General features: G+C 57.2%; 50 protein-coding genes and 10 pseudogenes (2 of these 60 cut by a window edge). 32 read left to right on the forward strand and 28 right to left on the reverse strand.

The genetic code is table 11. The features are described from left to right. Positions 1–430: the 3' end of a LysR family transcriptional regulator gene (locus tag G6N80_RS04470; RefSeq protein ID WP_165131614.1), read on the forward strand. 470 nt of this gene lie to the left of the window's left edge; only the last 430 of its 900 coding nucleotides appear in the window; the start codon falls outside the window, past its left edge; the stop codon is at positions 428–430. Here G6N80_RS04470 and G6N80_RS04475 read toward each other — a convergent pair. The 3 genes from G6N80_RS04475 to G6N80_RS04485 form a co-directional block, all read right to left on the reverse strand. After that, positions 417–1,148, reverse strand: coding sequence for a gamma-glutamylcyclotransferase (locus G6N80_RS04475; RefSeq protein WP_165131616.1), 732 nt, complete (start codon positions 1,146–1,148; stop codon positions 417–419). The genes G6N80_RS04470 and G6N80_RS04475 overlap by 14 nt on opposite strands. Positions 1,149–1,220: 72 nt before the next feature. Then, positions 1,221–1,673: a RidA family protein gene (locus tag G6N80_RS04480; protein ID WP_165131618.1), complete on the reverse strand. Its 453-nt coding sequence runs from the start codon at positions 1,671–1,673 to the stop codon at positions 1,221–1,223. A gap of 103 nt (positions 1,674–1,776) precedes the next feature. Beyond that, positions 1,777–2,613: an alpha/beta fold hydrolase gene (locus G6N80_RS04485; protein ID WP_246251361.1), complete on the reverse strand. Its 837-nt coding sequence runs from the start codon at positions 2,611–2,613 to the stop codon at positions 1,777–1,779. Here G6N80_RS04485 and G6N80_RS23305 point away from each other — a divergent pair. Both G6N80_RS23305 and G6N80_RS04490 read left to right on the forward strand, forming a co-directional pair. After that, a complete protein-coding gene (locus tag G6N80_RS23305; RefSeq protein ID WP_246251362.1) occupies positions 2,612–2,761 on the forward strand; it encodes a hypothetical protein in 150 nt (49 codons plus the stop codon). The genes G6N80_RS04485 and G6N80_RS23305 overlap by 2 nt on opposite strands. 378 nt (positions 2,762–3,139) lie before the next feature. After that, a complete protein-coding gene (locus G6N80_RS04490; RefSeq protein ID WP_062554862.1) occupies positions 3,140–3,595 on the forward strand; it encodes an RrF2 family transcriptional regulator in 456 nt (151 codons plus the stop codon). A gap of 461 nt (positions 3,596–4,056) precedes the next feature. Here the strand turns inward: G6N80_RS04490 and G6N80_RS04495 are convergent, their stop codons facing one another. After that, positions 4,057–5,994: a methyl-accepting chemotaxis protein gene (locus tag G6N80_RS04495; RefSeq protein ID WP_165131622.1), complete on the reverse strand. Its 1,938-nt coding sequence runs from the start codon at positions 5,992–5,994 to the stop codon at positions 4,057–4,059. A gap of 556 nt (positions 5,995–6,550) precedes the next feature. Here G6N80_RS04495 and G6N80_RS04500 point away from each other — a divergent pair. From G6N80_RS04500 to G6N80_RS04530, 7 genes are all read left to right on the forward strand, one after another. Beyond that, a complete protein-coding gene (locus G6N80_RS04500; protein WP_165131624.1) occupies positions 6,551–8,062 on the forward strand; it encodes a dihydrolipoyl dehydrogenase family protein in 1,512 nt (503 codons plus the stop codon). Continuing rightward, entirely contained in the window at positions 8,059–8,673 is a 615-nt protein-coding gene (locus tag G6N80_RS04505; protein ID WP_165131626.1) for a CDP-alcohol phosphatidyltransferase family protein, read from the forward strand. Before G6N80_RS04500 ends, G6N80_RS04505 begins: the two co-directional genes overlap by 4 nt. A gap of 122 nt (positions 8,674–8,795) precedes the next feature. Further along, entirely contained in the window at positions 8,796–9,557 is a 762-nt protein-coding gene (locus G6N80_RS04510) for a TVP38/TMEM64 family protein (RefSeq protein ID WP_062553823.1), read from the forward strand. A gap of 92 nt (positions 9,558–9,649) precedes the next feature. Continuing rightward, the gene (locus G6N80_RS04515; protein WP_062553813.1) at positions 9,650–10,879 is read left to right on the forward strand and encodes an ABC transporter substrate-binding protein; all 1,230 of its coding nucleotides are present in this window, start codon (positions 9,650–9,652) and stop codon (positions 10,877–10,879) included. Positions 10,880–10,921: 42 nt separating this feature from the next. After that, positions 10,922–12,607, forward strand: coding sequence for an ABC transporter permease (locus G6N80_RS04520; protein WP_165131629.1), 1,686 nt, complete (start codon positions 10,922–10,924; stop codon positions 12,605–12,607). 2 nt (positions 12,608–12,609) lie between these two features. Continuing rightward, positions 12,610–13,281, forward strand: a complete 672-nt coding sequence (locus tag G6N80_RS04525) for an ATP-binding cassette domain-containing protein (protein ID WP_165132353.1) — start codon at positions 12,610–12,612, stop codon at positions 13,279–13,281. Continuing rightward, positions 13,274–14,377, forward strand: a complete 1,104-nt coding sequence (locus tag G6N80_RS04530) for an FAD-dependent oxidoreductase (protein WP_165131632.1) — start codon at positions 13,274–13,276, stop codon at positions 14,375–14,377. Before G6N80_RS04525 ends, G6N80_RS04530 begins: the two co-directional genes overlap by 8 nt. Positions 14,378–14,672: 295 nt before the next feature. Here the strand turns inward: G6N80_RS04530 and nhaA are convergent, their stop codons facing one another. The 4 genes and pseudogenes from nhaA to G6N80_RS04550 all read right to left on the reverse strand — a co-directional run bounded on the left by nhaA (position 14,673) and on the right by G6N80_RS04550 (position 17,929). Next, the gene (gene nhaA / locus G6N80_RS04535; RefSeq protein ID WP_183898032.1) at positions 14,673–15,887 is read right to left on the reverse strand and encodes a Na+/H+ antiporter NhaA; all 1,215 of its coding nucleotides are present in this window, start codon (positions 15,885–15,887) and stop codon (positions 14,673–14,675) included. Between the two features lie 172 nt (positions 15,888–16,059). Beyond that, positions 16,060–16,377: pseudogene (locus G6N80_RS04540) on the reverse strand (potassium channel family protein); the annotation flags it as partial. Between the two features lie 55 nt (positions 16,378–16,432). Then, a pseudogene (locus tag G6N80_RS04545) lies at positions 16,433–17,407 on the reverse strand (IS3 family transposase). 21 nt (positions 17,408–17,428) lie between these two features. Continuing rightward, positions 17,429–17,929 (reverse strand): hypothetical protein, encoded by a 501-nt coding sequence (locus G6N80_RS04550; RefSeq protein WP_165131634.1) that lies wholly within the window; start codon positions 17,927–17,929, stop codon positions 17,429–17,431. A 292-nt stretch (positions 17,930–18,221) separates the two neighbouring features. Between G6N80_RS04550 and G6N80_RS04555 the strand changes: the two genes are divergently transcribed. Then, on the forward strand, positions 18,222–20,204 hold the full coding sequence (locus G6N80_RS04555) for a BCCT family transporter (protein WP_165131636.1): 1,983 nt from the start codon (positions 18,222–18,224) through the stop codon (positions 20,202–20,204). Between the two features lie 71 nt (positions 20,205–20,275). After that, complete coding sequence (locus G6N80_RS04560) at positions 20,276–21,538, forward strand: DUF2254 domain-containing protein (protein WP_062553808.1); 1,263 nt, start codon at positions 20,276–20,278, stop codon at positions 21,536–21,538. A 24-nt stretch (positions 21,539–21,562) separates the two neighbouring features. On the opposite strand, the gene G6N80_RS04565 is transcribed toward G6N80_RS04560, so the two are convergent. The 3 genes from G6N80_RS04565 to G6N80_RS04575 form a co-directional block, all read right to left on the reverse strand. Further along, positions 21,563–23,059, reverse strand: coding sequence for a methyl-accepting chemotaxis protein (locus G6N80_RS04565; protein ID WP_165131638.1), 1,497 nt, complete (start codon positions 23,057–23,059; stop codon positions 21,563–21,565). A gap of 5 nt (positions 23,060–23,064) precedes the next feature. Continuing rightward, a protein-coding gene (locus G6N80_RS04570; protein WP_165131640.1) for an IS3 family transposase occupies positions 23,065–24,278 on the reverse strand; the annotation gives its coding sequence in 2 pieces (ribosomal slippage) (positions 23,065–23,942 and positions 23,942–24,278; 1,215 coding nt in all). A 36-nt stretch (positions 24,279–24,314) separates the two neighbouring features. Continuing rightward, positions 24,315–24,569, reverse strand: coding sequence for a PAS domain-containing protein (locus G6N80_RS04575; protein WP_165131642.1), 255 nt, complete (start codon positions 24,567–24,569; stop codon positions 24,315–24,317). 336 nt (positions 24,570–24,905) lie between these two features. Here G6N80_RS04575 and G6N80_RS23310 point away from each other — a divergent pair, with 336 nt between their 5' ends. Both G6N80_RS23310 and G6N80_RS04585 read left to right on the forward strand, forming a co-directional pair. Further along, positions 24,906–25,106 carry a hypothetical protein gene (locus G6N80_RS23310; RefSeq protein ID WP_062553806.1) on the forward strand — a complete coding sequence of 67 codons (201 nt, stop codon included), beginning with the start codon at positions 24,906–24,908 and terminating at the stop codon, positions 25,104–25,106. 350 nt (positions 25,107–25,456) lie between these two features. Then, positions 25,457–25,651, forward strand: coding sequence for a hypothetical protein (locus tag G6N80_RS04585; RefSeq protein ID WP_062553804.1), 195 nt, complete (start codon positions 25,457–25,459; stop codon positions 25,649–25,651). A 45-nt stretch (positions 25,652–25,696) separates the two neighbouring features. Here G6N80_RS04585 and G6N80_RS04590 read toward each other — a convergent pair. From G6N80_RS04590 to G6N80_RS04600, 3 genes and pseudogenes are all read right to left on the reverse strand, one after another. Then, a pseudogene (locus G6N80_RS04590) lies at positions 25,697–26,004 on the reverse strand (DUF736 domain-containing protein). Between the two features lie 584 nt (positions 26,005–26,588). Then, positions 26,589–27,533, reverse strand: coding sequence for an alpha/beta hydrolase family protein (locus G6N80_RS04595; RefSeq protein WP_165131644.1), 945 nt, complete (start codon positions 27,531–27,533; stop codon positions 26,589–26,591). A gap of 38 nt (positions 27,534–27,571) precedes the next feature. Beyond that, positions 27,572–28,330 carry an SDR family oxidoreductase gene (locus G6N80_RS04600; RefSeq protein WP_165131646.1) on the reverse strand — a complete coding sequence of 253 codons (759 nt, stop codon included), beginning with the start codon at positions 28,328–28,330 and terminating at the stop codon, positions 27,572–27,574. A gap of 97 nt (positions 28,331–28,427) precedes the next feature. Here G6N80_RS04600 and G6N80_RS04605 point away from each other — a divergent pair, with 97 nt between their 5' ends. Beyond that, positions 28,428–29,330, forward strand: coding sequence for an AraC family transcriptional regulator (locus G6N80_RS04605; RefSeq protein WP_165132359.1), 903 nt, complete (start codon positions 28,428–28,430; stop codon positions 29,328–29,330). Positions 29,331–29,342: 12 nt separating this feature from the next. Here the strand turns inward: G6N80_RS04605 and G6N80_RS04610 are convergent. The 4 genes and pseudogenes from G6N80_RS04610 to G6N80_RS04625 form a co-directional block, all read right to left on the reverse strand. After that, a pseudogene (locus G6N80_RS04610) lies at positions 29,343–29,762 on the reverse strand (LysR substrate-binding domain-containing protein); the annotation flags it as partial. A gap of 177 nt (positions 29,763–29,939) precedes the next feature. Continuing rightward, positions 29,940–30,155 (reverse strand): hypothetical protein, encoded by a 216-nt coding sequence (locus G6N80_RS04615; protein ID WP_210300919.1) that lies wholly within the window; start codon positions 30,153–30,155, stop codon positions 29,940–29,942. Next, positions 30,152–30,952 (reverse strand): exodeoxyribonuclease III, encoded by an 801-nt coding sequence (gene xth, locus G6N80_RS04620; protein ID WP_165131649.1) that lies wholly within the window; start codon positions 30,950–30,952, stop codon positions 30,152–30,154. Before xth ends, G6N80_RS04615 begins: the two co-directional genes overlap by 4 nt. Further along, entirely contained in the window at positions 30,949–31,128 is a 180-nt protein-coding gene (locus G6N80_RS04625) for a hypothetical protein (protein ID WP_062553798.1), read from the reverse strand. The genes xth and G6N80_RS04625 overlap by 4 nt, the downstream gene beginning before the upstream one ends. Positions 31,129–31,328: 200 nt before the next feature. On the opposite strand from G6N80_RS04625, the gene ku (G6N80_RS04630) reads away from it, so the two are divergent. The 4 genes from ku (G6N80_RS04630) (at position 31,329) to G6N80_RS04645 (ending at position 34,183) form a co-directional block, all read left to right on the forward strand. After that, positions 31,329–32,234 carry a non-homologous end joining protein Ku gene (gene ku, locus G6N80_RS04630; protein ID WP_165131652.1) on the forward strand — a complete coding sequence of 302 codons (906 nt, stop codon included), beginning with the start codon at positions 31,329–31,331 and terminating at the stop codon, positions 32,232–32,234. 13 nt (positions 32,235–32,247) lie between these two features. After that, on the forward strand, positions 32,248–33,063 hold the full coding sequence (gene ku, locus G6N80_RS04635; RefSeq protein WP_165131655.1) for a non-homologous end joining protein Ku: 816 nt from the start codon (positions 32,248–32,250) through the stop codon (positions 33,061–33,063). A gap of 193 nt (positions 33,064–33,256) precedes the next feature. Next, positions 33,257–33,658: a DUF2177 family protein gene (locus tag G6N80_RS04640; protein ID WP_165131658.1), complete on the forward strand. Its 402-nt coding sequence runs from the start codon at positions 33,257–33,259 to the stop codon at positions 33,656–33,658. A 6-nt stretch (positions 33,659–33,664) separates the two neighbouring features. Further along, a complete protein-coding gene (locus G6N80_RS04645; RefSeq protein ID WP_165131661.1) occupies positions 33,665–34,183 on the forward strand; it encodes a hydrolase in 519 nt (172 codons plus the stop codon). A 53-nt stretch (positions 34,184–34,236) separates the two neighbouring features. Here the strand turns inward: G6N80_RS04645 and G6N80_RS04650 are convergent. Next, positions 34,237–34,461: pseudogene (locus G6N80_RS04650) on the reverse strand (DUF2934 domain-containing protein); the annotation flags it as partial. A 176-nt stretch (positions 34,462–34,637) separates the two neighbouring features. Between G6N80_RS04650 and G6N80_RS04655 the strand changes: the two are divergent. Next, positions 34,638–35,594 carry an SDR family oxidoreductase gene (locus G6N80_RS04655; protein WP_165131664.1) on the forward strand — a complete coding sequence of 319 codons (957 nt, stop codon included), beginning with the start codon at positions 34,638–34,640 and terminating at the stop codon, positions 35,592–35,594. Positions 35,595–35,605: 11 nt separating this feature from the next. Continuing rightward, positions 35,606–35,980: a GFA family protein gene (locus tag G6N80_RS04660; protein ID WP_062553818.1), complete on the forward strand. Its 375-nt coding sequence runs from the start codon at positions 35,606–35,608 to the stop codon at positions 35,978–35,980. A gap of 7 nt (positions 35,981–35,987) precedes the next feature. On the opposite strand, the gene ligD is transcribed toward G6N80_RS04660, so the two are convergent. Both ligD and G6N80_RS04670 read right to left on the reverse strand, forming a co-directional pair. Further along, the gene (gene ligD / locus G6N80_RS04665) at positions 35,988–38,651 is read right to left on the reverse strand and encodes a DNA ligase D (RefSeq protein ID WP_165131667.1); all 2,664 of its coding nucleotides are present in this window, start codon (positions 38,649–38,651) and stop codon (positions 35,988–35,990) included. Between the two features lie 58 nt (positions 38,652–38,709). Beyond that, complete coding sequence (locus G6N80_RS04670) at positions 38,710–39,018, reverse strand: hypothetical protein (RefSeq protein ID WP_165131670.1); 309 nt, start codon at positions 39,016–39,018, stop codon at positions 38,710–38,712. A 152-nt stretch (positions 39,019–39,170) separates the two neighbouring features. On the opposite strand from G6N80_RS04670, the pseudogene G6N80_RS04675 reads away from it, so the two are divergent. The 3 genes and pseudogenes from G6N80_RS04675 (at position 39,171) to G6N80_RS04685 (ending at position 40,925) form a co-directional block, all read left to right on the forward strand. Next, positions 39,171–39,816, forward strand: a pseudogene (locus G6N80_RS04675) (Y-family DNA polymerase). Positions 39,817–39,843: 27 nt separating this feature from the next. After that, positions 39,844–40,602 carry an exonuclease domain-containing protein gene (locus tag G6N80_RS04680; protein WP_165132365.1) on the forward strand — a complete coding sequence of 253 codons (759 nt, stop codon included), beginning with the start codon at positions 39,844–39,846 and terminating at the stop codon, positions 40,600–40,602. Beyond that, entirely contained in the window at positions 40,599–40,925 is a 327-nt protein-coding gene (locus G6N80_RS04685) for a hypothetical protein (protein ID WP_082547110.1), read from the forward strand. The genes G6N80_RS04680 and G6N80_RS04685 overlap by 4 nt, the downstream gene beginning before the upstream one ends. A 45-nt stretch (positions 40,926–40,970) precedes the next feature. Here G6N80_RS04685 and G6N80_RS23320 read toward each other — a convergent pair. The 4 genes and pseudogenes from G6N80_RS23320 to G6N80_RS04705 all read right to left on the reverse strand — a co-directional run. Beyond that, a pseudogene (locus tag G6N80_RS23320) lies at positions 40,971–41,252 on the reverse strand (hypothetical protein); the annotation flags it as partial. Next, complete coding sequence (locus G6N80_RS04695; RefSeq protein ID WP_246251363.1) at positions 41,249–44,215, reverse strand: DEAD/DEAH box helicase; 2,967 nt, start codon at positions 44,213–44,215, stop codon at positions 41,249–41,251. The pseudogene G6N80_RS23320 and the gene G6N80_RS04695, both read right to left, overlap by 4 nt. A 788-nt stretch (positions 44,216–45,003) precedes the next feature. Further along, entirely contained in the window at positions 45,004–47,049 is a 2,046-nt protein-coding gene (locus G6N80_RS04700; RefSeq protein ID WP_165132368.1) for a hybrid sensor histidine kinase/response regulator, read from the reverse strand. Then, positions 47,033–48,541 carry an ATPase domain-containing protein gene (locus tag G6N80_RS04705; protein ID WP_062553785.1) on the reverse strand — a complete coding sequence of 503 codons (1,509 nt, stop codon included), beginning with the start codon at positions 48,539–48,541 and terminating at the stop codon, positions 47,033–47,035. The genes G6N80_RS04700 and G6N80_RS04705 overlap by 17 nt, the downstream gene beginning before the upstream one ends. Positions 48,542–49,275: 734 nt before the next feature. Here G6N80_RS04705 and G6N80_RS04710 point away from each other — a divergent pair. Next, positions 49,276–49,533: pseudogene (locus tag G6N80_RS04710) on the forward strand (transposase); the annotation flags it as partial. Positions 49,534–49,790: 257 nt separating this feature from the next. On the opposite strand, the gene G6N80_RS04715 reads toward G6N80_RS04710, so the two are convergent. Then, positions 49,791–50,834 carry an IS110 family RNA-guided transposase gene (locus G6N80_RS04715; protein ID WP_210300926.1) on the reverse strand — a complete coding sequence of 348 codons (1,044 nt, stop codon included), beginning with the start codon at positions 50,832–50,834 and terminating at the stop codon, positions 49,791–49,793. A gap of 66 nt (positions 50,835–50,900) precedes the next feature. On the opposite strand from G6N80_RS04715, the pseudogene G6N80_RS04720 reads away from it, so the two are divergent. The 6 genes and pseudogenes from G6N80_RS04720 to G6N80_RS04740 form a co-directional block, all read left to right on the forward strand. Beyond that, positions 50,901–51,742, forward strand: a pseudogene (locus tag G6N80_RS04720) (IS3 family transposase); the annotation flags it as partial. A gap of 185 nt (positions 51,743–51,927) precedes the next feature. Continuing rightward, a pseudogene (locus G6N80_RS04725) lies at positions 51,928–52,161 on the forward strand (MarR family transcriptional regulator); the annotation flags it as partial. A 67-nt stretch (positions 52,162–52,228) separates the two neighbouring features. Continuing rightward, positions 52,229–52,456 (forward strand): Rossmann-fold NAD(P)-binding domain-containing protein, encoded by a 228-nt coding sequence (locus tag G6N80_RS23325; protein WP_246251408.1) that lies wholly within the window; start codon positions 52,229–52,231, stop codon positions 52,454–52,456. An 11-nt stretch (positions 52,457–52,467) separates the two neighbouring features. After that, positions 52,468–52,692 (forward strand): hypothetical protein, encoded by a 225-nt coding sequence (locus G6N80_RS23330; RefSeq protein WP_246251409.1) that lies wholly within the window; start codon positions 52,468–52,470, stop codon positions 52,690–52,692. A 75-nt stretch (positions 52,693–52,767) separates the two neighbouring features. Next, positions 52,768–53,580, forward strand: a complete 813-nt coding sequence (gene fabG, locus G6N80_RS04735) for a 3-oxoacyl-ACP reductase FabG (protein WP_165131676.1) — start codon at positions 52,768–52,770, stop codon at positions 53,578–53,580. Further along, positions 53,573–55,384, forward strand: coding sequence for a glycoside hydrolase family 15 protein (locus G6N80_RS04740; RefSeq protein ID WP_165131679.1), 1,812 nt, complete (start codon positions 53,573–53,575; stop codon positions 55,382–55,384). The genes fabG and G6N80_RS04740 overlap by 8 nt, the downstream gene beginning before the upstream one ends. A gap of 124 nt (positions 55,385–55,508) precedes the next feature. On the opposite strand, the gene G6N80_RS04745 is transcribed toward G6N80_RS04740, so the two are convergent. Next, positions 55,509–56,288, reverse strand: a complete 780-nt coding sequence (locus G6N80_RS04745; protein WP_165131682.1) for an SDR family oxidoreductase — start codon at positions 56,286–56,288, stop codon at positions 55,509–55,511. Continuing rightward, complete coding sequence (locus G6N80_RS04750) at positions 56,285–56,614, reverse strand: nuclear transport factor 2 family protein (protein WP_062554842.1); 330 nt, start codon at positions 56,612–56,614, stop codon at positions 56,285–56,287. Before G6N80_RS04750 ends, G6N80_RS04745 begins: the two co-directional genes overlap by 4 nt. A 138-nt stretch (positions 56,615–56,752) precedes the next feature. Here G6N80_RS04750 and G6N80_RS04755 point away from each other — a divergent pair, with 138 nt between their 5' ends. Next, positions 56,753–56,991, forward strand: the 5' end (the start) of a protein-coding gene (locus tag G6N80_RS04755; protein WP_165131685.1) for a LysR family transcriptional regulator. It continues 658 nt past the right edge of the window; only the first 239 of its 897 coding nucleotides appear in the window; the start codon lies at positions 56,753–56,755; its stop codon lies beyond the right edge, outside the window.

Here is a 56,991-nt window from a genome sequence, read left to right on the forward strand (position 1 = left end):
GAAAATCCGTGCCGTGCCGCGCATTCTGGTTGCAGCACCCGGCAGCCGCTTCGTTGACATGTCGCACCCGAATGAACTGACACCAGACGACTGCCTGGCCTATAGCGGGGAAAGCCGGAGGGAAAACTGGGTTCTGTCGGACGGCGGCTCCAGCATTGCCATTTCTGCCGGACGGGCATTCAGTGCCAATAGCGGCGAGGTGCTGGCAGACATGGCCGCAGATGGTGCAGGTGTCGCCTTGCTTCCGGGGTTCAATATCGCAGAGCATATCCGCAGCGGACGACTCGTGCATGTCTTCAAGGGTTGGGCGCCCCCGGATCTGTGGCTAACCCTGTACTACCCGCCTTATCAGGCTCTGCCGCCGCGTATCGCCTCCTTCTCCAAATTCTTCGAGGAGCAGGTGGCGGCGCATATGGTCATGCTGGACTGATAGGCGACGGGAGAGCTTCAAGCTTTGCCGCAACAAGTTTCTGCAACTGCCAAAGATTCGCGTCGAAGATTTGCCGTTCCGCAAGATCAACAACGGTGCGATGCAGATACTGCGCGCAGGATCCCGCAGGTCCACAGGCCTGGGCGATCAACCCGGCTGCTTCCTCGAGAGGCACATGCTCCGTCAGGGCCGACTGCCTGGGGCAGGCCCAGAAAGCCAATGCGCGACGGTTTCCTGTTCCAGTCCTGACCGTGATCCAACGGACCATGTCGCAGACTTCGGCATACCGGATTTCCCGCGCCAATAGCTTGCGCAGATCTTGGCTCTGCGTTGCATGAGGGAGTTTGAGGATAAGACCGGAACAGCTTCCCCCTTGCTGGAGAGCAAGCATCAGGCCCGGAGCGTCCGAGGTGGCACGAAGCCGTTCGATCCTCAGCGAGAATGCGCGGTGCCAGCCGAAGGCGACGGCATCGTCTGTTGCCGCAATCTCAAATCCGGGATTCCACATCAGTGAACCGTAGGCGAAGACCCAGATCTCCTCACCGCGCGCTTCTGTCTCGATACGCTGCACCAGGCCGTCGAGCTGATCAGACGAGATAGGCGTCCAATTTGGCTCCGGGCCTTCCTCTTCGACAGTCCTGAGCGTCCTGGCAACGAGGTCTGAGGTCAGATGCAAATTCGTTGGCGATCTCATTGTCGCGAAGGATGTTCTGGGCATTGTGAAAACCTGTTCTGGTAGGAGCGCCGCCGAAGCGCATGTGCTTCGGCGGCTCTTGGTGCAGCGGCTGTGTTATGACGCTGCCTTGACATCGATCACTGCTCGAAAGCTGATCTCAACGATCTGTTGGGGGAAGGCCAGTGCGCTCACGCCGATCAGGTTGCTGGCAACCGGCGGCCTGTCTGTGCCGTACATCTCCTTGCGGACCTTTGATCCGGCAGCGAAGGCGCTCGGTACGTCAAGGACGAAAAGCGTCTCTTCCACAACGTCATCAAGAGTAGCGCCGAATTCTGCGAGGAGCTTCTTGGCGTTGACGTATGTCTGGCGGATCTGCTGTTCCATCGGCGTGAAGTCAATTGGCCGGCCTTTATCATCGAGAACGGCTGGCGCAACGAGATTGCCGTCGCCATCGTGGCTCAACTGTCCGGAGATATAGATGGTGTCCCTGACCTGAACGGCCTGTGCGTAGCCAAAAGCTTGCTCCCAGGCGACGCCGAGGTTTGCGATTTTCTTCGTGTTCGACATGATGGTTTCCTATCGTGAGGCAGTGCGAGCGCGATCCGCGCATGCGAGCTAACAGGCTGGAAGACGGCGGGCGCGTGGGAGGCCGCGCCCACCGTCAAAGCTGTTAACCCTGCACAAACGCCAACAGATCCGCATTCAGCACGTCGGCATTGACCGTGAGCATCCCGTGCGAGAAGCCCGGATAGGTCTTCAGCGTGCCGTTCTTCAGCAGCTTGACCGACTTGTGAGCCGAATCTGCAATCGGAACGATCTGGTCGTCTTCGCCGTGCAGAACGAGTGTCGGCACGGTGATTGCCTTCAGGTCCTCGGTCTGGTCGGTCTCGGAGAAAGCCTTGATGCCATCATAATGGGCCTTGGCGCCGCCCATCATGCCCTGACGCCACCAGTTCTGGATGACCCCTTCGTGCACGGTCACGCCATCACGGTTGAAGCCATAGAACGGACCGGCCGGCACATCCCGGAAGAACTGCGCGCGGTTTGCGGCCAGAGCGGAACGGAAGCCGTCAAACACTTCCATCGGCAGACCTTCCGGATTGGATGCAGTCTTGAGCATGATCGGTGGAACGGCGGAGACCAGCACTGCCTTGGCAACCCGGCCGGAAGGCTGGCCATGCTTTGCCACGTAACGGGCGACCTCGCCGCCGCCGGTGGAGTGGCCGATGTGGACGGCGTTCTTGAGGTTCAGATGCTCGACGACGGCGAAGGCATCGGCGGCATAGTGGTCCATGTCGTGACCGTCTGCCACCTGGGCCGAGCGCCCATGACCACGGCGGTCGTGAGCAACAACGCGGTAGCCCTTCGACAGGAAGAACAGCATCTGGGCATCCCAGTCATCGGAGGACAAGGGCCAGCCGTGGTGGAAGACGATCGGCTGGGCGTCCTTCGGACCCCAGTCCTTGTAGAAGATGTCAACGCCGTCTTTTGTGGTAACAGTGCTCATGGACTTGGTTCCTTCGGTTGCGTGGGTTGGGGAGGCAGCGCTGGCTGCGAAGCTCAGTGAGGGGAAGAATGATGCGGTGGCTGCTGCCGCGCCTGCGGCCAGCAATGCGTTTCGTCGTGTGATCGGTGTAAAATTTGCGGTCATCTAGCACCCTGCCTTTTCGTTTCGAAAGCTTCAGGCGATGCTGTGTTCGTCTGACAGGGGTGATATTGCCGTCAGATCCCGACCTCCACAATTGCATGAATAGTGTCGAATTTGTTGCGTTTAATGAAATAATGAAAAACCTCTACTGAGCGAGGGCAAAGACATCTGAAGATGGTTCCGCCATCAGGCTGATTGGCAAATGCTCAACATCAGCGGCATAGTGCTTTGAAGCGAAAGCACTCCTAGTTATGGAGAACAGTCCCTCACACAAAACTGAGGGAATGCATCAAAGACCCTATTGCTTTTCGAGTGAAGCTTCTTGCGATTCCGCTGGTTTCCATCCTATATCCCCTTCAACGTCGCGCAGCAAAAGCAGACAGGTATGTTGACCAAAAAGGGCAAATACGGGCTCAAGGCCCTCATTCATCTTGCGCGTCTGCAAAGTGGTGAAACCGCTTTTGTGGCAGACATTGCTGCACAGAACAACATATCGAAGAAGTTCCTCGACACGATCCTTCTGGAGCTTCGCAATGGTGGATTGCTGCGTTCGAAAAAGGGACCCGGTGGCGGTTATGCCTTATCAAAGCCGGCGCGCGAAATTTTTATAGGGCATGCCATTAGGATTCTCGATGGGCCACTGGCTCCCATTCGATGTGCCAGCAAGACGGCTTTCGAAGCGTGCGACGACTGCGATCATCCCGAAGACTGTCAGATCAGAGCGGCCATGACCGACGTCCGCGTCGCCATCGCAACAATTCTCGACAATATGACCTTGGAAGTGCTAGCCGCAAAAAACTCGCCCGCATCGGAAGCCGTAAACACCCTTACGCATGCATGAGTTGCCGTAGCGGGTAGCGATCTGAAACCATTGGGTCACCGAAAATGCTTCCGGTCGTCTCCCGTCTTGCAAGGAGCGCCAGTACACGTTGCCCTTTAGGATCAACGCAGGAACGGCGAGCCAGGAGGCGGTCGAGGGGAGGTCGGATCAAGGGATTGGTGATACCTCCCCCCGCATGCGATAATGTATGAAACTTCCGCAATCTGCCTTAAGATGGCTTGTCGGACAGGATTGGGCTTACATCCGAATCCGATATCAGCAGAAAGAAATCACCAGCCAAGGTGCGCGATAAAAGATCACCTACCGGCCTGGTGTCACCGGCTGCACGAATGGCGTCCAAGACCTGTTGACGGTGGCGGTTCCGTGTCGTTGGTGCGCGGAGCGTGAGCGCAGAGACGTGAGAACCGGAAGCGACCTGGTGGAAACCAGGTCGCTTCCGGACTTAATCCTGCCTTCGAACCTCAGAACTCCTGCCAATCGTCTGCCTTGTGTGCCAGATTGCCTTGGGTTTGAGGGAGTGCGCGGGCGATGTGTGGCCGTGCTGTCGCGGACGCCGGCGCAGGCTGGGCCATTGTCTGAGCGACCTGTCGCAAGGCAGAGGAATGCGAAACGGCAGAAGCCTCCAGCTGGAACATGGAAACCAGTTCCCGCAGTTTGCCTGCTTCCTGCGAAAGTGAAGCGGCTGCAGCCGTTGATTGCTCTACCATTGCTGCGTTCTGCTGCGTCGTTTGATCCATCTGGTTGACCGCAACGTTGACCTCGGTCAGTCCTGTGGATTGTTCACGCGAAGAGGTCGCAATCGACTCCATGAAGCTGTTGATCCGGGTGATGTGATCACCGATCGTCTTGAGCGCTTCGCCAGTCTGACGGACAAGCTTTACGCCGCCTTCAACTTCGCCGGTCGAATTCTGGATGAGGCCCTTGATCTCCTTGGCGGCCTGAGCTGAGCGTTGGGCAAGTTCACGAACTTCCTGCGCGACAACCGCGAAACCTTTTCCGGCCTCCCCGGCGCGTGCTGCCTCGACACCTGCGTTGAGTGCCAGCAGGTTCGTCTGAAATGCAATCTCGTCAATGACCCCGATGATGTTGGAGATCTGCTGTGAGCTGCTTTCGATACGCTGCATCGCTTCTTCGGCATGAGCCACGACATTTGCTGACTGCGTGGCACTGTGCGTTGCAGCCTGGGCCACCGACCTTGCTTCCTCAGTCATTTTGGAGGAACTGGAAACGTTTGCCGTGATCTGATCGAGAGCAGCAGCTGTTTCCTCAAGGGCTGCTGCCTGCTGCTCAGTGCGTTTGGACAGATCATTCGCACCGGAGGCAATCTCGCGTGTCCCGGAATCCATGTTGCCAACCGCAGTGATAACCGCGCTGACCGTCTGGCTGAGTTGTTCGACAGTCGCATTGAAATCCTGGCGAAGAGGCTCGTATTCCGGCGCAAATTGCGTCTGGATCCGACAGGCAAGGTCGCCACCGGCAAGCCGCTTCAGACCCGCACCGAGTGCCGAGCTTGCAATACGCAGCTGCTCAGCCTCACGGGCAGTTCGCTGTTGTTCGGCCTCGCGCTGCTTCTCGGCCTCCGAGCGATTGGCCAGAGCCTCCTGTTCGAGACGCTTGTTGGACAGCGAATTCTGCCGGAAGACTTCAACAGCAGAGGCCATGGCTCCAACCTCGTCCGAGCGGCCCTCGAAGGGAATTCTGCTCTGGTCATCACCACCTGCCAGACGGCGCATGGCCTCGGTTATGGCATTGATGGGCCGCGCGATGCCTGCAACCGCAAAATACATGCCCGCAACACAGATAGACAGGGTCGCAATCGCAAGTGTCAGAACCACCGCGAAGGCGAATGTCGCATCGTCTTCGGCAATTGCGACCACCGCTTTCGAATTCGCGATGATAGCGTCTACCAACTCAGTGATCTTAGCATTGACTTTGTCCGCCCGCGGTTTCAGCTCAGCCTTGAAGTAAGCCGCGGCCTTCGGAATGTCACCAGCCGCAACGTGGTCGGTGTAACGCTTGGCAACCGCATCATAATCGGCGAGCAAGGGCTTGAGATCGTTGATCAGCCGGCGTCCCTGTTCCGTCCGGACCTTTGCTTCGTAGCGTGCCATTGCATCACGAAGTGCTGATTCGAAGCCTCTCAAAGTCTGCTGTTCTGCATCAAACCCCGCCTTGTCGCTCACCATCACATGGCGAGCCAGCGCAAGACGAACGTTGGCAAACTCACCTTTGATGTCGCGGGCGGTGAGCAGACGCTCCATCCAGTAATCACCGATATCAGCCGTCTCAGACCGCATGGAGGAAATGTTTGAAACACTCGTGAAAGAAAGAGCTGCGACAGCCAAGGCAATGAAGCCAAGCATTCCGATCAGAGCCATGCGAAGTGAAGGTCGTTTCATGGGAGCTTCCGCTTAATTAATATATTAGGCAAATACTCACATGATGTTATTTCCGAATGGTAAACGTCCTCTAACGTATGGCATCCAGAAATAGTATATTTCATCATCCGTAAATTGTATCGAGCTCTCACGAAGCAATCTTACGCCGATCAAGACGCATTTTTATGGCAAGCTGAAGTCCAGCTGGGCCAAGGGAACACAATACAGGCCTTCAAGAGCACGGGCTACAGGTGGTGAACCTGGATGGCGCTGCGGCACATCTGTGGCTCCGTATTCCTTCGATAGCATCTTGGCCCCACGACCGGACGGCGAGAGGCATTCAGCCTGTCCGATCGGCAATGCGAACATTACCACCGCGTCCGCCACCCCAAGGTAAACGAGGAGTGGACCAAGATCTTGGTTGCCTCCTATCAGGACGATGGCGCACGAGCCGTTTTCAAACAGGTTAGAAAGGGGAACCTTGCCCCGACAAAGTGATCCATTTTGATGTAGCCTTGTCACAACATGCATCTCTCAAGATCACTCAATGACAAAACGAACATCGCCGGACAGAACAATGAATTTAAAAGACAGAGACCAGCGTTTTTCCCGGTCCGCGTGGAAAAGACCGAAGCGGTTCGATCGCAATCTGATCGTCATCGGAGCGGGTTCGGCGGGGCTTGTCTCGGCCTATATCGCGGCAGCTGCCAAGGCGCGGGTAACGCTGGTAGAGGCCAAAAAGATGGGAGGCGATTGCCTCAACTTCGGCTGCGTCCCATCAAAGGCTTTGATCAAGAGTGCCAAGGTGGCCCATCAGATACGCCACGCAGATAACTATGGACTGAAGGCAGTCGAACCCGGCGTTCCCTTTTCCGCCGTCATCGAGCGTATCCACGAGGTCATCGCCAGGATAGAGCCCCATGACAGCGTCGAGCGATACACCGGTCTTGGCGTGGAAGTACTCGAGGGCTACGCGAAGCTGATTGATCCGTGGACGGTAGAAATTGCGCTCAATGACGGCGGCACCCAGCGCCTGACCACTCGGGCTGTCGTGATCGCAACCGGGGCTCAGTCAGTTATTCCATCCATTGCAGGTCTTGTCGAAATCGACTTCATGACTTCGGACGATATGTGGGAGCGACTTCGTGGTCGGCCAACCGTGCCACAAAGGCTGGTCGTGCTCGGTGGCGGTCCAATCGGCTGCGAGTTGGCGCAGAGTTTTGCCCGGCTCGGCTCAGACGTTACCCAGATTGAGACAGCACCGCGTCTAATGACGCGGGAGGATGAAGATGCGGCCCAATTCGTCGAGGCCTCGATCAGGGCGGATGGCGTGAATGTTCTGACCAGCCATAAGGCGGTCGCGTGCGGGGCTCATTGGGGCGAGAAATGGATTGAAGTCGAACATGAAGGCGACCGACGCCGTATCTGTTTTGACGAGATTATCGTAGCCGTCGGGCGCGCACCGCGATTGGAAGGTTTTGGACTTGAAGAACTCGGCATCAAGGTTGACCGTGTCGTAGAAACAAACGAGTATCTGCAGACACTCTACCCAAACATTTTCGCGGCCGGCGATGTTGCAGGTCCTTACCAGCTTACCCATGTTGCCGGACACCAGGCCTGGTTCGCGACGATCAATGCGCTGTTCGGCGACTTCAAGCGCTTCAAGGTCGATTACTCCGTCATTCCCTGGGCCACCTTCACTGATCCGGAGGTGGCGCGTGTCGGCTTGTCAGAAGCAGAGGCGAAAGAGAAGAACGTACGCTATGAGATCACACGCTTCAACCTTGACGACCTGGATCGTGCGATCGCAGATGGATCTGCTCGCGGCTTTGTCAAAGTGCTGACCGTGCCGGGCAAGGACAGGATACTCGGCGTTACGATCGTTGGTGAGCATGCGGGCGATCTGCTCGCCGAGTTTGTGTTCGCCATGAAGCAGGGCCATGGGCTCGGCAAGGTCCTTGGCACAATTCACATCTATCCGACGCTGGCCGAAGCCAACAAGATGGTCGCCGGTCAGTGGCGGAGGAATCATATGAGCGGCTTTCTTCTCTTTCTGCTCGAGCGCTTCCAGACCTGGAGGCGCGGATGATTGATGCAAGAATATTGCCGCTCCAGAAGGCAATTCTTCAGCCTGTGGCTACGCTTCTGGCGCAGCGTGGCGTAAAGGCTGATACGATCAGTCTGGTCGGATTTCTGGCAGGGTTCAGCGCCTTTGTCATGCTCGGTTTAAGCCTCTGGCTTCCCGCTTTGCTGCTGATCTTGATCAACCGGCTTCTGGATGGGCTGGATGGTGCCGTTGCCCGAATTCAGGGCCCAACGCACCGTGGTGCCTATCTCGATATTGCACTGGATATGGTCTTTTACGCTCTGATCCCACTGGGTTTTGCTATAGCAATACCCGAGGCCAATGCATTGCCGGCCGCCGTACTCATCGTGACCTTTGTCGGTACGGGCTCCTCGTTTCTCGCTTTCTCAGCGGTCTCGGCGAGACTGGGTCGCAACGCGCCAGAGTTTCCTACCAAAGGCATTTATTATGCGGCAGGTATCGCAGAAGGTTTCGAGACCATTGCGGTTTTTGTCGCCATGTGTCTCCTGCCGACAAATTTCCCGCTGCTTGCCTATTGCTTTGCTGCCCTCTGCGCGCTCACCACCCTTATCCGCTGGCGTCAGGGCTGGGTTGCTTTTTCGACGGAAGAATAGTGAACCGATTGCTATCTTTCCCGACGACCGTTTCCAGACCGTGCGCTATGCTGCGACCCTCGAACTTGCGCTCCGGTGTGAAGTCTTCCCCAAGGTCCGATATGCTGGATAAAGATACGATCATGGATGAACGGCGATCTTCAGGGAAAGTGAACAGCAACGGCAGCGGTCACCGCCTCTGGCAATATGCGCCGGTGGCTTTCGTCATCTCAGGCTTTACGCTGGGGTATGTCTTTGGTGTGCAGGACTACCTGAGCCTCACGTTCCTCGCTCAACAGCGGGAGGCTTTGCGCATCTACGTCGATGCGAACCTTCTGTGGTCTGCGCTGCTTTTCCTCGTGATCTATATCTTGGCAGTTGCTTTCTCGTTCCCTGCAGCCTCTGTGCTGACCATCTTCGGCGGTTTCCTGTTCGGCTGGTTGATTGGCGGCGCGCTGGTTGCCATCGGCGCCACCATAGGCGCGTCCATCCTGTTCCTTGCCACGCGCTCCGCCTTTGGGGGCTTTCTGCGCGCCCGTGTCGATGGTTTTGCAAACAAATTGGCCGATGGGTTCAGGGCGAATGCATTCAGTTATCTTTTCGTTATCCGGCTTGCGCCTGTCTTTCCCTTCTTCGTCGTCAACATCGCCGCTGCATTGTTCGATATCAGCCTTGGCCGATTTTTCACCGCGACGCTTTTCGGAATTTTACCCGGCACCTTTGCCTATGCCTATCTCGGCCAGGGTGTCGATAGCGTACTCGCGGCTGCGCAAGCCAGCGGCCGGCAAGCGCAGGTCTCGGATCTGGTGACACCGGAGATCACAATCGCGTTTCTGGCGCTTGCGTTCGTCGCCCTAATCCCCATCGTCGTCAGGCAGATCCGCAAGCGAGGAGATTCGCGATGACATTGTGTTTTGCCATGGTGATCGGGACGTCGCTCCAACGGGATCCGCAGAGCCTACACGTCAAGAACTGATCAAAAGGAAGAAGAGCGACAATGCGTTCAATGGCAGCGATATTCGCGGTTGGCCTTCTGGCTGCCTCAAGCAGTCTTCCGGCGGCAGCAGCCGAACCACACATTTCTGATTGGAATCGTATCGAGCAAGCCGCATCTGGACAGACGGTGTACTTCAACGCCTGGGGTGGGTCTGAAAATATCAATGCCTACCTTCAATGGGTGAGCTCTGAGATGCAGTCGCGGTACCGCGTTACCGTCGTGCAGGTGAAACTGGATGATACCGCAAGCGCAGTTGCCAAGGTTATCGCCGAGAAGGCATCCGGCAAGAACGAGGGGGGCTCGGTCGATCTCATCTGGATCAATGGTGAGAACTTCGTCTCGATGAAGCAGAAAAATCTGCTCCTTACGCCGGGCTGGGCAACAGCTCTGCCGAACTGGCGCTATGTTGACAGCGAAAACCAGCCGACGATTTTGACGGATTTTACCGAGCCGACGGAGGGATTGGAAAGCCCCTGGGGCGGTGCCAAGATGGTTTTCTTCTACGACAGCGCCCGAACCGATGCATCCTCGCTGCCGGATAATTCGGCACAACTGCTCGATTGGGCGAAGAAGAATCCGGGCCGCTTTTCATATCCCGCGCCTCCGGATTTCATTGGCTCGTCTTTCCTCAAGCAGGTCCTTGCCGAAGTGATCGATGATCCCGCCAAGCTGTCACAGCCAGTGAACGAGGCGAGCTTCGAACGCGACGTCGCACCGCTCTTTGCCTACCTTGATGCACTGCATCCGGTTGCTTGGCGCTCCGGCAAGACCTTTCCTCAGAACTACCCGGATATGAAGCAGAAGCTTGCCGATAGTGAACTCGATATCATTTTTGCATTCAATCCTGCTGAAGCCTCGGCCGGCATCAAGGCTGGCGAACTGCCGGAGACGGTACGATCCTTCACCTTCTCCCGTGGCACACTTGGCAATACGCACTTCGTGGCCATTCCCTACAATGCCAATGCGAAGGAAGGGGCATTGTTGACTGCAAATTTCTTGATTTCGCCGGAGGCGCAGTTGCGCAAACAGAATCCGACCTACTGGGGTGATCCAACTGTTCTTGCCATATCAAAGCTACCGGAAGCCGATCGTGCGGCATTTGCAGCCCTTGACCTCGGTGCCGCAACGCTTGCGCCGGACAAGCTCGGCCCCGTGATTGCAGAACCACACACAACCTGGATGAATCGCATCGAGGTGGAGTGGCGTCGACGCTATGCCAGCGGCAATTGAGCCGTGACAGCGCAATCGGCCGATCACTCTTTCGGACAAATATTGATCGCATATCTGCCAAAGAGTGCGGTCGTCCTCACGCTTTGCCTTCTGTTCCTGCCGATCACTTTTGGGCTTCTTGGCACGCTGCTGCCAGCCTTCGGCTATCTCCCGGCGCTCGGTCACCATGGCCTTAGCCTTCAGCCGTTTCGAGATCTTGCCTCGACACCGGGCTTGGTCACGGCGACCGTGTTGAGTATGGCAACCGGCCTTGTTGCCACCCTCATCTCTCTCGCTGTAACTCTGGTTTTCATAGCAGGGCACGCAGGAACCCCGATGCTGTCGCGCATGCAGCATCTGCTGGCGCCTCTGCTGGCGGTTCCTCATGCCGCTGTCGCCTTCGGCGTTGCCTTTCTGTTTGCCCCCTCGGGTTTTCTCATTCGCCTTGCTGCTCCATTCCTGGGGATCGATAGGCCGCCGGACGTCCTTATTCCTCATGATCCACTGGGATTTACGATGATCGCAGGGCTCGTGATCAAGGAAACGCCGTTTCTTTTGCTGGTTACGCTCGCGGCTTTGCCACAGGTGGAGCTTGGCGCTGCACGCAGGCTGGCGGCATCCTTTGGTTACGGCAGGATCGCGGGCTTCGTCTACCTCCTCTGGCCGACGCTGTACCGGCAGATCCGTTTCGCCGTCTATGCTGTCATTGCCTATACGTCTTCGGTCGTTGATGTTGCGTTGATCCTCGGTCCTAACCTGCCCGGCACATTGGCGGTTCAGCTGGTGCAGTGGATGAATGATCCCGATCTCGATGCACGCTTTCTCGCATCGGCCGGTGCCGTGCTGCAACTGGGCGTGACGCTGGCTGCACTACTTCTCTGGTTTTTTCTCGAGCGGCTCTCTGCGATCATGATGAGGAACGCTCGAGAGAGAGGGTGGCGGTTCGAAAGGGATCGACTTTTATGCCGCGCCTCCGTCCTCGCGGTTGGCCTGGTCGGCGGCGTTGTTTTCGCTGGACTTGCCATTCTCGCAATCTGGTCGCTCGCCGGTCTCTGGCGATTTCCAGATATCCTGCCACAGAGCTTCACATTGCGAAGTTGGATGAGTGCCTCGCCAAGCCTGGGAAATGCGGTCGTGACGACGTTAATCACTGGCTTCGCGTCAACGCTCCTTGCCATCGCGCTCACAATCGGCTGCCTGGAGAGGGAGCTTCAGACCGGACGCAATGTCGGCGAGAAATCGCTGCTGATGCTTTATCTGCCGCTGATTGTGCCGCAGATTACCTTCGTTTTCGGCTTGCAGCTTCTGTTCATTGGCACTGGAAGCGGAGATAGGCTCGCAGCGCTCGTTCTCGTCCATCTGGTCTTTGTTCTGCCCTACGTTTTCCTCTCACTGGCCGATCCCTGGCGAGCCCTCGACCGGCGCTACGAAATCATCGCAACGGCTCTTGGTCGGTCACGGATCTCGGTGCTCCTGTCGATCCGCCTGCCCATGCTGATGCGTCCGATCCTGACAGCCATGGCCGTCGGCTTCTCTGTCTCTGTCGCGCAGTATCTGCCGACGGTGCTGATTGGCGAGGGCCGGCTAGCGACAATCACCACCGAGGCGGTCGCACTGGCCTCTGGTAACAACCGTCGTGTCATCGCAGTGTATGCCCTGCTGCAAACAATGCTGCCTTTTCTGGCTTTTGCGCTCGCGTCATTGATACCGGCGGCGCTCCACAGTGATCGTCAGGAGATGAAGGTCTGATGATGGCGGAGCGAGCAACTTCAAAAGGTCTCTTTCTTTCAGATGTTGTGATCCGTCTGGGCACGGTAACGCTGATCGATCTGACTGCCGACGTCGCGCCCGGTTCGGTTCTCACCATCATGGGACCGTCGGGATCGGGAAAATCTACCTTGCTCTCCTTCATTAGCGGCTTCCTCAATCCGGTCTTCGACGCCAGAGGTGCCATGTTCGTTGACGGTGTCGATTTTCTTGCATTTAGGCCGGAAGAACGTCGCGCCGGGATTTTGTTTCAGGACCCGCTGCTGTTTCCCCACATGTCGGTTGGCCGCAACGTGTCTTTCGCTATCCCGGCGAGTGTCTCCGACCGGCGTCAGCGTCAGCAGATCGCGGCAGATATGCTGGCGGAGATGGATCTCGGTGGATTTGATGACCGGGACCCTGCCACGCTCTCCGGCGGACAGAAGGCGCGGGTGGCGCTCGCCCGTGTTCTTGTCTCCCGCCCCAGGCTGTTACTGCTCGATGAACCCTTCGCCAAGCTCGATATGGACCTGCGCGCCCAAATGCGGACCCTGGTGTTCGATCGTGCAAAGATCGCCGGTCTTCCGGTCGTTCTCGTCACCCATGACGAGGCTGATGCCCAGGCCGCTGGCGGCCGAATTTATCGCATAGGGCTGAAGGGAACCGCCCATGGGTGAGCAGAGCGAAACGATGGCTCCCATTTTGCTTCTCGGCGGTGGCCATGCCCATGTCGAGGTGGTGCGTCTGCTGGGGAAGGCAGGGCTTGGTGCGCAGATCAAGCTGGTGTCGCCGTCGCGTCAGACGCCGTATTCCGGCATGCTTCCTGGCTACATCTCCGGGGAATACGGATTTGACGATTTCCATATTGATCTGGCTACCCTGTGCGCACGCTCTGGCGTCGAGTTTGTTGAAACCGCTGCAACTGGGATCGACGTTGATCGCAGATTTGTCTTACTGGCGAATGGCGAACGCCTTCGCTACGGTCTGCTCTCAATCAATATCGGCTCCGTCCCATCAGTGCCTGGAGGTCTATCGGTTGGAATCTCCGTTAAGCCGATCGCGAGCTTTACTGATCGCCTTGCGCAGCTTGATGCTTTGGTCGCAGAAGGACGGATCTCGAAACTTTCAGTCGTTGGGCAAGGGGTTGCCGGCATCGAGGTGGCCTTCGCGCTCAAACGCCGGTTTGAAGGGCACAGCGTCAGTATCAGCCTCGTTGGTCGAGCAGCGGAGGTTGTTCCAGAGCGGAGTTGTCGCGCCCGGAAGATGCTGGAGCGGGAATTGCGAAACGCAAAAATTGTTCACACTCCAGCTTTCGATGTCCTGGCTGTTGAGGATAGTGAACTCATTGCCCGCGACGAACGGCGACTTGCCGTCGATGAGGTCATCTGGACGACGTCCAGCGGTGCACCTGCTCTCTTGCGGGATACTGGCCTTCTTCTCGACCAAGACGGTTTTATTCGCGTGGATCTTACCTTGCAATCTCTATCGCATCCGGATGTCTTCGCGGCCGGGGATGTCGCTTCACTGCCTGATCCGCGCCCCAAGGCTGGTGTCTTCGCTGTTAAGGAGGGACCGATCCTGGCAGGGAATATCCAGCGCTTCCTCTCTAAAAGGCGCATGAAGTCCTATCGGCCGCAATCTTCTTGGCTGGTGCTGATCTCGCTCGGAGACGGGCGGGCCATTGCAGACAAATGGGGCTTTGCGATTCTTGGATCTTGGGTGGCCAAATGGAAGCATCGCATCGATAGTCGTTTCATGCGGAAATATCGCTAATGGTTCTCAAGGTTCCGGCATCTGCCTTTGAGGGTGCTGCGAATGGATGCTTATTTCGGTCTCGAACCACCAACGCATGTCGCGTAAAAGTGTCCAGCGGTTTTGCGATAACGACACGCGTCAAAGCAAAGAGTTAAAGCGGCAGGAGCGGATCTGGAAGATCGCGATGCGCTTTAGAGAAGCGGTTGCTGGTAAGCGAACGGCGCCTCGTTGGAAATTCGCATGGGTTTGCATCGAATGACGAGCATCGCCACCATTTCAATTTGAGGATTGAGATGGTGGCGACACATAATTGTCAGGCAGCGACCTGATCGGACTGGGGCCTGTCTGACTGACGCCGGCTTGAAACAGTAAGGATGACTGCGCCGGCGACACCTGAAACAAGTGAGCCCATCAAAATCCCGATCTTGACGTGATCCTGAACCACTGGATCGTTGAAGGCGAGCAGCCCGATGAACAGCGACATCGTGAAGCCGATCCCGCAAAGAAGAGCCGTGCCGGCGACCTGACCCCAGCTCGCCTGGGCTGGAAGCTGCGCCAATCCAAGCTTGACCAGCAGTGTGACAATACCGAGCACACCCACCAGTTTGCCAATGACAAGACCGCCGGCAACACCCATCGTCAAAGGCTCGCCGAACACAGAGAAGCTCAGCCCGGAGAGCGAGACGCCAGCATTGGCGAAGCCAAAGATCGGCACGATGATGAATGCAACGGGCTTGTGGAGCGCATGCTCCAGGCGATGAAGCGGTGATTCATCTGGCATTGCTTCTGGCGTGCCGGGGGTAAGCTTCAACGGAATGGTCAATGCCAGCATGACCCCAGCCAGTGTAGCATGAACGCCGGAAGCAAAGACGAGAACCCAGAGCACTCCGCCCAATGCCAGGTACGGCCACAGCACCTTGACCTTCATCTTGTTGAATATGAAGAGATTGCCCCAGACAAGAGCTGCCCCCATGAGCGCAAAGAGATTCAAATCTGCCGTATAGAAAAGGGCAATGACAATCACGGCGCCGAGGTCGTCGATGATCGCAAGCGCTGCCAGAAAGATCTTGAGTGAGGCTGGAACCCGTGATCCGAACAACGAAAGGACGCCGAGGGCAAATGCGATGTCGGTTGCGGTGGGTATCGCCCACCCTTGAAGGGCCGCCGGATTGTCGCGATTCAAGAGAATATAGAAAAGTGCTGGAAACGCCATGCCGCCTGCAGCGGCGGCACCCGGCAGCACCCTGCGGCTCCACGTCGAAAGCTGTCCGTCAAGAATCTCACGCTTGATCTCCAGGCCAACCATCAGAAAAAACACTGCCATCAAGGCATCATTGATCCAGTGCTGGAGACTGAGCGGACCGATGTACACGTGTAAAATATGGAAATAGTCTTCGGCCAAGGGAGAATTGGCCGTTACGATTGCCAGGAGAGCGACTGCCATAAGCACGAGGCCACCTGAAGCCTCATTTTCAAGAAACCGCCGAAGTGTGGAATTGATGCGACCTGAATTTGATGTCGAAGACACAGGTTCACGCTCCCTTTGCTGGAAGTTGATCTTAGTCTCCGTCGATTTCGGGGGAACCCGCAGCGCACGCAGCACGCGCTATAGAACAAGAGTATAGTGGACCTATGAGGAAGTTTCCACAAAAACCGAAATATTTACCCAAACAAACGTCTCGATCACGCGATTGTTTGGTTCAGTCATTATCATTCGGTATGTTCAACAAATGGCCGCAAGCCTTGCAGTGTACAGCATCAACCTCGTGCCGTTGCAAACCGCACTTCTCACAGGGATACGACACCTTGTAAGGACGGACGATTGACTGCGCGAGCCTGACAAACAGGGAGATGCCGACAATCATCGTGACGACTGACGTTAGTTTCCCGAGGGGGCCTGGCAGTGTAATGTCACCAAATCCTGTCGTCGTCATCGTTGCGACGGTAAAGTACAGCGCGTCAACGAAACCGATAAGGCCGCTCTGGTGATAGAAGAATGTCGTATAGACGAAAGAGGTGGCTCGGTTTGTCTGAACAGTTTCGGGCGTTTCGCTAAGTGGATTTCCGCCTCGATTATGCCGCCACCATTATTGGTGCGAGCGCGTTGAAGTAGGCCTGATCCGGTGTTTGCCGGTCAAGGGATGAATGTGGGCGTCGGCTATTGTAAAAGGTCAGATATCGGCCAATGCCGACGCGAGCCTCGGCCACTGTTTTGTAGGCGTGGAGATAGACCTCCTCGTATTTGATCGACCGCCAGAGCCGCTCGACGAAAACGTTGTCGCGCCACGCACCCTTGCCATCCATCGAGATTGCGATTTCCGCCTTCTTCAGCACCGCCGTGAAGTCGACAGAGGTAAACTGCGATCCCTGGTCCGTATTGAAGATGCCGGGTTTGCCATAACGGACCAGAGCTTCCTCGACTGCTTCGATACAGAAGGCCGCTTCCATCGTGATCGACAGCCGCCATGAGAGCACGCGGCGACTGAACCAATCGACGACGGCGCAGAGATAGACAAAGCCCCGCGCCATGGGGATGTAGGTCAGGTCCATTGCCCACACCTGGTTGGGTCGGGTGACCGCCAACTTGCGCAGAGTAGTCGAGATGCAGTTCGTCGATCCGCCGCATCAAGGCCAGATCGCCGTCAGGCATTGGACGTGGAGAATAATAGACGCTTCCACGGCTGAAGCCGAGCAGCTTCGCCTGGCGCACGACGGATAGCTTATGCTCGCGGTCGATCATTTCTTTCCGCCCAGCAATCCCGCCTTGCCGAGCGCACCGGATAAAAAATCGTTCTCCAGTGTCAGTTCGCCGATCTTGGCATAAAGCGTTTTGACATCGACGGTTGGACCGGCCGGTTCGGCCTTGGTTTCATCGCCGAAAACGCCTGTCGCCCCCTCAAGGAGCTGGTCTTTCCACTGTTTGATCTGGTTGGCGTGCACGTCAAACTGCTGGGACAACTCCACCAGCGTCTGCTCGCCTCGGATGGCGGCGAGCGCCACTTTTGCCTTGAAAGCCGGGCTATGGTTCCGGCGCGGTCGTCTCGTCATGGTTTCTCCTGTTGCCGGCATCTAAGCCGAAGTCAGGCAGAAATTCCACTTATCCCGGCTGTTCAGATTTCCCGAGCCAGCTCTGAACGCTGTCACCATGAACAGGAAGACGAGAAAATTCAGTGATGCTCGCGCCACGTCCCTGTAGGGATGACAGCCAAGCCGTCTGAGGATCACGGAAAAGAGCGGGCTCTCGCTCACCGCCCACAGGCGCATCGCGCGTAGGAATGCAAAGTTGAAGAGCGCATTCGGGAACAGCAGCGTGGCGAGAATGACGACATCAATCCACGTCATGGGCCTCCTTAGGAACACGCCGAGAGATCCGGTTGCAAAGGCGCGCGCAGCCAGTTCCGCGAGGATCCAGAGCGCGATCATATAGTCGATGATCAGATACGACGGTCCGCTGCGCAGAAATGGTCCGAATATAAAGAATGAGATGATGCTCACGTCGATGATGGCAAGAATTGCTTGCCAACGAAGCGCCCAGGCGTCTCGTCCACGCTCTATGCGCCGCAACTTCATCTGCAAAATCGCGAGGCGGGATGGAAATGATCTCTTACTGCGCGTTGTATCTGTCATTCTCACTGGATAGTGGGCGACCACGGACGTGGTCAACATCAATGGCTGGCAACGTAGCCAGCACAACACAATCCGTTCTTCAGGTTGAAGAGGATGGAGCCAAATCCGGTCTTGCGCATTTCCCTCTGCGAAAGATGTCTAATCTGTGGCGATCTTTTGTCGAATGCCGAGACAGAGCCAAAGTGGATATTTCAAATCAGTTGCGCGGTGTTTGTCCGAGGAGAGGTTTAGGTAGATGAAATCATTCATTGTCAATCCACCAGTTTTCTATGGATCGGTTATCATCATCACCTTGTTTGTGGCTGTCGGCATTGTGCTGCCTGGTCAGGCAGAAGCTCTGTTCAGCACCGTTCAGGGCTTTATCCTCGGGACGTTCGGCTGGTTCTATCTCCTTTCAGTCGGCATTTTTCTGGCTGCCATGCTGCTCTTATGTTTTGGCAGGTACGGACAACTCAAACTAGGACCGGACGACTCTGTTCCAGACTTTCGGTTTCTCTCGTGGATAGCAATGCTGTTTGCTGCGGGTATGGGCATCGGGCTGATGTTTTACGCCGTCGGCGAGCCCATGACTCATTACATGGCGCCACCGACCGCCGAGCCGAAAAGCATTGCGGCCATGCGCGAAGCCATGACAGTGACTTTTTTCCACTGGGGCATTCACGCCTGGGCCATTTATGCCGTTGTTGGTCTGTCTCTGGCCTATTTTGGCTATCGCTATAATCTTCCGTTGACCGTTCGCTCTGGCCTCTACCCTCTGCTCAAAAACAAGATCAACGGTCCAATTGGACATGCAGTGGACATTTTCGCCATTGTTGGCACCATGTTCGGCATCGCGACCTCACTGGGACTAGGCGTGGCGCAGATAAATGCAGGGCTTAACCACCTGCTCGGCGTACCAATCAGCACGACTGTCCAGCTGTTTCTGATCGTTCTGGTCACCGGTATGGCTACCGTCTCGGTAGTCACGGGTTTGGATAAGGGTGTGCGCATTCTCTCCGAAACGAACCTTATCGTCGCAGTTCTACTCATGCTGTTTGTTCTGGTCGCCGGGCCGACCACGCAACTCTTGAGGGACTTTGTTCAGAACATTGGTCTCTACCTCGACACTATCGTGCTGCGGACATTCAATATCTACGCCTACGAGCCGACCCCGTGGATCGATTCCTGGACGTTGTTCTACTGGGCTTGGTGGATTTCCTGGTCGCCATTTGTGGGCATGTTCATTGCCAGGATCTCGCGCGGCAGAACCGTGCGCGAGTTTATTGCCGCGGTTCTCTTCATTCCTGCAGGTTTCACGTTCTTCTGGATGACAGTGTTCGGCAACACGGCGATGTTCATTGATACGGGCGCCGCTGCTGGTGCGCTGGGTGCTGCGATCTCCGATGACGTGTCGGTCGGACTTTTTCGCTTTTTCGAGTATCTGCCTCTTCCCGGCATCACCTCAACTTTGGCGGTCCTGCTGGTCTCGATCTTCTTCATCACCTCTGCAGATTCCGGGGCACTTGTGGTGGACTCGATAGCCGCTGGCGGGGAGACGGAGACGACAACCGGACAGCGCATCTTCTGGTGCTCGATGGAGGGAATTGTAGCGGCCTGTCTACTTGTTGCAGGCGGACTGGGTGCACTTCAATCCGCTACCGTTGCCAGTGCTTTGCCATTTACCTTTGTCATGTTGGCGCTTGTCGTTTCTCTCTATCTTGGCATGCGGCAAGATCTGGCGCAGAGGGAGGTGCACAACGTTCGCGGTGCCGTTCCGGCAGAGCCAGCCTCCGGGCAAACCTGGCAGCGTCGGCTTGCACTGATACTGGCAACGACAACAGAAAAAGAAGTCGTTCGCTTCATCGATGAGAAAGTCGCACCTGCTTTAGACAAAGTCGCAGCGGAGCTCCAATCGAGAGGTCGGCCAACGGTCGTCGAGCGGGGCGCTCCGGGCCTGGTGACATTACGTTCTCCGGCCTCGGACGTGCGTGACTTTATTTATGGGGTCACAACGCAACATCATCGTGTCGCGAGCTTCACAACGATACGGGCCGGGCAAGCGGAATACCGCTATGAAGCACGGACTTTCTTTTCCAGCGGCAATAGCGGCTATGACCTGATGGGCATGACCCAGGATCAGATCATAAGTGACGTCCTCATCCAGTTCGAGCGTTACCTGCATCTGGTCCATTCACCGGAGTTCCAGCTTGTCCACGCGGCCCCGGAACATACGGCATGAATAACTGGAAATGACCTCGGGTGAAGACGGGATGTCATTTCGGGAACGGCCTTTTTGGAGTACCTACATCGATGAAGTCAAAGTGGCAGTGGTGGTTCGGCCAGGTCGTACGCCGCATTTGGTTCAGGGCAACACTGTTTTCACTGGCAGGGGTTTTCACCGCTTTGCTGGCAGTTGCCGTTTCGCCCTACATACCCCAGGATCTGCCAACCAAGATCGGTGCTGACGCTGTCGACAAGATACTGGGCATCATCGCCTCGAGCATGTTGACGGTGACGACGTTTTCGTTGACCACGATGGTATCTGCTTATTCTGCAGTCACAACGAATGTCACTCCGCGGGCAACCAGACTGGTGATGGAAGATAGTACGACTCAGAATGTGCTTGCCACCTTCGTCGGCTCATTCCTGTTCAGCCTCGTGGGGATAATCGCACTGACGACGGGATATTACGGAGACCGCGGACGCGTCATTCTTTTCGTGGTGACGATCGGCGTCATCATCCTGATCGTTGTAACCCTGTTGCGCTGGATCGATCACCTTTCCCGGCTGGGGCGCGTAACAGAAACCACGCAACGTGTTGAGCAGGCTGCGATCGAGTCATTGAAAGCCTGGTTGGAGACGCCACATCTTGGAGGTAACCGACTGCAAGAAAACGACAAGCGGGTTGGAAAACCAAATACAGCAATCTTCCAACGACAGGTTGGATATGTTCAGCATGTGGATGCAGGCATGCTGTCCGAGATCGCTGATGAATTCGATGTCGAAATAGCTGTTGTTGCGATAGCCGGAAAGCTGGTGTCACATACCACACCGCTTGCCTGGGCAACTGGGCAGATCAGGGTAGAAGTATGCGAGCGCATAGCGAATGCGTTCACGATTGGCGACGTCAGATCCTTCGATCAGGATCCTCGCTTTGGAGCCGTCGTTTTATCAGAGATCGCTTCGCGAGCCTTATCTCCAGCAGTGAACGACCCGGGGACTGCGATTGACGTCATCTCTCGTGGAGTCCGGATGCTTGCGACTTGGGACGAACACTGCCGAGAACGCGATGTGCGCTATCCCCGCCTTTTCGTAGCGCCAGTTACCCTTGATGAGCTGTGTGATGATCTTTTTGTGCCGATTGCCAGAGATGGAGCCGCAAATGTCGAGGTTTCCATACGCCTCCAAAAGGCATTTCACATCCTTCACGGCTTCAAAAACGGGAATTTTGAAAAGGTAGCGTGCAGACATTCGGCAGCCGCTGTTAAGCGATCTGAAGCATCGGCGATGGTGGAAGACGATCTTGAGCACGTTCGGCGTCTGGCAGGACTGATGGCTCGCCCTTCGCAGTGAACTCCTGCGCGTCGGCAGGCTGCACTAGGCAGCGTGCCGTGAGCCTCTGCCTTCTACCACGCCAGACACTTTGAAGTGCGAGATTAATTCAAATAGTTTGGATGCCTCGTGCGCCAGGCTTTGTGACGCTGCATTTGCTTCTTCGATTGAAGCTGCGTTCCGCTGAGAGCCACTATCCAGCGCATTGATTGCGCCTGATACCTCATTGATACCGATACTTTGCTCCTGGCTCGCCGTGGCAATGGCAGCGACATTCGCATCGACTTGCTGCACCTGCTCGACGATCTGCTTCAAGGCTGTGCCAGTTTTATTGACCAGAGCTACACCTTGGCTGACACCTGCGGACGATTTGGCAATGAGGGCCTTGATCTCTTTCGCGGCGCTCGCAGATCGCTGGGCCAGCTCACGCACCTCCTGTGCTACGACCGCGAAGCCCTTTCCGGCTTCACCGGCACGCGCTGCCTCGACACCCGCGTTCAGAGCAAGGAGGTTGGTCTGGAAGGCAATCTCGTCGATCACGCCGATGATGTTGGCAATTTCCTTTGAGGATGACTCGATCTCACCCATCGCTTGGGTTGCCTGCCCCACTATTTCGCCAGATGCCTCCGCAGCGCCCCTGGTCGTGGCAACGAGTTGCTTTGCATCATCCGCGCGCCTACTGGCGTCCTTGACGGTAGTGCGTATCTCCTCAAGGGCTGCGGCAGTTTCCTCGACTGCTGCTGCCTGATGCTCTGCGTTTTTAGCAATATCGTCTGAGACAGAGTGAATCACGTTTGCATTGGACGAGAGGAGCTCGGCTGAAGCTTTGATCGTTGAAACGATCTGATCAAGCGCTGAGGCCGCTGCGTTGAAATCTGCGCGAGTTTGTTCCAGCGCCGGATCGATCTTTGCGTCCATTCGCGTCGCAAGATCACCTTTCGCGAGCCGACCTATATTTTCGCTGAGCTGGCTGACCGCCTCCATTCGTGACGTGATATCAGTGGCAACCTTGATGACACCGTAGACACCGCCACGGGAGCTGAAAACGGGCGTATAAGCCGCTTGGATCCAGACCCTTTTGCCACCTTTGCCAATGCGCACAAAGTTATCCGAGATGAACTCTCCTGCCTGCAACCGCTTCCAGAACTGAGCATAGTCTGGAGTTTCACGATATTGTGGGTCGCAGAACATACGGTGGTGTTGTCCGATCACCTCCGACTCATGATAACCCATCGCGGTCAAGAAGCGCTCGTTCGCATGATGGATTGTCCCATCGGGGGCGAACTCGATTATCGCCTGAGACTGATCGATCGCACGCAGGCGATTGTTGTCATGGAGAGCCGCTATTTTAGTGGCCGTGATGTCAGAGGCCAGTTTGAGAATTCGAACGACCTTACCACCGTGGAACACCGGGCAATACGACGCTTCAATCCAGACATCTTCACCATTCTTATTCTGCCGCCTGAACTGACCACTCTTTACCTGCCCATTTGCGAGGTCTCTCCAGAAAGTCTGTGGAGTGCACCCCGTTTCACCGGACATGTCGGCTAGTTTGATTTAGCCCTGATGAACTGCCGAGGGGAAGCCATCTTGAGCGCGGAATGGGGATGGATTTCGTTGTAGTCGTCGATCCATCCGTCGATGAGCCGGAGCGCTGTTTCGGCGTCCGTTAGTGCTGCGATGCGGATATAGTCCCGCTTCAGGGTTTTGACGAAGGCTTCCGACATGCCATTTGACTGCGGACTGGCCACCGGCGTGAAGCAGGGTGTCAGATTGAGCGCCTGGGCAAACAGCCTCGTGTCCCTCGCGGTGTAAGCAGAACCATTGTCCGAGAGATGCTCGATTGCCTGCGGGGCTCGGGTTGCCGCGAACCGCTTCTCGACCGCCTCCAGCATCATGTCGCGCACGTCAGAGCCGGAGATGCCCGCGTTGGCGACCGCCGTCCAGGCGATGATCTCGCGGTCGAAGGCGTCGATAATGAAGGCGAGACGAATGACCTCACCATTCCAGCAGGTGAACTCCAGACCGTCCGAGCACCAGCGCAGGTTCGAGCGCATGACCATGACTTTGCCGTCGTGGAGGCGGCCCTTGCGAACGGCCGTGTGCTTCTCCAGCAGCATGGCGTGGTCGCCCATGATGCGATGAACCCGCTTGGCGTTGACGACAGGCTTATCGGCGGCTCGCCTCTCGCGATTGAGGAGCGCGGCGATCCGCCGATAGCCATAAGTTGGCCTTTGATCCACCAGCCTACGGATTATGGGCAGAATCTCTGCATCCTCGGCCTTGTGATAGGACCCGCGCGGCCTTGATCGGCCTTTCAGCCGCTCGACAAGGTTGGAACGGGATACGCCCAGCGTGTCGGCGACGGCCTTCATCGGGAACCGTCCTTCGGCAACAAGATCGGCCGCGATATCCGTTTTTTTGAGTCCGCTTTGGACAAGGCTTCCCGGAGGATTTCGACCTCCATGGTCTTGCGGCCGAGCATGCGCTCCAGCTCGCGGACACGATCCTCCAGCTTCTTCACTTCCGAATTGCCGACAACCGGCTCGTCAGAATCCACGGCTGCAGCACCTCCCTCACTCAAGAGCCTGCGCCAGCGGTAAAGCAGATTGGGCGCAACGCCATGGCGGCGAGCGGCCGAAGACACCGTCTCGCCTGGTTCGAAACTCTGCTCGATGATTGTCAGCTTCTGCTCGGTTGTCCAGCGCCTGCGGCGGACATCACCGGTCAGCAATTCAACGTGTCGATACTCGTTAGACATAAGCCTGTCCTCAAGCCTGTGCTTGAGCCTTTCTGCTTATGCCGACTGTCCGGTCGAAATGGGGGGCAGTTCAGTCTGATAGTCTGGAGATTGCCGAATTGCATCCTCACAGAATATGCGATGATGTTTCCCAACTATCTCACTCAGTTGATATTTAAGTGCGTTGCAGAAATTCTCGTTTGCGGAGATGACGGTACCATCTGGATTGAACCAGATCATGGCGAGAGACTGCGATATAGCGCGGACATCATCGGCAACACGCCCTGCACTGAAAACATCTGCAAATAACATCGCACCCTCCTATAAATCTAGCTAGATCTAAGATCTGCTTATTTAATGCAATCTGAATTAGGGACCTCAAAACACATAGACGAAAATTAGTACCGCGCTGTTTTATCTCAATATTCTAAATGATTGGGTTTTAAAGCTTATTCCAAAGTAGAATTGATTAAACGATTAATCATCTATGCTCATCAACATTGAGGTCTCAGGCTTGCATTGAGGAAGTCGGAGACGCGCCCCATTGACTCCTAATATGATGAGAACATAATAGGAACATATGCCGTATGAGAGCGGCCTGCCCCTTACGTTAATCGTCGCAACGTGCCTCGGCGCGAAGGAGAAGTCATGTCTGCCTGTGAGCGAATTGAGATAGATGAACCGTCAGAAGTTGAGCTGGCTCTCGCCCATCATGACGGAGATCCGGTAGCAACCATTGAGACCTTGCTTGCTGACCTGCGTCATCTGCGCCGTCAACTCATCCTCGCTGAACGCGCCATGAGCAGAGGCATCACAAGGGGCTGGAGACCTAGCTTTGAGCGCGACTAATACTTGCCAGGAGTTATGGAGGCCTCACCTTCTTCCAAAGAAACAAAGTTCCTCGTCTCTCCTATGCCCATGAAATCGGTCGGTTTATCAGGCTGTATTGCATCGTCTGCAAGATTGGCCGTTGGCGGTGTCGGTTCGGTTACTAGGCTGGCTGCCATTTTGCTGGCACTGATCTTGGTGCCCATAATCTGGCTGCCTGCTGGCAGGAGGCCGTTAGCAGCCTGAGAGCAATCCCCATCACAATCGCGTTTCAGCAATTGAGCCTAGCCGTGATGACGATCCTTGGAACAAAGCGTTTCTTGCTTGCGATTGAATGAACCGGCGCACCTATTGCTGTCTCCAATTTTGCCATGACCGCAGCAATCGGTTTGCTGGTGGTCAGCTTGTCCAGGCTTGAATACCTTGTCGAGCGTGACGCAAACCCGGATCAGTCTATCACGCTCGCTGAAGTCAATGTCAGTCGCAAGTTCATCATGAAGATCGCGGCTTCTAACAAAATGACCTTCGCGCCTGCCAAGGCGCTCAAGGATGCACTGAACAAGTGATCTCTGACATGGAGAGCCACGCCCTGTCGCGCGGGGCATCCCGGATCAGTCCGGGTTTGACCGGGACCAGATGAGGGAAAGGCCTTCCTTGCCTTCGACCTCGATCAGCGTTGCGTAGATCGGAGCGGGAAGCTCGGGTCGTCGAGCTTGACCGAGAGATAGTCGCGGCCTTCATTCGAGGTTTTTTTCCAGGCTGCGCCGAACTCCGTTGCCCCTGCGAGGATGCGGTAGTCGGGGCCTTTGTCGGCGGTGCGCTCGACGGTGCGGATGGTTGCCTTGACATGCAAGTTGAGGGTCTTGATGGTGCCGGTGAAGCCGTTGCCGGAAGCGGTGAAAGAGCCGATGGTTGCCATTGTCATAATCCTTTTCGGCTGTTCGGGCCGCATCCATCGCGTCCTCGATGGCAGTCGATAGGACCGGAGACGATCGGCCCGCATACAAAGAACCGAAGCGGAGTGGAGGACGGCCTGGGAGAGGCTTTCTTGGCTATCGCGAGGAATGGGCGCTTCAGCGAACAGGGGAAGAAGACGATCCGGCCGTTGCGGATGCCGATCGAGCAGAGCACCGCGAGGCGGTCTTTGGTCAGCCATGTCCCATCGAGACCGCAGTGGACGTGCCAACTTACCGGATCAAGGGATACGGCACTGGCATCATCTGCGCGCCCGAGAAATTGCATGCCGGAGCCGCCCGGCCTCTCCTGACCGAGTGCTAAAGTCAAATACCAAAGCTTGCTGATCGCAGTTCTCCGTCGGGACTGATACTGTTCCACCGGGGCCCGTGAGAGGCTGCTGGAAAAGGGAGAGATTTAGGCGCGCTTCGGAATCTCAAGTTTGGCGCCGTGCACCACACGTTGCAGCAGACTGGATTGAGCGCCGAAGAACGGGCGCCCAATGGTTTATTTTCCTCGTAGCTTCAACCGCGCAGATCTACCCAGCGGTCAGGGCTGCTTCTCGGTAACCGTTGCAAGCGGAGCGGCTTCGTTTTCAAGTGACAGCCGCGCTCTCGGCCAAGCGCCTTCGTCCGCGCCGAGCACACTCTGAAGCCAGGCGAGCGTGAGACGTCGTGTTGCCTCCAGCACATCTGGTGCTTCAGTCTCTGTTTCCTTTGCGTCGAGCGCTGCGATCCCGCCAAGGCCATGCCCGACCCCATGCATCATCAGCATTGCTTTAGCGCCCGGCGCATCATGGAAGGCATCCGCATGCCATTCGGGGCCGCGCGTCGTAAAGTGCGGGTTGTCCATATCACCGCAAACGACGAGGCTCTGTGTCGAGAGCGTCGAGAAGTCGACGTCGAAGAACGGAAACCGCGCAGCACTCTCAGGCGTCATGTCCCTGCCGCCGCGTCCCGGTGTTGTCAGGAGAACGCCGGCCGAGATTCTTGGATCGGAAAAGTCCTCACCATTCACCTGCGCGCCGAGCAGGAGCCCAACCGTATGGCCGCCAAAGGAATGGCCCACTGCGCCGATGCGTGCATGATCCATCCGACCAGCGACTACCGGCGCCTGCCGTTCAATCTCGGCCAACTGGTCAAGGATCGCCTTCATCTCCTCGACACGTTCGCGCCAGAAGAACGGTGCGCCCGATGAATTCGCAGGCAGGCCGCCAACGCGAGAACTCGCATGGGTGGGCTGGATCACGACGAACCCTCTCTCCGCCCAGAACTGAGTAAGTGGAGCGTATCCGTCCTTTGACGGGATATAGTTCGAGGGACCGTAGCCATGTGACAGAAGCACGATCGGCAGGTTACCTCCCGCAGCGGGCGCGGTGAGACGCAGTTCCAGCGGCTGGCGGCCCGGTATCGAAAGACGAATCGGCGTGTAGGCCACGGTGAGAGTGGGTTCAGGTGTGGGAATATGCTTTGCGAGATTGATCAGATTGTTCATGGGTCTGGACCTTCAAAGGTGGATTTGGATTGTGATGTTCAGGCGAGCAAATGGCTCGCTCGGCGGAACGAGGTTTCCGCGTCGGCACCGGCGGGGATCTTCATCGGCGCGTCGATCTCTGTCACAGACCGCCAGACGGCCTCTGCAACCGCGTCGGCCGTCGTAAACTCAGTGCCCGAACGAAGCTTCGTCATATAATCCTGGACGAATTCGCTATATGGCTCTGGAATTTCCATGCCCATCCGCGAGACAGCATTTTTGCCGAAGCCGGTCGTCGGTGCAGAGCCAGGCAACACAAGTTTGGCACGGATGCCAAACATCGCCGCTTCGAGCGCGAGGCTCTCCGTGAATGCGTTGAGGGCCGCCTTGCTGGCGCTGTAAACCGCAAGTGCTGGGAGCGGCCTTATCGTGACGGCGGAGCTGACATTGACGATGACGCCTGAGCGACGGGCCCGCATCTGCGGGAGAACAGCTTTTGTCATCGCGATCGCGCCGAAGACGTTTGTCTCGAACAGTTCGCGGATTTTCGCCATCTCTGTGCCTTCCAGCACATTGAGCATGCCGACGCCGGCATTGTTGACCAGCACATCGATCGGGCCGGCGGTTTCGACCGCCTTCGCGATGCTATCCGGATTCGTGATATCGAGCGGCAGGATTTCGAGCCGGTCGTTCGACGGAAGAAGGTCGTTTCGCGGCGTGCGCATGGTCGCGACGACGTCCCACCCGCCGCCCAAGAATTTCTGTGCGATGGCGAGGCCGAACCCGGATGAGCAACCGGTGATGAGGATCTTTGGCATGTTCCGTCTCCTGACATTTAACTAGGCTAAAGATGGACCTAATCACTCGGACCTGCTATATGCGTATGTCCGAGTATGTTTAGCGTAAGTCCGAATGATGACTGATCCGGTCGCCGAAGTTGTTTCCTTGTTGAAGCCGAGCCCTTCGATCTCGAAGCTGGTAACGGGCGGCGGTCGGTGGCTGGTTGAGCGTACGGAGCTCGGGAGCCCTTTCTACTGCGCCGTCGTCGAAGGCCGTTGCCTGATGACGATCGCCGGTCGTGACCCAATGGTGCTCACTGCGGGTGACTTCGTCCTGGTCCCGAAGATCTTCTCATTCACGATGAGCAGCATGGAGCCGCCGCCACGCGGCGCACTTGCCCAACGTCTGGAGACCAGCCCCGGCGTCTTTCGGCTGGGCGATCCGGAAGCACCGGCAGAGATCAAGGCACTGGTCGGGCACTGTGCATTCGGCTCGGATGACAAGGCCCTTCTCGTATCGCTGCTGCCGGAGGTCATCCATATCCATGGTGAAGGGCGACTGATGGCCCTGGTCCAGATGATAAACGAGGAGACGCGAGCTGACCGGGTCGCGCGTGAGATGGTGCTTCATCGGCTGCTTGAAGTGTTGTTCATCGATGCGCTACGATCAGCAGCCAATGCCAAGGCGCCGCCGGGCCTCCTGCGAGGCATGGCCGATCCGCTGCTGGCGCCGATCCTGCGACGCATCCACGCAGATCCGGGTCGCAGCATGACGGTGGAGACGCTTGCCCAGGAGGCTGCCATGTCTCGTTCGACTTTCTTCGATCGTTTTCGCAAGGAAGTAGGGGTTGCGCCGATGGAGTATGCGACCGGATGGCGCATGGCGCTCGCGAAAGAGTATCTCCGCGAGGATGTTGCAATGGCCGAGATCGCGGAGCGCGTCGGCTACGGATCGACAAGCGCCTTCAGCGTCGCCTTCAATCGGCATGTAGGAATGCCGCCTGGCGCCTATTCGCGCGCAGTTGCTGCTGCGGCTTAAAGCGTCCGATCCTTACTCGCCTATATAGGCGGCCAGCTCTTCGGGCGTTCCCTTTGGAAAAGCCTGCTTGAGGAAGTCGAGGAAGGCAGAGACCCGCGCGCTCAGGAGACGCCGCGACGGGTAAAGCGCGCAGAGCGCGATTTCGGATCCCTCGATGTCGCCCCAGTGCTGCAATGTCCCATCAGCGATATCGTGGCTCACAAGCGAAATCGGCAGGCGTGCGGCCCCGACGCCTGCCCTCACCGCATCCCGCACCATGATGAGGGACGACAGGAAGAGAACCGAATCTACCCTGATCTCAGCAGATCCTTCGGAGGTCATAATATTCCAGGTCTCCGGACCTGTCCCTCCCCGAACAACGCCCGGAACCGACTGACCGTCGGCGGGTCGTGGAACGGCTGCTGAACGCGGAACGCTGGACCGACCAGGCAGCACTGAGTGCACATCTCGATGCGGAGGACACCAAGACGTTCGTTGCGCGGTGGCAGGGACGCATGCGGGGGGATGTGAGGAAGTTTGACGCCTCGAACGAAAGAGCCTGCTCGACTAGCGATTTTCAAGGAGCCTATTGGACGAATGCACTCGCGGGTGTGAAGTCCGTCCAAGCCCTTAAGAACCTGCGGCCGGCCAGTCATTTGCCGGTTCCTCTATTTCGCCTTCCAATGCGTCATCCGCTGGGTCCGGATCACGATCATTGGCAACCTGGAGGCGCTCGATCTGCTCGATCGCGGCCTGAAAAACATCAGCCTGTCGCGCGCCGGAGACAACCGCCCGATCAACCAGGTTCGCAAGACCGCTTTGAAACTCTTGGCGCCAGTCAATCATTTCAATTTCCTCTTTTTGCTCGGTTTTTCGGATAGCTCGATCCAGACGGGCGCATGATCGCTGGTGTGCTCCCAGCCGCGCACGTGTTTGTCGACTTCTGCTTTTCTCAAGCGTGCAGCGAGGTCGGGGCTGAGCAAAAAGTGATCTAGCCTTAGTCCGGCGTCGCGCGCGTAGGCGTTTCGGAAATAATCCCAGAACGTGTAGATGCGCTCACCGGGATGAAGTTCGCGCAACGCATCCGTCCAGCCCTGGCCGACCAGATCGCGAAACGCTTCACGCACTTCGACGCGAAACAGTGCATCGTTCGTCCAACGCTCGGGCTTGTAGACGTCGAGCTCGGTCGGCATGACATTGTAGTCACCGACCAGCACGACCGGCACTTCAAGCTCCAGCAATTCGGCGGCATAGGCTTGCAGGCGCTGAAACCAGCGCAGCTTGTAGTCGAACTTTGGGCCAGGATAGGGGTTGCCGTTTGGCAGATAGAGGCCACCGATCACCACCCCATCGACGATGGCCTCGACATACCGGCTCTGCTCATCCTCCGGCTCTCCCGGCAGGCCCTTGCGCGTCAGGTGCGGCTTCTGCCCGCGCGCGAGGATGGCAACTCCGTTCCAGGATTTCTGGCCATGCCAGACAGCGCCATAACCAGCGGCGGCAATGGCCTTCGCAGGGAAGTTGGCGTCGGGTGCCTTCAGCTCCTGGAGGATGACCGCATCCGGCTCCGCCTCGTGCAGCCACCGAAGCAGAAGATCGAGGCGACCGTTTACGCCATTGACGTTATAGGTCGCGATCTTCACTTGCGCTTGTGATCGCCCTTGTCGCCCTCACCCGGCTTGGCATCGTGCTTCGCGTCATGACGCTTGTCGGCGGACAGGGAACGGCCGACATCGACGGACTCCTTGAACTTGCCCTCTTCGTCTCGGCGGACGTAGCGTTTGTCGGTACCGGTATCGATGAGCTCACGCTTGCTCATGGGACTCTCCTGCAGTTGCGATACGTCAATAACTCGCGAGGCTACGAAAAGATGCATCGATTCTAGCAGCTTGATCCTGCTCCCCAGGTTGCATCGAAGAACTGAATCAAGTCATTGAAAAAGAGTCGCTTTTCGGGCCGGAACGATTCGCTCACTGATTCGGTTGAATCGCCAAAGTTGCGTTTCGTATGGAGAGTTCGATGGCAGGTCAGCGCGCCCAGTGGAAAGGGTTCATAAAGTTTGGCGAGGTCTCGGCCGGGGTCGCACTCTATACCGCGGCTTCGACATCGGACCGCATCACCTTCAACACCATCAACAAGGCGACCGGAAACAGGGTCAACCGCGTCTTCATCGACAGCGAGACCGGAGAGCTCGTCAAAAAGGAGATGCAGACCAAGGGCTTCGAGATTGAAAACGGCCAGTACATCGTCATCGACCCTGACGAGGTCGCCGCGACAATCCCCGAAAGCAACAAGACGCTTGAGATCGAGGCGTTCATCCCGTGCTCTGATGTCGATGATGTCTACTTCGACAAGCCCTACTACCTGACCCCTGACAAACTCGGATCCGAAGCCTTCGCGGCACTGCGCGACGGGATGCGCAAGTCGAAGGTCGCGGCAATCGCCAGGACGGTGCTGTTCCGGCGGATGCGAACGGTCTTGATCCGCCCGCACGGAAAGGGCCTGATCGCCACCACCCTCAATTACGACTACGAGGTCCGCTCGTCGAAAAAGGCATTCGAGGAGATGCCGAAGATCAAGATCGAGGGTGAGATGCTCGATCTGGCGAAGCACATCATTTCGACCAAGAAGGGTGACTTCGATCCCGCCAGCTTTGATGATCGATACGAGGCCGCGCTGGAAGAACTCGTCAAGGCCAAGATCGAGGGCAAGTCGATACCAAAGCGCAAAAAAGTCGAGGTTTCCAAGCCGAACGACCTGCTTGCCGCCCTACGGGAGAGCGCTGGCATGATGAAGGCGACCGACGAAAAACCGAAACGCACTGCGGCCAATGCCAACAAAGGCGTAGGCCTTAAGAGCGCCTCGCGCGGAGCTGCGGCGAAGTCCGCCGCTTCCAAGGCGGCCTCGCAGCGCAAGTCGGCTTGAGGGGGAGGTTGCCATGGCTTTGCGTCCGTACTGGAAGGGATACCTCAAGCTCTCCCTCGTCACCTGCCCCGTGAACATGACCCCCGCGACATCGGAATCGGAGAAGGTTCGGTTCCACACCCTCAACAAGGATACCGGCAACCGTGTCGTTTCCCAGTACATCGACTCCATCACGGGCAAGCCGGTGAAGGATGAAAACGAGGCAAAGGGATATGCTCGCATTGAGAACGACTATGTCATCCTGACCGAAGACGACCTCGATAACGTCGCCCTCGATACGGTGAAGACTATCGACATTGCGAAGTTTGCGCCCGCCGACAGCATCGAGTGGGTCTACCTGGAAAAGCCGCACTACCTGATGCCCGACGATGCGGTTGGAAATGAAGCATTCGCCGTGATCCGCGACGCGATGAAGGCGGACAAGGTCGTCGGGATTTCGAAGCTCGTCATCGGTCGTCGCGAGAAGGCGGTGGTTCTCGAACCCCGGGACGACGGAATCGTACTCTGGTCCCTGCGTTTCGGCGACGAAGTGCGGCCGGAAGAAAACTATTTCGAAGATATCGACGACGAGGTCGATCCTGATCTCATTCCTCTCGTCCAGGAACTGATCAAGCAGAAGACAAAGCGCTGGTCACCCGACATGGTCAGTGATCCGATCCAGGAGAGCCTCCTGAAGCTTATTGAGGAGAAGAAGAAGGCGCTCAAGCCGAAGAAGGCGACAAAGAGCAGAAAAGCGCAAGAGGTCGGACCGAAAACCAACGTGGTGAACATCATGGATGCACTGCGCAAATCTGTTTCTGCCGAACTGAATAAGCGGAAGGCTGTTTGAGATATCGACGAGGCAGGCGTCCTTTTTTCAATAACTGCCAGATTGCCATCACGGACGGCTCATAACGTCCGCATGGCTAACAGCATGCGCCGACGAAGCGGCTTTCGTTGCATCCTTCACGGTTGCCGCCCCGGAACAAGGTGGCGGCAACCGTGTTCATCCGGGCAGAGCTCATCAGACAAGGACCTAACGGATGAAGACCCTTGGTATCGCCTACGCCGGAACGCTGATTTCATTTCTGCTCATCGATGCAATCTGGCTTGGTGTCGTTGCCAAGAATTTTTATCGCGAACAACTCGGGGACATGATGCTGCCCTCACCGAATTTTGTGGTCGCTGCGCTATTCTACCTGTTCTTCGCGGTCGCCATTGTGATCCTCGCGGTCCGTCCCGGCATTGAGGCCGGCTCAATATGGACCAGTATTGGCTATGGAGCCATTTTAGGTCTGGCTGCCTATGGGACCTACGACATGACGAACCTGTCGACCCTGAAAGGATGGCCTGTCGCGCTGACGATCATTGATCTGGCCTGGGGCACGGCCCTGACCGCCGCCGCGAGCGCATGCGGCCATGCTGCTGTGCGTCAGTTCGGTTAGCCGGCCGTGATCTTCTTCACCGCAGACACGCATTTCGGGGATCCTCGCGTCCTGCGGATCGACCGTCGTCCATTTTCACACATGGCAGCACATGACGCTGCAGTCATCGACAACTGGAATGCCGTCGTCAGACAGGACGACGATATCTGGCATCTTGGCGACTTCATGTCGGTGAAAGGCGGAGACTGTGCGACTTTGCTTGGGAAACTGAACGGGAGGAAACACCTCATCGTCGGGAATAATGATCCGGAGACGACGACGGCATCTAAGGGGTGGGCCAGCGTCCAGCACTATGCCGAATTCCGCGAGGGTGGCCATCACCTGATCCTGTGCCACTACGCATTCCGGACGTGGAACCAGATGGGCAAAGGATCGATCAATCTCCACGGCCACTCGCATGGTCGACTAAAACCCGCACCGCGCCAGTTCGATGTCGGGGTCGACGCGCAGGGTTTGAAGCCAGTGAGCCTGGCCGAAATCCTCAATTCCAAGACAAAGACCAAAGTCTCTGCCGACGCCATGTAGTTGGCCGGAGTGAATGGTCTTCGTCGCACGGCAGGGATGTCAGTCGCGACTCAGGGGCGCCCGGGGTCGTTTGGCTCCGTTGCAGCGCGTTCTTCACGCTCCTCGTCCTCCCGGTCATCTTCGTCGATCAAGTCCTGAAGTGTTTCATGTTCGTCATCGCCGGCGATTTCATCCAGTGCCTGGTCCCAGTGACGGGCGGCAGCGCCTTCCGGGCGCCCCTCGTTTTCCCAGATTTCATAGGCTCTCAGCTGGATGCGCTCATATTGATCCCTGGCCATTCTCCAACCTCTCAATCCTGAAGCGATTGCATTCGCTTGCGATAAGCGCGCAAGCCCGCCACAAGTTCCTATTTTTCATCGCAACCATTTGAGTGGAGCTTGAGGGCCGTCTACCGCCTTGCGAACGATTTCTCATCCCGATCGTTTGGTTGAAACATAAGTATGGAGACAGGACGATGACCGCAGCATTTACCGCAGCCAAGCAACGTGAAATCCAGGAACAGGTCGCTGAGGCCGATCAGCAGGAGGTCTCTTCCGAGCCGCGCGCAATGCAGGCTGGCGCTCGTCGATATCCTGAGCCGCCATTTCCAGAGCAGCATCAGGACAAGCCGGGTGACGAAGCCGCCCTCGTGCCGGCCACAATGTATGACGCGCCGTTCTATATCGGCTCAGCGAAGCTGAAGGACAAGGTAGCGCTCATCACCGGAGGCGACAGCGGTATCGGGCGATCCGTGGCGGTGCTGTTTGCCCGGGAAGGCGCCGATATCGCGATCGTTCACCTTGACGAGGATGGCGACGCCGAGGAGACGGCAGCCGCCGTCGAGAAGGAAGGTCGCCGCTGCCTGGTGATCAAGGGCGACGTGAAGAAATCCGCTTTTTGCCGCGACGCCGTCGAAAGGACCGTATCCGAATTCGGAAAGCTCGATGTCCTGGTGAACAATTCTGCCTTCCAGGTCCACACCTACGACATCGTCGACCTGACCGAGGATCATTTCGACGAGACGTTAAAGACCAATCTGTACGGCTATTTCCACATGGCTCGCGCCGCGGTTCCGCATCTCAAGAACGGCTCGGCGATCATCAATACGGGATCCGTCACCGGTTTTGACGGCGAAAAGACGCTGCTCGATTACTCTATGACCAAGGGCGGCATCCACGCCTTCACCAGGTCACTTGCATCGCAGCTCATCCCAAAAGGAATCCGCGTCAACTGCGTCGCCCCAGGGCCCGTATGGTCACCGCTCAACCCAAGCGACAAGGAGCCCGACAAGGTCGCCCAGTTCGGCTCCGGCACGCCAATGAAGCGCCCGGCCCAGCCGGAAGAAATTGCGCCGGCCTATGTCTTCCTCGCCTCACCGCAATGCTCAAGCTATATCACCGGCGAGATACTGCCGATCGTCGGAGGGTATTGAGGATGGCACCCATGAGCGAACGACAGGGTTCATGCCGATGCGGTCGGGTCTCATTTGCGGTGAAAGGCGAGCCGACACGCATTGGCATCTGCCACTGCACCGACTGCCGCGTCGAGAGCGGTTCGGCTTTTACCTATTTCGGCATCTGGCCTGCAGCCCAGTTCACCAGTGCGGGTGAGACGACCGTGTTTGAAGGCCGCCGGTTCTGTCCTTCCTGCGGCTCACGTCTGTTCGCATATGATGAGACGGAGGCCGAGATCAAACTGGGGAGCCTGAGCGAGGCGCCAACGGATCTGGTCCCGGTCTACGAGCTGTGGGTGAAGCGCCGCGAACCCTGGCTCGCGGCGATAGACGGTGCTGAACAGTTCGACGAGGATCGGACGTGAAATCGGGTCAGGCCGCGACCTTCCGGGATTTCGCGAGCCGCTTGATGGCGGGCTCGAGTGGTCGCTGGCCGTCACAGTAGTCCTGCCACGCCGTGCTTTTCTTCAAGAGATCCGGCACTGTCCTGACCGTAAAGCGCTTAGGGTCGAGGTCGGCTTTCACCTGCGTCCAGTTGAGCGGCATCGAGACCGTCGCGCCCGGCCGTGCGCGTGGCGACAGAGGCGCAACCGCTGTCGCCATCCGATCGTTGCGCAGGTAATCCAGGAAGATGCGACCCTCGCGCTGGTTCTTGGCCATCTTAATCAGGTAGAGATCCGGATTGTCCCGAGCCATTTCCTGGCAGACGTCATGGGCAAAGCCTTTTGCCTCGTCCCAGCTGAGTTTCTTGCCTTTCGGCACCAAGAGGGGCGTGACCACATGCAGACCCTTGCCACCCGTCGTCTTGCAGAAGCTGACCAGGCCGAGCTCTTCCAGACGATCGCGTATCTCGCGTGCGGCCTCAACGACGCTGGAGAATTCGACGCCCGGACCCGGATCCAGATCGAAGACCAGGCGTCCAGGAACTTCCGGCTGGTTGGGCTCGCAGTTCCAGGGATGTAACTCGACGCCGCCGATCTGGGCAATCGCCGCCAGCCCTTCGACCCGGTCGATCTGCAGGTAGGGTTTCTTGTCGCCGAAGACGGTGACCAGCTCCAGGAGATTGGACGTTCCCGGCATGGCATGGCGCTGGAAAAACTGCTCGCCTCCAATGCCATCTGGCGTGCGGATGATCGAGCACGGTCGACCCTTGATATGCTCGATCAGCCAGGACCCGACAGCTTCGTGATAGCGAGCCAGATCGACCTTTGTGACGGGCTTCCCGTCGCCGGCGTCGGGCCACAGCGGCTTGTCAGGGCTGGAAATCATCACGCTCATTACCTCCGCCTTTGCACCCCTGCGAAATTGCTTCTGCGCCGGCTTGTCAGTTTCGGGGTCTGGCACCTCCTGTTCGACCGGAGATGCCGGTGTTTCTGCCTCGACCTCGTCCGCCGGCTTGTCCTCCCGCAAGCCCTTGAACGATGCCTGCCGGACCTGTCCGTCCGCGGTCCAGCCGGCGAATTCGATCTCGGCAACGAGCTCGGGTTTCAGCCAGACGATATCGGATGACTTCTTGGGAGCCCCGATGCCCGTGAACGGTGACTTCGCGGTTTCTAGTGCCCCCAGCTTCGGTAGAAGTGTCTCGACGACCTTTGCGCCGTAGCCCGTGCCGACCCGACCGACATATACAAAATGATTGCCGCGATTGACGCCCACCAGCAGCGAACGGAATTTGCCGTTGGTTGTAGCGTACGCGCCGATGACAACTTCATGGCCAGCACGGCACTTGGATTTTGCCCATGTTTCCGTACGCCCAGACTGATATGGGGCGTCCGCCTGCTTGGATACGATACCTTCCAGCGACAGGCGGCAAGCCGACTTCAACACCGCATCGCCCCCGGTCTCGAAATGCTCGACAAAACGAAGGAGCGGATCGTCGCCTGCGTCTGATAGGCAGGATGCCAGCCTCTCCTTCCGGTCCGTCAGCGGATGATCGCGCAGATCGTCACCGCCGACAAAGAGAAGATCGAAGGCGAAATAGACCAGCTCATCCGTCGTTCCTTCTGAGAGCGCGGCTTGAAGGGCAGCAAAGTCAGGTGCGCCGTTTTCATCGAGAGCGCAGATCTCGCCATCAATGGTGCAGTCGGGAAGAGAAGAAGCGGCGGCAGCGATTGCGGGCCATTTCGCGGTCCAGTCGAGGCCCTTGCGGGTCTTCAGCGTCACGTCACCATTCTCGACGCGCATCTGGATCCGGTAACCGTCGAACTTGATTTCGTGGATCCAGCCTTTCCCTGCCGGTGGGCGAGTGAGGGTTTCACATAGCTGCGGTGCAATGAAGTCGGGCATCGCAGAGCTTGCACGCTTCGTGGCTGCGCGTTTTTTCGCTTTGGTTGTGCCCGTCTTTGCCGCCGCGTTGCGCTCGTCAGCGGCAAGACCACGACTGCTATCCCAGACGGCATCCGCTTCAGCCGCATCACCCTGCAGCATGAACGGCGTCGGCTTCCTGCCCTTGCCGGACGCTATCGCCTCCATCGTGCGACCGGATGCAACGGAGGTGTTATTGTCTTCCAGGATTGCTGCCCCGTCTGCCTCGACCGAATGTTCGTCGTGATGCTTGATCAGCAGCCAGTTGGTTCGCTTGCCGCCGTCTCGATCATGCCGCATCCGCACAAGGACGAAGCTTCCTTGCAGGCGTTTGCCGTGCAGTACGAACTTGAAGTCGCCCTTCTTCAGGGCTTCTTCCGGCGATCTTGTGCCTTCCGGCTCCCAGTAGCCACGGTCCCAGAGCATGACGGTACCACCGCCATATTCACCTTTTGGGATCGTGCCTTCGAAATCGCCGTAATCGAGCGGATGATCCTCGACCTCGACTGCAAGCCTCTTGTCGCTCGGATCGAGCGACGGCCCCCGGGTTACGGCCCAGGATTTGAATACGCCGTCGAGTTCAAGGCGCAGATCGTAATGTAGGCGGGTCGCGTCGTGTTTCTGTACCACGAAGCGCAGGCGATTGGATGGCTTGATGCCCACCTCGCCGCTCGGCTCCTTTGTCTTCTTGAAATCCCGCTTTGATCGATATGTCGAAAGACTGTCAGCCATGATTTCGCAACTCCGCAATACAATCCGAACGGATCCGGTTCGACCGGCTCCTGATTGCTCACCGTCCGGAAACCCGGATCGCATCCAGATTGCCGAAACTGCGTTGCACGGCGGCGATCTTCTGGGACGCAATGTCGGCCGACACTTCGATCTCTCCCCCGAGCGGGGCATCGGTTCGCACGTCGCCATCGCGCCGGACGTCTCCGCCTGAAGGTGCGGATCCCGTAGAGTTTTCAGACGCGACCGGCTGCACGAAGATATCGGGCCGGGAAATTCCATGCTGCTGCACAAGATGTTCAATCGCAAGGTCTGCGGCCTCGCGGGTCTTGAAGGTAGCGCGGATGGTCGTGGTGCTATCGTCAGACATGAGTTTCTCCCTGCGTTTTGGTGATTGTGTACCAAACGTCGCTCCGGGCGGGTTGTTTCGGTCCCGATGGAAAACTCAATCTGGTCGGGTTGGATTCGTGCCGGGCGGCTGCTATGTTCTTCCTTTGTTTTCATTTGCGTTGAACGACCCGCATGAACGACATGACTGCACCATTCCCTCGCAAAATCATCCATGTCCACATGGATGCTTTCTACGCGTCGGTGGAACAGCGCGACAATCCGGAACTGCGCCGTAAGCCTCTCGCCGTCGGCGGAGCGGCGGCTCGTGGCGTGGTTGCTGCGGCTAGCTACGAGGCCCGCGAGTTTGGTGTCCGATCAGCCAAACCGTCGGTGACGGCGGCTCGGAAGTGCCCGGAGCTGATTTTCGTGAAACCACGGTTTGCGGTCTATCGCGCCGTCTCGCAGCAGATCCGCGAGATTTTGGTCGAAATCAGTTGTCGCGCAAGATACGTTCGTTGACGATGATCTTGCCCTGGTCACCACCGAGCTCAAACCTCTGGCGGAGAAAGTCTGGTCGCATTGTCAGGCGAACTCGATCAGCGGCAGGACGGTGATCGTGAAGATCAAATATTCGGACTTCACGCAGGCAACACGAAGCAGGACGGAGACGTCTCCTGTCGCGGGTGTTGCCGGGATCATGGAGGCGGCATCGGCGCTCCTTGCCACGGTCTATCCCTTCAAGCGCCCGGTCCGTCTCTTTAACGTTACGCTCTCCTCACTCACCAACGATCAAGGAGAACATGCGGAGGAACAACCCCAGCTCGACCTGGCTTTATGATCGGGTTCAACAAGAGGATCGATCACGATTTCAAACAATTGTCTCCCCAGAGTCCGCGTCATCGATCTCGAGACCGGCGGCAATGGCCCGAACGATGTCTGCGAGATCGGCTGGCAGGACGTCGTTCTGGGTGATGACGGCCTGTGGCATGTGACCGAGGAGCGAGGCGCACTGCTTGTCAATCCCGGACGGCCAATGACACCGGATACGATCGCCGTTCATCATATCCTGGACAGCCACGTGGCCGATGCGCCGTTCTGGAAGGAGATCGCCGCAAGCGTACTGCGGCCTCCGGGGCGGCTGGATGCGCTTGCGGCGCACCGGGCGGGCTTCGAACAGCGCTACTGCACGCCGCGCTTCACCGGCGGCACGCCATGGATCTGCACCTGGAAATCGGCTTTGCGAGTCTGGCCCGAACTGCCGCGGTTTTCCAACCAGATGCTGCGTTACCAGCGCATGCCGGAGGGTCTCGTGCATGAGATCGGGCTACCGGCCCACCGCGCCATGCCAGACGCCTATGTAACCGCGCATCATCTCCGCGACCTGTTGAATGCGACGTCCCTGGACCAACTCCTGGCCTGGAGCAGCGAACCGGGTCTACTGCCGCGCGTGCCCGCCGGCCCGGACCGCGGCAAAACCTGGGATCGGATCTCTGATCAAGCGCTTGAGAACTTCGCGCGTGATCGCGATGTGGACGTCCGGTTCAGTGCTCAGACGGAATTGGCACGGCGTGGAGAACGCCAGGAAATCGCGCCGCTCGAACCTGCCCAGGGAACACTCCTGTGACGAAACGACCTCATAGCCCGTCCTACCCCGACACGCCGGATGGGCGGTATTTCGTGGTGCGCGGCAGGCTCTGGCGCAAGAGCAATCCGGCACTGGACGGCGCTACTAGAGAAAGGCTGGTCAAGGACCTGATGTCAGCAAGACGTGCCGTGCGCGAGGCAAAGGGAGACCCGGAGGCCATTAAAACGGCCCGGCATCTGGTCGATCAGGCGAAGGTCGCGCTCGGCGAGCGCGGCGCCCCCTGGTGGAACGACGGCGCACCTGACTACAACAGGCACATGGCCAAGAACACGCCCTATGCCGACTGGTTTGCAGGTCTCTAGGAACAGGTTGTCGTCAAGGCAGCAAAGGCGCCTCCGGAGCTGCCTTCTTTTTCGCCCAGCTTCGGCACAGGGCACGATATACTTTGGCTCAAGATCGCGGCGGAGGAAAGCGGCCGGATGCTCCCTTAGGGTCAGGCCGGTATGCGAATAGTCCTCGACCACATCCCTGCTCTCGATCATCGACTTCAGCGCCACCTCGGGTTCCTGCATCTCGGCAATCACTCCGGCCTCGCGCTCAGCGGCTGCTGCCCAGAGTTCCATGAGTTCGTCACGGAGCGCCTTGATGTTCCACAGCGCCTGTCGCCGTTCCAGTTCAGTCTTACTTAGTTTCGGGTACGTTTTCTAATACCTGGTTTGCACCTTTTCTGCGCGCTCGCGACCATTGTTTCAAAGAAGTAAAGCGGCTCGTTATCAGCTGCTCGACTGGCCTCGAACAGCAGGCGGTTTTTCTCCAAAATGGCATTTTCTGCTTTTGCGAAGCTCGCCCAAACGCGGAGAGACGCCTTTTCCTTGATCGTAATGGCCAATGCTTTTGGTCCGGCCTCAAATTTGGCGATGCCGAGTCGTGACGCGGCGAGCTTTAAGCGGGTTCTTCTGAAGAGTAGTTTTACTTCCTGCGGCGGCTCGCCGAAACGATCTTCGAATTCCTCTTCTAAATCCGCCAGCGCTTTCGGTGAAGAGGCTCGGCTCAACTTGGCATATAGATGAAGACGCACCGCCGGATCGGACACATAGTTTGCTGGTATGCCTCCTGAAACTCCGAAGTTGAGAAATGTCTGCTCCTCCGCGTCCTTCATCGGCGTGCGATGCTTTACGACTGCATCCGCCAGCAGCTTCTGATAGAGACCAATGCCAATAGCCTTGATGTGCCCGGCCTGATCCTCGCCAGCGAGGTCCCCTCCGCCGCGCAGATCAAAATCACGCATGCTGATTGACAGGCCTGAGCCAAGCCGATCGTTTTCGACGAGCGTCGATAGCCGCAGGCGCGCTTCCTCAGACAATTTCGTGTTCTCGTCTGTCAGGAAGATTGCCGCGCCTTGCGTGCCAGAGCGCCCGACTCGCCCGCGCAATTGATGGAGCTGCGCTAGTCCAAACAGGTCTGCACGCCAGACGAACATTGTGTTCGCCCGGGGAACGTCGAGGCCGTTTTCGATGATGTTGGTGGCCAGTAGTATATCGCCCTCGCCTGCCGCGAAAGACACGACCGCTTCATCCAGGGCAGCTACAGGCATCTTTCCATGCGCAACTCGGATCGCAAGCTCCGGAACGATCTGGCGCAGTCGCGCCTCGACCGCGGTGATGTCCTCGATGCGCGGCACGACGACAAAGCTCTGCCCGCCACGCCTGAACTCGCGCATCAGTGCGATACGGACGGACGCGCTGTCGAAGGCCAAAAGCGTGGTGCGGACAGGCATCCGCCTTCGCGGCGGTGTCATTAGCAAGCTTACCTCCTGGATCCCGACCATCGCCGATTGCAGTGTCCGGGGGATGGGTGTCGCCGACATGGCAAGTACATGCAAAGAGGGTGCGAGCGCGGCCATCGCCCGCTTTTGTCGCAGTCCGAAGCGGTGTTCTTCATCGACGATCAGAAGCGCGAGGCGAGCAAAACGCACATCTTTGGCCAGTACCGCCTGCGTCGCAACGACGATGCGAAGGCTGCCTTCGGCAAGCTCTGCCTTCACTTGCTTTGCCTCGCCAGCTTTGACGAGCCTCGACAGCATCCCAACTGAAATGCCTGAACCTGCAAAACGCTGTTCGAAAGTCGCAAAGTGTTGACGGGCCAGAACGGTGGTCGGCGCGATAACAACAACCTGCCCCCCGGCAAGGGCAACCGCCGCAGCCGCTCGCAAGGCAACCTCCGTTTTGCCGAACCCGACATCTCCGCAGATCAGACGGTTCATCGGGCGGCCGGACGAAAGATCCGAGAGCACGGAATTGATGGCCTCGCTCTGGTCTGACGTTTCCGCATAGGGGAATCGTCGCGTAAACGCTGTGTATGAAGTTCGCGGCGGCGAGAATGTTTCGGATCGCGATGCCTCTCTTTCCTTGGCGATCTTGCTCAAATGTCGAGCCGTAGATGCAATATCCTGGGCGATTTTTTCGCGCTTTTTTCCCCAGGCCTGCGTGTGCAGCCGATCAAGCGTTACGGTCTGCGCCTCGGATCCATAGCGCCATAATTTGCCGAAATCCTCCATCGGCACGAGAAGCGATCCGCTGTCGCGATAGTCAAGGCGGGCTGCGTCGCGGGCGACGCCGTTTATGTAGAGGCTCTGCACGTCTTTCAGGACGCCGACACCATGCTCTTCGTGAACCACGACATCACCGATCTGCAGCTCCGGCTCCGCCAGGAATAGACGCGCGTTGTTCGTTACACTGTTTTGCGGGGCCGCGATCACAACAATATTGTTCCTCCTGTCAACAAAGCCCTGTTCTAGCGTGCATGGGAGCTTCAAGAGACTGCCGGGTTCCGCCGATATCGCGGCCTGCCACGTGTCGACATGCTGCAAGGTCGCGCAAGTTGCTTTTGCGAGACGCCGAGACAGTGCTTCTACGCTCTTGCCTGTCCCGGTAAGGACGATGGTTTGCCCTTGCTTCGCACATTCCTGAACCAGCCTCCCCACGGATTTACCAGCACCGGAGGCGAAGCCTTCTGCGGGTTGACTGTCCTCCGGTTCAAGATTGAGACTATGTACCGCCATGCCCTGAGCATATCGATCCCATTCCGCACGGCTCAAGTAAAGCGACCGCGCGGAGCCGTTGTCAGTTTTACCGGAATGCCCGCGAGCTTGCCGTGCATCTTCGATAATGCTGAAATACCGCTCAACGCGTGTTTCAGCGCCAGGAGCCAGATGTATGATCGCATCACCCAAGACCTCGACAACGCTGGGCATTTTTTCATAGAGGCGACCCAGAACATGTTCCATCGTCCCTGATGTCGGAACTGCTCCATTGATATCGGCATTTGTTAAGATGGCTTCTGTGGCAGGCCCCAGAATTACCCGATCCAGAGAGCTTTCCGTGAGCTGGGATATCCGGTCGAAGCCCCGCAGTTCCTCGACCTCATCCTTGTCCGACAAGACAATTCGCATCGGGCCTGGAGCTCCTGCAGGGTAGATGTCTATCACTCCATCCCGCACCACCACCTCACCGGGATCGTCTGCCACACCTTCCTCGACGTAACCGGCGCGTCGAACGAATTGCGAAAAACTTGCTCTGTCGAACCGCTGGCCCGCGACCAGATCGAACTTGCTGCCCTCGATGACTGCCGCCGGCGGCACCCGTTGCAGCATCGCTTCCACAGAGGTGACCAAGAGTTTAGGTGGGCCGCAAGGTTCTCTCCAGATGCGCAACGCATCCATGCGACGGCCCATGCAATGTGGCGAGGGTGGCACTCGGTCATAGGGTAGACAATCCCATGGCGGCAGGACAAGGAACGGGATATCTGGGAAAAGGGCTTTGACTGCAGTTGCGATTTCGTCAGCCACCCTATCGCTGAGCGCCACATAACATGTTGGGTGTCGCGCCTCTTTCAAAGCCGCTGCCAACCGGGACGCCAGCAAACCGGGAGAATACTCCAATTTTTGCACGGGGAGGTCTGGAGAAAGGGGCGTTGCAGCGCCCGCACCATCGTCGTTCATTTTACGCACATCAAGCCGCCGATTACCGCCGGCAACTGCCGGCATTCAGAAACGACAATCGCCCCCATGTGTTCCCTTGTCAGCGCAGTCAGTGGTTGAATCACATTTCTGCTTGTAGCCGATTTACTTGCGGTCCTGCGTGAACGGCGCGCGGCGGATCCGCTACGTCTTGGCAGGGAGTGTCTACATTTCGGATAATTTGCGACATTGTTGATTGAATAGTTTGTCCTGTTTCGGTCTTATACCCTCAACAAGTTGTTTAGCTAAGTCGGTCTTACCTCATTCGACCTTGGGCTGCCCAGGAGGATTGGTGTCGCTCCATAGTGAAATCGATTGGGGGTCACACCCGGAATTGGACGCTCGGCCGTTGTGAAACGAGCAATTGAGGGCTGCCGAGCTTTAGATGACCGGCCATTCTGTTTGGGATCGCATACGGTTAACTAGAAGATCTTCGAAAGAGTGTGCGCCAATTGCTCCTGCGTATAGGGCTTGGAAAGCCGCGCCGCCTGCATCTCTACCCCCGGTGGGAGATCTGCGTAGCCAGACGCGAGGATGATCGGCAAGTACGGCAGACGCTCGTGGAGCGCCTTGGCTAGTTCGGCACCCGTCATACCCGGCATCGAATAGTCGGTGATCACGAGGTCGAAACACTCACCCGTGTCTATCAAAGCTAATGCGTCTTTCCCGGAATAGACTTCGACAACCTCGTGTCCTAAATCGCTCAACATGTCCGCTGAACTCATCGCGATGAGGACGTCATCATCAACGAGCAAAATTCTCTTTGGTCCCGTCTCACTTGGCTTGTCCGGAACGGTCTCGGCAAGTGGCTGTGCAACGACGCTATTTGCCGAAACGGGAATCCAGATTTCAGCGGTTGTCCCCTTCCCAGGAGTGCTTGCAAGCGCCAACTGACCTCCGAGTTGCAACGCTAATCCGTGGACCATGGAGAGCCCTAGGCCAGTACCCTTACCCAGCTCCTTCGTCGAGAAGAATGGCTCGATCGCTTTTTGCAACGTTCCCTCATCCATGCCGATACCCTCGTCTCGGACCGATAAGACAACGTAACTTCCAGATACCATCGACGCCGAATCTGTAGCGACTTCAGCTTCTCTCAGAGTGATATGGATTGCTCCGCCGTCGGGCATTGCATCCCTGGCATTCACTGCGAGATTCAAGAGAGCGAGTTCCAGTTGGTTTGCATCCGCTGACACCTGAGGCAAGCCGTCTGCCACCTCTACGTGGATCGCAATTCTTGATCCAACGGAGCGCTGGAGCAACTCTTCCATCGTTGTTACAAGTCCGCTGAGATTCACCGGTCCGACTTGGAGATCTTGCCTTCGAGCGAAGGCAAGCAATCTTTGCGTTAGCGAGGCGCCGCGTCGAGCCCCCTGCATTGCCCCTTCGACGAGCCTGCTGGCTCTCTCATCGCCTGCAACGTGCTTTCGAAGTAGCTCTAGATTTGCGAGCACTGCCATCAAAAGATTATTGAAATCATGCGCGACCCCGCCTGTCAGCTGCCCGATCGCCTCCATCTTTTGGGCTTGTCGAAGCTGCTCTTCCGCCCGCTCACGCTGGCTTACTTCCGCTAGGACAAGATCATGGGCTTTTTTGAGCTCGCGGGTCCGCTCAGATACTCGTTCTTCCAACAACTCATTCTGGTGCCGTTGTTCTTGTTCTGCTTGCAGCCGTTGGGTGACGTCAGCGGAAACACCCACCAGCTTTATTGGCCGTCCGGCCCTATCACGATGAAGCTGAGCCCGGATTTCCGCTCCATGAATGGAGGCGTCCGGCCAAATCGTACGATAAGCTATGGAGTAGTCCGCTCCAGTCTCAATCGTGGTGCGCACCGCCTCTTTCATTTCATCGAGGTCATCGGGGTGAATCGCTTGCAAGAGGTCTTCGTAGGAAAAATCCTCGTCCTCCGCCCTGCCGAAAATTCCACGGCAAGTAGAAGACGTGGTCAAGACATTTGTCGCCAGATCAAGCTCCCACGCTCCCAAGCGGCCCGCTTCAAGCGCTGTCTGAAGGCGACGCTCCTTTTCATCGAGCGCTTCGATGCGACTGCGAGCTTCCCATTGCCTGCGCCTACCTCGTAGAGCTGAACGAGTAACGCTGATGAACGTCGTTGCATGAAACGGTCTTTCCACAAAACTGACATTTCCAAGGATCTCAGACAGGAGTGCCGCGCCGGGATTTCGCTCGGGTCCTCCGCCGCGGGCAGTCAAGACGATAAACGGCAGGTCCGACCAGCTCGGCTGCTGTTCAATCCAAGCAGAGAAAAGGCGTAAGTCCGCACCACGCATCGCTTCTTCCGTAATGACAACAAAAGCAACATTGTCACCAAGAGACCCGACAAGATCTTGTAAGCTGTCGGCAATCCTTGCAGATATGCCAGCCTCTTTCAGCAGTGCTGATGCAATCTCGGCATCGCGTCCGATAGGAGTATGAACGAGAGTTAATGCGGCGTGCTCAGGAATGGCTATCATCCTCAACAGAGGTCTTCAATGGGAGGTTGGTCTCTCCGACAAAAAGAGGTACGCCACGCAAGATACCTTGGAAGCCAGAAAGTGGCTCGCCAAGTGTTAACCCGCCACTGCCAATCTTGTACTCGCGAATAGTATCTTCGTGGTTACCAGTTCGCTTTTTTATGACCGAAATCGCCCTGCGCACGCGTCCATCAGCTTCGAAGTATCGCAAAAGTATCACAGAATCGGCCAAATAGGTGACATCCACCGGAGATTTCATATCGCCGACAAGACCGTGTTGCGCAACCGTAATAAAAGTGTTGACACCTTGCCTGTTCAAGAACTGAAGAAGCTCGTGCATATGCAAGATCAGCCCGTTTTCCTCGGGCATGGCTGCCTGATACCCGTTTATGCTGTCGATAATCACTGTCCTCGCTTCGAAGTCGGCCACTCTATCGCGTACGCGCTGGGCAAATTCTCCAGGTGACAACTCCGCAGCATCGAGTTGCTCGATATGGATGAGTCCCAAGTCGCGCAGCTTCTCAAGATCCAACCCCATATCTTTTGTCCGCGCGAACAAAAGACCCAGTTCTTCGTCAAACACGAATATCGCTGCCTTCTCGCCGCGTGACACTGCTGCACTGACAAACTGCAGCGCAACCAAGCTTTTTCCTGTTCCGGCAGGGCCGATTAAGAGCGTACTTGACCCACGTGTCAGTCCTCCGCCCAGCAGACGATCCAACTCGGCGATCCCGGTTGCGAGCAGACTCCGCTCAAAGCCTGTCTTATGTTCTATGGCCCGCAATCGCGGGAATACCGCCACGCCGCCTGTCTTGATGATAAAGTCGTGATACCCACCACGATAGGCCTGTCCCCGATATTTAAGGATCCGCACACGGCGGCGCTCAGCACCGTAGTCGGGTGCGAGCTGCTCAAGATGTACGACTCCATGGACGACGCTATGCACGGTCTTGTCGAGCGTGTCGGATGTCATGTCGTCCAGCAGTAGAACGGTTGCGTCGGATTTAGCAAAAAAATGCTTCAGTGCGAGTATCTGTCGACGGTAACGCAATGAGCTTTGAGCCAAAAGCCTGATTTCGGACAGGCTATCAATGACTACCCGCTGCGGCTTGATGCGCTCGAACGCTTCGAAAATTAACTTTGTAGTTTCGCCTAATTCCAGATCAGATGAGTAAAGCAGACTCTGCTGTTGATCCGCATTCAAGAGGCTTTCGGGCGGCACAAGTTCAAAGATTTCGGCGAGACCGCGTAAATTCCAGCCATGCGAGGTTGCACTGTCGACCAACTCTTCAGTCGTTTCCGACAAGGTGATGTAAAGGCAACGCTCGCCAACTTTGGCTCCTTCTAGCAGGAACTGCAAGGCGATGGTCGTCTTCCCTGACCCAGGCGCGCCTTCCAACAGAAAGACGTGTCGACGGGACAGCCCCCCTGCCAGAATATCGTCGAGCCCCCTGACACCCGTCTTTGCTTTTGCGGTCAGTTGGTCCGCCATGGATCCTCCACATTCGCGCTGTAAGTTCAGGCAAAATTTGTTCTCAAGATTACGTACGAACGCGAAATTTGTTCCCTTTGAAACACAATGCGGAACACGACAGCTTGCCCGAATAACAAATAGCCATGTCTTAAGCTGGGAATCACCAAATAACCGCTCCGTTCTGGTGGTTCGACTGGTTTCTCTCGGACCCTGAATTGGCTCGTTTGCTGCTGACATGAAGGGCTGAAGGGTCCTTGCACAGCTCTCGCCGATCGACACCGGCGGAAGCATTCCGTTTTACATGTGGGTACCGCCACTGCGTCAGTGGGCGCTCAAAGGGGTAGGCCGTTCCACACATGTCGTACACCGCTTGCCTGGATCTCTGACACGTGCCTCCAAGATCAAGCTCCAGTCGAACCCATATGTGAAAGAAAAGAGCCACCCGATCTCGACCCAAAGCTCGTTGACCGTCTCGAGCATCGTTCGTCATCGGAAAATGGCAGGATTGGTGCGACGATACCGAACGATCCTTCATGCAGGACGACATCGTCGTCCATTAACATGAGGAGATATGCATCAGTGAACGTGGCCATTTTGGTTACTCCCTCAAGCAGGCGGTAGCACTGGGAACGCCACGCCGTCAGCGCCTACCGCATCGGGTACCGGCGATGCTGCTCTGATCCCCAAAAACTGGACCGTTCATAATTGGAGTTTTCCGCTGTAATTTCCCGGCTGGGAAAAGGAGCGGAAGCATGAAGGCATCGAAGTTCTCGGACGCCCAGAAGGCGTTCATTTTGAAGCAGGGCGACGACGGCGTGCCGGTGGCAGAGATTTGCCGGAAGGCGGGGATCAGCCAGGCGACCTATTTCAATTGGCGCAAGAAGTATGGGGGTCTGCTGCCCGATGAGATGCGCCGATTGAAGGCTCTGGAAGATGAGAACTCCAGGCTCAAGAAGATCGTTGCCGATCTGACGCTGGACCGCGAGATGCTGCAGGACGTGATCCGCCGAAATGTATGGTCCGCCCTGTCATTGCAAGGATCTTTAGCTGCTGACGAATGCAGTTTGCGTAAATGTATCCGGCCTCTCGCGAGTGGACTGCGGTTGCAGTCAGGCCCTGATGAGATCCGCACATCCTGTTTCCAAATAGCTTCTTCGGGCACGAAGCCCTCTTTCAGCCAGGACTTACAGAATGCCGATCAACTGTCTCGTCATCACCTTCGAACCTCGCAATCTGTCTGGCCTTCAGGAGCCAGAATGGCGATGGGCTATGCAGCTGGCTGGCGCATGTAAGTGGCGCCGGGCTTCGTGAGTATCACCCAAACGATACGCGCCAGCTTAGCAGCCAAAGCCACGGTCACCTTGTTCACGTGCATTCTGAGTCGCAATTCATCGATCCAATGGCCAAGCCGATCCTTGTCTCGGTTGAGGTGCATCAAACAGGAGCGGGCACCATGGATGAGCAATCGTCGAATATAATTGTTGCCCCGCTTGCTGATGCCGAGGAGCGTTTGCTTTCCGCCGGTCGAGTACTGACGAGGGACCAGGCCTAACCAGGCTGCAACGTCTCGCGCCTTGGCAAACCGTGAGGGATTGCCGACGGCTGACAGAATAGCTGTAGCTCCAAGTGGGCCGATGCCTGGAATTGTCATGAGGCGCCTCGCGCGCTCGTCGCTGTCTGCAATCTTCTCAATGTCGTCCGATACTTGCCGGATACGTGCCTCCAGCCTGCGGAGATCGTCATGTAGATCGCGAAGAACAGAACGGGCCATTGGCGTCAGATCATTGTCCAGATCTTCAATAACTCGGCAAATATCGAGTTTGAATACGCCAGCCCCTTGTCGCATCGCGACACCATGCTCAAGGCAGTAGGCACGCATCTGACAGATGAGGTTTGTCCGGGCTGACACCAACCGACTCCGAACGCGGTGCATCATCTGCAAATCAACTTGGTCCGGCTGTTTAATACCCACAAACCGCATTGTCGGCCTCGTTGCTGCTTCGGCGATAGCTGCGGCATCAATGGTGTCGTTCTTGTTCGACTTCACATAAGGCTTCACAAACTGCGCGGGAATAATCCGGACTTCGTGTCCCATTGTCTGCAGCTTGCGCGCCAGCCACTGAGACCCGGGACAGGCTTCCATTCCCACGAGCGTACGCGCCGCACGCTCGAAGAATTGCAGCAATGTCTCTCGTCGGAACTTAACTCGCTGAACAATCGCACCTGAACCATCCAGGCCGACGACGTGGAACACGTTCTTCCCAATATCTACTCCAAAAACAGTGCAGTCACGCGGTTGATTGCGATCCATCACTGAGGCCCTCCTTTTTGCCTGCTTCCATTATGCTCTCGGGAGACAGGGCGGACCATCCCATTAGCTCTGAGGCCTGTCCGGAAGCGCAAGCTGATCGACGGGATGCTGGTGGACTGGGCATATCGATTCGACGGGCCTGCAAGGTCCTGAAGTTCGATACATCGACCTACCACTACAAATCCCGCCGCACCGGACAGGCCCCACTCGAACGACGCATCAAGGAGATTTGCGAGACACGTGTGCGGTATGGCTACCGCCGCGTCCATGTGCATTTGCGCCGCGACGGCTGGAAGATCAATATGAAGAAGACACGCAGAATTTACAGCGAGTTAGGGCTTCAGCTGCGCAACAAGCATCCCAAGCGGCGTGTGAAGGCAAAGCTCCGAGATGATCGTCAGGAAGCTGTCGGGCCGAACGATGTCTGGGCGATGGACTTCGTTCATGACCAGCTCGCAACCGGCAAGAAGCTGCGTATCCTGACCGTGGTCGACACGCACTCGCGCTACTGCCCGGCCGCCGACGCTCGCTTCACCTATCGCGGCGAGGATGTCGTCCAGACCCTCGAAGGCATCTGCCGAAAGACCGGCTATCCGAAGACGATCAGGGTGGATAATGGCAGCGAGTTCATCTCCCGTGATCTTGACCTCTGGGCCTATGCCAACAACGTCACCCTGGACTTCTCACGCCCGGGCAAACCGACTGATAACGGCTTCATCGAGGCCTTCAACAGCAAGCTGCGATCGGAATGCCTGAATGCTCATTGGTTCCTGACCCTTGCAGATTCCCGCGAAAAGTTGGAGACTTGGCGTCGATATTACAACGAGGAACGTCCTCACTCGGCGATCGGTTATAACGTCCCGATCGCACTGCATAATCCCGGTGGCGCTACCAGCCAGCCATCGTGATCAGAGCCGGAAACTCTAATTCCCGGCGGTCCAAGGTTTGGTCCCAGAGCAATGCCCATAGTACGTGCTTCTTCCAAAGAGCCCCCTCGTTACCTCGATGGATGAGACTTCTGGACCAAAGAACCGGAACCTTCCGCCTAAAGGTTCATTGACAGCATGTTGCCGTGATGGGAGCGAGCTGTCGAATGTCCGATCACGAAAACCAGGTCCGAGCGTTGGCTCTCACCATTTTCGCAGCAAACGGCAGGCTGATCAGCGCCGAAAACGAACTGGTGGCGCATCTGGGTCTAACCAGCGCCTGGTGGCAGGTGCTCGGGGCACTGCGTTATTCACCAGTCCCGCTGCCAGCCGCATCGATCGCCCGGAATATGGGCCTGACCCGACAGGCGGTCCAGCGCATCGTTGATGTCCTGGCGGATACCCTGGGCAAAATCGCACGCGCTCATCGACCATCACTTGCGCGATGCCGGGATCGGCTGGACCATTTTGAAACCCACCGCGTTCATGCAGAACTTCTTCTGGTTCAAAGATCCGATTGCAAAGGGTCTCCTGCCGCAAATCGCCGGCAAGGGATCGGTTTCGTGGGTGGACACATGCGACGTTGCACGCGTTGCGGCCAAGGTTCTGACCGAAGAAGGTCACAACGAAGCGACCTATTTCCTGGCCGGTCCGGAGACCTTGGACATGAGGCTGCGTCACGCCTTTCGAATGTGACGAAACGAAAGGTGCGGTATCTCCATCTGCCAAGCCCGCTCTTCAAACTCATTCTTCGTCTGACCGGCAACTCCCGCTGGATGGCCGATGGCCTGGTTGCGCAGTTCTCGGATGTTGTCGCCGGCCACCACGAGATCAATCCCACTTTCGAGATCAAGCGGCTGACCGGCGTTGCACCAAGGAGCTTTTCAGACTTTGTTCGGGACCATCGGGACGAGTTCGTCCCCAACAAATAAGACACGTCAAGCGTCAAGCGCCCTTTTGATGGTTCCACCAACCACCATACACCCAGTTTAATCGGAGACTGTTTCATGGCTTACAAAGCGTCTCGTCTTGCCCATCATAGTGCAATTGTCACAGGCGCGAGCTCAGGAATTGGCCTGGCCATTGCCGAAGCCTTGGCGGCGGCTGGTTGCGCGGTCGCGGTCAACTATCATTCTCACGCCGAAGCCGCACAAGAGCTGGTCGATCGCATCATCGACCAGGGAGGGCGTGCGATTGCGATCCAGGCTGATGTGTCAAAGGAGGAGGACGTCATTCGCCTTTTCGATGAAGCAACAACAGCGTTCGGGCGCATTGATGTGCTTATGTCTAACTCGGGTATTCAGAAGGATGCCGCGATTGCCGACATGTCGCTTGGCGACTGGAACACCGTCATCGACATCAACCTGACCGGACAGTTCCTATGCGCGCGGGAAGCTGTGCGACGCTTCCGTGCCCAGACGGTGAGCAAACGTCCAGCCCGCAGTGCCGGCGTCATCATTACAATGAGTTCAGTGCATGAATGCATCCCGTGGGCCGGGCATATAAACTACGCAGCTGCCAAAGGTGGCGTTCACATGTTCACACGTACACTCGCCCAAGAGGTTGCGGCTGATGGAATCAGGGTCAATGCGATCGCACCTGGTGCCATCAAGACGCCGATCAACAAGGACGCCTGGGAGAGCGAAGAGGAACTGACTAAGCTGCTCAGACTCATCCCCTATGGCCGGATTGGCGAGCCAGAGGACGTGGCAAAGGCTGCTGTATGGCTGGCGTCTGACGAGGCCGACTATATCACCGGTACTACCCTCTACATTGATGGCGGCATGTCGCTCTACCCGGAGTTTCGCAACAATGGCTGAGCCGCTTCGTACGATCGGCGATCACGGCATCATTGGCGACCTTGAAACCGTCGCTCTGGTCGCGCGTGACGGGACCATTGACTACTTGTGTTGGCCGGCGCTGGACAGTCCGACCATCTTCGCCGATCTGCTGGATAACGGCAAAGGTGGAGCTTTCGAAATCAAGCCTCAACTTGATAACCCGCGTCATCTTCAGCTTTACGTCCCAGATACGAATGTCTTGATTACACGCTTCATGGCAGAAAGCGGCAGTGCGGAAGTAGCTGACTTCATGCCACAACCCGAAGCCCGGATGCGTGCAGGCCGGTGTGAGCGTGGTCTCATTCGCCGGTTGACCGTGACAAGCGGAGAGGTGACATTCACTGTGCGTTGCGCGCCTCGCTTCGATTACGCTCGCCATAGCCCTGAGGTCGCAGCCACTGAAGGCGGCGTATGCTTCAAGGGCGAAGAACTGTCCTTATCCCTTTTTGCCTCCATTCCGCTTGACTCACATGCAGCGGAAGCGACTGCACGCTTTACGCTGTCGAAAGGGGAGAGTGCATGGTTCGTCCTGGGCGACAGTACCATGCCACCACCCGATGATGCCCTGGTGTCGTCGTTGATAGAGGAAACGATCAAGGCGTGGCGCTCGTGGCATGACAAATCGACCTACAATGGGCGTTGGCGTGAGCACGTGCTTCGTTCCGCGCTCGCATTGAAGCTTCTAACCTCGGCTCGTCACGGTTCGATAGCAGCCGCAGCTACTTTCTCTTTGCCTGAGGCGCTAGGGTCAGAACGCAACTGGGACTATCGGGCGACCTGGATCCGTGACGCCTCATTTACTGTCTATGCCTTCATGCGGCTTGGCTTTGTCGAAGAAGCAGAGCACTTCAATCAATGGGTCAGCGCGCGTGTTGCGAAGTGTGACCGTTCTTCTCCATTGCGCATCATGTACGCGCTTGACGGGTCGGCTATGGCCGATGAATCAGAGCTACCGCATCTTGCAGGTTACGCTGAGAGCCGACCGTTGCGGATCGGCAATACAGCTCATGCGCAGACGCAGTTGGACATCTTTGGTGAACTTCTCGACAGTGTCTATCTATCCAACAAGTATGGATCTGCAATCAGCCATGACGGCTGGGAGCATGTCCGGACTATCGTCGATCATGTGATCGACCATTGGCAGGAGCCAGACGCCGGCATTTGGGAAATCCGCTCGAAGCCTCGCCATTTTCTTCATTCCCGGTTGATGTGCTGGGTTGCGCTCGACCGGGCAATTCGGCTCGCCAACAAGCGATCGCTTGGCTCTCCTCTGCTGGCCTGGACCGAAACCCGTGACGCGATAGCCAGTGACATCTGGGATAACTTCCGCCATCCCGAGAACGGCTATTTTGTGCAGGAGCGCGGTGGAACTGAACTTGATGCGGCTCTCCTGATGATGCCGCTCGTCCGGTTTGTTTCGTCAAGCGATCCTGTCTGGCTCAAGACGCTTGATGCAATAGGAGAACAGCTCTGTGACGACGGGTTGGTTTACCGCTATCGTGGCGCTGATGGACTAGAAGGAGAAGAAGGCGCCTTCACGACCTGCACATTCTGGTATGTCGAATGTCTAGCCCGAGCCGGCCGTCTCCAGGAGGCTCAGATGAACCTGGCAAAGGGCCTTGCCTATGCCAACCATCTCAGCTTATTCGCAGAGGAAGTCGACGTGCGCGGGCTCCCGCTCGGCAATTTTCCGCAAGCCCTTAGCCATCTCGCATTCATCAGTGCCGCCTATTTCCTCGACCGTCGGCTCGACCCCGCCTATCGGCCGAATTGGCAGCCTTGATCCACTGATCGGCGATGACCGTCGGCTGCGTCACGACCGGCGCATGGCTTGCCGTGACCTTGGTAATCTCAGCCTTGAGGCACTCAGGCACCCGCCTGATCTGCAAGAGTAGTTGATGGCCAGATCAAGCGGTTGGGACGGTCCCTCCGTCGATTACATGCTCGGTTCCTGTGATTGATGCGGCTCGATCCGATGCGAGAAACGCAATCAAATCAGCAACCTCTTCCGGCTTGGCCGGACGTCCAAGCGGTATGCCGCCCAGTGAATTCATGATAACCTGCACTGCCTTTTCGTAGTCAATTCTGGCTTCCTCGGCGATGCGCAGAGCGAGACCGTTGGCCCCCGGATTGGCGATCCAACCGGGAGAGACCCGCACCACCCGCACACCTTTCGGAGAAACCTCCTTGGAAATGCTTTTGCTGTAGGTGTTGAGCGCCCCCTTGGCTGAAGCGTAGCCAGTCGTCGCTTCCGGTAGCGGGAGGTGTCTCTGGATCGAGGTCACGTGGATGACGACGCCGCTTCCCTGAGCGACCATCCCGGGAATGAGTGCGCGATCCAGCCGGACCGCCGGAAAAAAGTTCAGATTGAACTCCTTTTCCCATTCATCGTCGGTCAGCGCTGCAAAGCCGCCTGAAGGGGCGGACGAGCCCCCCAGCACATTTACAAGGATATCAATGCCGCCGAGTTCTTGGCTCACCGCGTCCACGACGGTCTTAACCCCCGCGATGGTGGTCAGATCGGCTTCGACAAACGCTGCGCCGGAGAAGTCTGCGGGCTTCTTGCGGGCAGTGGTCAGAACGCGAGCGCCGAGCGCCTTGAACAAACGCACTGTTGCTGCGCCTGCACCCGAGGTCCCACCAGTGATGAGGGCGCGACGGCCTTTCAGGTCAATAAATTGTGTCATACGCTAATCTCCAGTTCAGCGACCTTGTCGCTGGCAAGGACAAAGAAGAACCGCAGATCGATGGGGCTACCTGGAAATTCCCCAGCCGCGTGCGCTGTTACCTGGGTCTTTCCGTTCTCGGTGGTGATCAAGAAGGGCTCAACGGTGTAGATATACTGCTGTGTCTCATCAGCTATCCACGCGCGGATTGCATCGCGGCCCCGGTGGGTCTTGCCCTTGTCTTTCACGAAGCCGTTCTCGGTGAATGCGGCAGCAACCGCATCCGGGCTACCTGTCCGGTCTGCCTTGAAGTAAGTCTCGATGGCCTTGGGTAATTTGACTGTCATTCGATTTCTCCCGGTCCTGTCCGAGCCCTTGGGCTCTGTTTCGATCTGCGTTTGAGATCAATTGACTGGAGGCTAGATCAATCTCATTGACCAAATAAGCGGGATAAATCAGGATGAGGCATTGCGAAAAGAGGGACAATGACCCGGTCTGTTCTTGCTGACCTTGATGCCGTTCTCAGCATTGCTCGCCTTGGCTCCTTTAGAGCGGCCGCCCTCGACCTCGGGATATCGACAACAGCGTTGAGCAATTCCATCGCAAAACTCGAACAGCGCCTCGGCATCCGCCTGTTCAACCGGACAACGCGAAGCGTTTCGCTGACCGATGCGGGAAAGACCTTCGTTGAACGGGTTGGCCCAGCGATGACTGACATCCACGA

Source organism: Rhizobium rhizoryzae (genome assembly GCF_011046895.1).
Taxonomy (GTDB): Bacteria; Pseudomonadota; Alphaproteobacteria; order Rhizobiales; family Rhizobiaceae; genus Neorhizobium; species Neorhizobium rhizoryzae.

Excerpts from the sequence above, each read along its gene's own strand:
- ligD (WP_165131667.1), bottom strand. The coding sequence starts at position 38,651 with ATGGCTGACAGTCTTTCGACATATCGATCAAAGCGGGATTTCAAGAAG.
- G6N80_RS04740 (WP_165131679.1), top strand. The coding sequence starts at position 53,573 with ATGGCTGAGCCGCTTCGTACGATCGGCGATCACGGCATCATTGGCGAC.
- G6N80_RS04575 (WP_165131642.1), bottom strand. The coding sequence starts at position 24,569 with ATGTTATTTGCAGATGTTTTCAGTGCAGGGCGTGTTGCCGATGATGTC.
- G6N80_RS04480 (WP_165131618.1), bottom strand. The coding sequence starts at position 1,673 with ATGTCGAACACGAAGAAAATCGCAAACCTCGGCGTCGCCTGGGAGCAA.
- G6N80_RS04700 (WP_165132368.1), bottom strand. The coding sequence starts at position 47,049 with ATGATAGCCATTCCTGAGCACGCCGCATTAACTCTCGTTCATACTCCT.
- G6N80_RS04660 (WP_062553818.1), top strand. The coding sequence starts at position 35,606 with ATGAGCGAACGACAGGGTTCATGCCGATGCGGTCGGGTCTCATTTGCG.
- G6N80_RS04495 (WP_165131622.1), bottom strand. The coding sequence starts at position 5,994 with ATGAAACGACCTTCACTTCGCATGGCTCTGATCGGAATGCTTGGCTTC.
- G6N80_RS04745 (WP_165131682.1), bottom strand. The coding sequence starts at position 56,288 with ATGACACAATTTATTGACCTGAAAGGCCGTCGCGCCCTCATCACTGGT.
- G6N80_RS04485 (WP_246251361.1), bottom strand. The coding sequence starts at position 2,613 with ATGAGCACTGTTACCACAAAAGACGGCGTTGACATCTTCTACAAGGAC.
- G6N80_RS04550 (WP_165131634.1), bottom strand. The coding sequence starts at position 17,929 with ATGAAGTTGCGGCGCATAGAGCGTGGACGAGACGCCTGGGCGCTTCGT.
- G6N80_RS04530 (WP_165131632.1), top strand. The coding sequence starts at position 13,274 with ATGGGTGAGCAGAGCGAAACGATGGCTCCCATTTTGCTTCTCGGCGGT.
- G6N80_RS04475 (WP_165131616.1), bottom strand. The coding sequence starts at position 1,148 with ATGCCCAGAACATCCTTCGCGACAATGAGATCGCCAACGAATTTGCAT.
- G6N80_RS04695 (WP_246251363.1), bottom strand. The coding sequence starts at position 44,215 with ATGCTGCAACGGGTGCCGCCGGCGGCAGTCATCGAGGGCAGCAAGTTC.
- G6N80_RS04585 (WP_062553804.1), top strand. The coding sequence starts at position 25,457 with ATGACCGCAGCAATCGGTTTGCTGGTGGTCAGCTTGTCCAGGCTTGAA.
- G6N80_RS04640 (WP_165131658.1), top strand. The coding sequence starts at position 33,257 with ATGAAGACCCTTGGTATCGCCTACGCCGGAACGCTGATTTCATTTCTG.
- fabG (WP_165131676.1), top strand. The coding sequence starts at position 52,768 with ATGGCTTACAAAGCGTCTCGTCTTGCCCATCATAGTGCAATTGTCACA.
- G6N80_RS04595 (WP_165131644.1), bottom strand. The coding sequence starts at position 27,533 with ATGAACAATCTGATCAATCTCGCAAAGCATATTCCCACACCTGAACCC.
- G6N80_RS04670 (WP_165131670.1), bottom strand. The coding sequence starts at position 39,018 with ATGTCTGACGATAGCACCACGACCATCCGCGCTACCTTCAAGACCCGC.
- G6N80_RS04510 (WP_062553823.1), top strand. The coding sequence starts at position 8,796 with ATGGATGAACGGCGATCTTCAGGGAAAGTGAACAGCAACGGCAGCGGT.
- ku (WP_165131652.1), top strand. The coding sequence starts at position 31,329 with ATGGCAGGTCAGCGCGCCCAGTGGAAAGGGTTCATAAAGTTTGGCGAG.
- G6N80_RS04705 (WP_062553785.1), bottom strand. The coding sequence starts at position 48,541 with ATGGCGGACCAACTGACCGCAAAAGCAAAGACGGGTGTCAGGGGGCTC.
- ku (WP_165131655.1), top strand. The coding sequence starts at position 32,248 with ATGGCTTTGCGTCCGTACTGGAAGGGATACCTCAAGCTCTCCCTCGTC.
- G6N80_RS04515 (WP_062553813.1), top strand. The coding sequence starts at position 9,650 with ATGCGTTCAATGGCAGCGATATTCGCGGTTGGCCTTCTGGCTGCCTCA.
- G6N80_RS04525 (WP_165132353.1), top strand. The coding sequence starts at position 12,610 with ATGGCGGAGCGAGCAACTTCAAAAGGTCTCTTTCTTTCAGATGTTGTG.
- G6N80_RS04560 (WP_062553808.1), top strand. The coding sequence starts at position 20,276 with ATGAAGTCAAAGTGGCAGTGGTGGTTCGGCCAGGTCGTACGCCGCATT.
- G6N80_RS04565 (WP_165131638.1), bottom strand. The coding sequence starts at position 23,059 with ATGTCCGGTGAAACGGGGTGCACTCCACAGACTTTCTGGAGAGACCTC.
- G6N80_RS04505 (WP_165131626.1), top strand. The coding sequence starts at position 8,059 with ATGATTGATGCAAGAATATTGCCGCTCCAGAAGGCAATTCTTCAGCCT.
- G6N80_RS04625 (WP_062553798.1), bottom strand. The coding sequence starts at position 31,128 with ATGAGCAAGCGTGAGCTCATCGATACCGGTACCGACAAACGCTACGTC.
- G6N80_RS04655 (WP_165131664.1), top strand. The coding sequence starts at position 34,638 with ATGACCGCAGCATTTACCGCAGCCAAGCAACGTGAAATCCAGGAACAG.
- G6N80_RS04750 (WP_062554842.1), bottom strand. The coding sequence starts at position 56,614 with ATGACAGTCAAATTACCCAAGGCCATCGAGACTTACTTCAAGGCAGAC.
- G6N80_RS04715 (WP_210300926.1), bottom strand. The coding sequence starts at position 50,834 with ATGGATCGCAATCAACCGCGTGACTGCACTGTTTTTGGAGTAGATATT.
- G6N80_RS04615 (WP_210300919.1), bottom strand. The coding sequence starts at position 30,155 with ATGATTGACTGGCGCCAAGAGTTTCAAAGCGGTCTTGCGAACCTGGTT.
- G6N80_RS23305 (WP_246251362.1), top strand. The coding sequence starts at position 2,612 with ATGGACTTGGTTCCTTCGGTTGCGTGGGTTGGGGAGGCAGCGCTGGCT.
- G6N80_RS04500 (WP_165131624.1), top strand. The coding sequence starts at position 6,551 with ATGAATTTAAAAGACAGAGACCAGCGTTTTTCCCGGTCCGCGTGGAAA.
- G6N80_RS23310 (WP_062553806.1), top strand. The coding sequence starts at position 24,906 with ATGTCTGCCTGTGAGCGAATTGAGATAGATGAACCGTCAGAAGTTGAG.
- G6N80_RS04600 (WP_165131646.1), bottom strand. The coding sequence starts at position 28,330 with ATGCCAAAGATCCTCATCACCGGTTGCTCATCCGGGTTCGGCCTCGCC.
- G6N80_RS04555 (WP_165131636.1), top strand. The coding sequence starts at position 18,222 with ATGAAATCATTCATTGTCAATCCACCAGTTTTCTATGGATCGGTTATC.
- G6N80_RS04490 (WP_062554862.1), top strand. The coding sequence starts at position 3,140 with ATGTTGACCAAAAAGGGCAAATACGGGCTCAAGGCCCTCATTCATCTT.
- G6N80_RS04605 (WP_165132359.1), top strand. The coding sequence starts at position 28,428 with ATGACTGATCCGGTCGCCGAAGTTGTTTCCTTGTTGAAGCCGAGCCCT.